At 61.3% G+C, this 57,428-nt stretch carries 51 protein-coding genes and 4 pseudogenes (1 of these 55 running past the window's edge); 24 read left to right on the plus strand and 31 right to left on the minus strand.

Features of this window, described 5'->3' with window-relative positions; translation table 11 throughout:
* The 3 genes and pseudogenes from SxD43FB_RS17815 to SxD43FB_RS17825 form a co-directional block, all read left to right on the plus strand.
* Positions 1-497: pseudogene (locus SxD43FB_RS17815) on the plus strand (IS21 family transposase); the annotation flags it as partial.
* A complete protein-coding gene (gene istB / locus SxD43FB_RS17820; protein ID WP_096063343.1) occupies positions 494-1,339 on the plus strand; it encodes an IS21-like element helper ATPase IstB in 846 nt (281 codons plus the stop codon). The pseudogene SxD43FB_RS17815 and the gene istB (SxD43FB_RS17820), both read left to right, overlap by 4 nt.
* Positions 1,340-1,460: 121 nt before the next feature.
* A pseudogene (locus tag SxD43FB_RS17825) lies at positions 1,461-2,189 on the plus strand (trehalase family glycosidase); the annotation flags it as partial.
* Positions 2,190-2,892: 703 nt separating this feature from the next.
* Here SxD43FB_RS17825 and SxD43FB_RS17830 read toward each other — a convergent pair.
* The 5 genes from SxD43FB_RS17830 to SxD43FB_RS17850 all read right to left on the minus strand — a co-directional run bounded on the left by SxD43FB_RS17830 (position 2,893) and on the right by SxD43FB_RS17850 (position 10,015).
* Entirely contained in the window at positions 2,893-4,998 is a 2,106-nt protein-coding gene (locus SxD43FB_RS17830; protein WP_010339835.1) for a phospholipase C, phosphocholine-specific, read from the minus strand.
* Positions 4,999-5,024: 26 nt separating this feature from the next.
* Positions 5,025-6,026 carry a phosphonate ABC transporter, permease protein PhnE gene (phnE, locus tag SxD43FB_RS17835; protein WP_096063344.1) on the minus strand — a complete coding sequence of 334 codons (1,002 nt, stop codon included), beginning with the start codon at positions 6,024-6,026 and terminating at the stop codon, positions 5,025-5,027.
* Complete coding sequence (locus SxD43FB_RS17840) at positions 6,023-6,790, minus strand: phosphonate ABC transporter ATP-binding protein (protein ID WP_010339837.1); 768 nt, start codon at positions 6,788-6,790, stop codon at positions 6,023-6,025. Before SxD43FB_RS17840 ends, phnE begins: the two co-directional genes overlap by 4 nt.
* Positions 6,790-7,713: a phosphate/phosphite/phosphonate ABC transporter substrate-binding protein gene (locus SxD43FB_RS17845; RefSeq protein WP_010339838.1), complete on the minus strand. Its 924-nt coding sequence runs from the start codon at positions 7,711-7,713 to the stop codon at positions 6,790-6,792. Before SxD43FB_RS17845 ends, SxD43FB_RS17840 begins: the two co-directional genes overlap by 1 nt.
* A gap of 91 nt (positions 7,714-7,804) precedes the next feature.
* Positions 7,805-10,015 (minus strand): TonB-dependent receptor plug domain-containing protein, encoded by a 2,211-nt coding sequence (locus SxD43FB_RS17850; protein WP_010339839.1) that lies wholly within the window; start codon positions 10,013-10,015, stop codon positions 7,805-7,807.
* A gap of 272 nt (positions 10,016-10,287) precedes the next feature.
* On the opposite strand from SxD43FB_RS17850, the gene SxD43FB_RS17855 reads away from it, so the two are divergent.
* Positions 10,288-11,184 carry a MurR/RpiR family transcriptional regulator gene (locus SxD43FB_RS17855; protein WP_010339841.1) on the plus strand — a complete coding sequence of 299 codons (897 nt, stop codon included), beginning with the start codon at positions 10,288-10,290 and terminating at the stop codon, positions 11,182-11,184.
* Between the two features lie 13 nt (positions 11,185-11,197).
* Here SxD43FB_RS17855 and SxD43FB_RS17860 read toward each other — a convergent pair whose 3' ends face one another.
* Both SxD43FB_RS17860 and SxD43FB_RS17865 read right to left on the minus strand, forming a co-directional pair.
* A complete protein-coding gene (locus SxD43FB_RS17860) occupies positions 11,198-11,962 on the minus strand; it encodes an HAD family hydrolase (protein WP_096063345.1) in 765 nt (254 codons plus the stop codon).
* A gap of 562 nt (positions 11,963-12,524) precedes the next feature.
* Positions 12,525-12,938, minus strand: a complete 414-nt coding sequence (locus SxD43FB_RS17865; protein WP_217988810.1) for a cupin domain-containing protein — start codon at positions 12,936-12,938, stop codon at positions 12,525-12,527.
* Positions 12,939-13,181: 243 nt separating this feature from the next.
* Here SxD43FB_RS17865 and istA point away from each other — a divergent pair, with 243 nt between their 5' ends.
* On the plus strand, positions 13,182-14,696 hold the full coding sequence (gene istA / locus SxD43FB_RS17870; RefSeq protein WP_096063346.1) for an IS21 family transposase: 1,515 nt from the start codon (positions 13,182-13,184) through the stop codon (positions 14,694-14,696).
* Positions 14,683-15,411 carry an IS21-like element helper ATPase IstB gene (istB, locus tag SxD43FB_RS17875; protein WP_011950770.1) on the plus strand — a complete coding sequence of 243 codons (729 nt, stop codon included), beginning with the start codon at positions 14,683-14,685 and terminating at the stop codon, positions 15,409-15,411. Before istA ends, istB (SxD43FB_RS17875) begins: the two co-directional genes overlap by 14 nt.
* A 403-nt stretch (positions 15,412-15,814) precedes the next feature.
* Here istB (SxD43FB_RS17875) and rlmJ read toward each other — a convergent pair whose 3' ends face one another.
* The 8 genes from rlmJ to SxD43FB_RS17915 all read right to left on the minus strand — a co-directional run bounded on the left by rlmJ (position 15,815) and on the right by SxD43FB_RS17915 (position 22,175).
* Positions 15,815-16,645, minus strand: a complete 831-nt coding sequence (rlmJ, locus tag SxD43FB_RS17880; RefSeq protein ID WP_096063347.1) for a 23S rRNA (adenine(2030)-N(6))-methyltransferase RlmJ — start codon at positions 16,643-16,645, stop codon at positions 15,815-15,817.
* Positions 16,646-17,270: 625 nt separating this feature from the next.
* A complete protein-coding gene (locus SxD43FB_RS17885; protein ID WP_255245792.1) occupies positions 17,271-17,891 on the minus strand; it encodes a TIGR02281 family clan AA aspartic protease in 621 nt (206 codons plus the stop codon).
* Positions 17,892-17,917: 26 nt separating this feature from the next.
* Positions 17,918-19,231 carry a sorbosone dehydrogenase family protein gene (locus tag SxD43FB_RS17890; protein ID WP_096063349.1) on the minus strand — a complete coding sequence of 438 codons (1,314 nt, stop codon included), beginning with the start codon at positions 19,229-19,231 and terminating at the stop codon, positions 17,918-17,920.
* On the minus strand, positions 19,228-19,641 hold the full coding sequence (locus tag SxD43FB_RS17895; RefSeq protein ID WP_096063350.1) for a DUF2231 domain-containing protein: 414 nt from the start codon (positions 19,639-19,641) through the stop codon (positions 19,228-19,230). Before SxD43FB_RS17895 ends, SxD43FB_RS17890 begins: the two co-directional genes overlap by 4 nt.
* Before the next feature lie 191 nt (positions 19,642-19,832).
* Entirely contained in the window at positions 19,833-20,027 is a 195-nt protein-coding gene (locus SxD43FB_RS26355; protein ID WP_343228851.1) for a UvrB/UvrC motif-containing protein, read from the minus strand.
* Positions 19,996-20,778, minus strand: coding sequence for an oxygenase MpaB family protein (locus SxD43FB_RS17905; RefSeq protein ID WP_255245793.1), 783 nt, complete (start codon positions 20,776-20,778; stop codon positions 19,996-19,998). The genes SxD43FB_RS26355 and SxD43FB_RS17905 overlap by 32 nt, the downstream gene beginning before the upstream one ends.
* A 108-nt stretch (positions 20,779-20,886) precedes the next feature.
* The gene (locus tag SxD43FB_RS17910; RefSeq protein ID WP_096063352.1) at positions 20,887-21,675 is read right to left on the minus strand and encodes an SDR family NAD(P)-dependent oxidoreductase; all 789 of its coding nucleotides are present in this window, start codon (positions 21,673-21,675) and stop codon (positions 20,887-20,889) included.
* 272 nt (positions 21,676-21,947) lie between these two features.
* Positions 21,948-22,175 (minus strand): DUF3072 domain-containing protein, encoded by a 228-nt coding sequence (locus tag SxD43FB_RS17915; protein ID WP_096063385.1) that lies wholly within the window; start codon positions 22,173-22,175, stop codon positions 21,948-21,950.
* Positions 22,176-22,336: 161 nt separating this feature from the next.
* On the opposite strand from SxD43FB_RS17915, the gene SxD43FB_RS25985 reads away from it, so the two are divergent.
* From SxD43FB_RS25985 to SxD43FB_RS17930, 4 genes are all read left to right on the plus strand, one after another.
* Entirely contained in the window at positions 22,337-22,468 is a 132-nt protein-coding gene (locus SxD43FB_RS25985) for a hypothetical protein (RefSeq protein WP_255245794.1), read from the plus strand.
* 96 nt (positions 22,469-22,564) lie between these two features.
* The gene (locus tag SxD43FB_RS17920; RefSeq protein ID WP_096063353.1) at positions 22,565-22,855 is read left to right on the plus strand and encodes a hypothetical protein; all 291 of its coding nucleotides are present in this window, start codon (positions 22,565-22,567) and stop codon (positions 22,853-22,855) included.
* Between the two features lie 46 nt (positions 22,856-22,901).
* Positions 22,902-23,792, plus strand: a complete 891-nt coding sequence (locus SxD43FB_RS17925; RefSeq protein ID WP_141249536.1) for a diacylglycerol kinase family protein — start codon at positions 22,902-22,904, stop codon at positions 23,790-23,792.
* Positions 23,779-24,627, plus strand: coding sequence for an inositol monophosphatase (locus SxD43FB_RS17930; RefSeq protein ID WP_096063355.1), 849 nt, complete (start codon positions 23,779-23,781; stop codon positions 24,625-24,627). The genes SxD43FB_RS17925 and SxD43FB_RS17930 overlap by 14 nt, the downstream gene beginning before the upstream one ends.
* 641 nt (positions 24,628-25,268) lie before the next feature.
* Here the strand turns inward: SxD43FB_RS17930 and rutA are convergent.
* The 8 genes and pseudogenes from rutA to SxD43FB_RS17970 all read right to left on the minus strand — a co-directional run bounded on the left by rutA (position 25,269) and on the right by SxD43FB_RS17970 (position 32,238).
* On the minus strand, positions 25,269-26,342 hold the full coding sequence (gene rutA / locus SxD43FB_RS17935) for a pyrimidine utilization protein A (RefSeq protein ID WP_096063356.1): 1,074 nt from the start codon (positions 26,340-26,342) through the stop codon (positions 25,269-25,271).
* Between the two features lie 5 nt (positions 26,343-26,347).
* Positions 26,348-27,130, minus strand: coding sequence for a pyrimidine utilization protein D (gene rutD, locus SxD43FB_RS17940; RefSeq protein ID WP_096063357.1), 783 nt, complete (start codon positions 27,128-27,130; stop codon positions 26,348-26,350).
* Entirely contained in the window at positions 27,123-27,506 is a 384-nt protein-coding gene (gene rutC, locus SxD43FB_RS17945) for a pyrimidine utilization protein C (RefSeq protein WP_096063358.1), read from the minus strand. The genes rutD and rutC overlap by 8 nt, the downstream gene beginning before the upstream one ends.
* Positions 27,506-28,264 (minus strand): pyrimidine utilization protein B, encoded by a 759-nt coding sequence (gene rutB, locus SxD43FB_RS17950; protein ID WP_096063359.1) that lies wholly within the window; start codon positions 28,262-28,264, stop codon positions 27,506-27,508. The genes rutC and rutB overlap by 1 nt, the downstream gene beginning before the upstream one ends.
* 284 nt (positions 28,265-28,548) lie before the next feature.
* Positions 28,549-29,442: an SDR family oxidoreductase gene (locus SxD43FB_RS17955; protein WP_096063360.1), complete on the minus strand. Its 894-nt coding sequence runs from the start codon at positions 29,440-29,442 to the stop codon at positions 28,549-28,551.
* Positions 29,443-29,816: 374 nt separating this feature from the next.
* Positions 29,817-30,374, minus strand: a pseudogene (locus SxD43FB_RS17960) (DNA polymerase ligase N-terminal domain-containing protein); the annotation flags it as partial.
* 108 nt (positions 30,375-30,482) lie between these two features.
* Positions 30,483-31,310, minus strand: a complete 828-nt coding sequence (locus tag SxD43FB_RS17965; RefSeq protein ID WP_096063361.1) for a GNAT family N-acetyltransferase — start codon at positions 31,308-31,310, stop codon at positions 30,483-30,485.
* Positions 31,311-31,338: 28 nt separating this feature from the next.
* Entirely contained in the window at positions 31,339-32,238 is a 900-nt protein-coding gene (locus SxD43FB_RS17970; RefSeq protein WP_096063386.1) for a Ku protein, read from the minus strand.
* Positions 32,239-32,421: 183 nt separating this feature from the next.
* Here SxD43FB_RS17970 and SxD43FB_RS17975 point away from each other — a divergent pair, with 183 nt between their 5' ends.
* The 5 genes from SxD43FB_RS17975 to SxD43FB_RS17995 all read left to right on the plus strand — a co-directional run bounded on the left by SxD43FB_RS17975 (position 32,422) and on the right by SxD43FB_RS17995 (position 41,839).
* Positions 32,422-33,897 carry a PLP-dependent aminotransferase family protein gene (locus SxD43FB_RS17975; protein WP_096063387.1) on the plus strand — a complete coding sequence of 492 codons (1,476 nt, stop codon included), beginning with the start codon at positions 32,422-32,424 and terminating at the stop codon, positions 33,895-33,897.
* Positions 33,898-33,950: 53 nt separating this feature from the next.
* Positions 33,951-34,586 (plus strand): FMN-binding negative transcriptional regulator, encoded by a 636-nt coding sequence (locus SxD43FB_RS17980; RefSeq protein WP_255245796.1) that lies wholly within the window; start codon positions 33,951-33,953, stop codon positions 34,584-34,586.
* A complete protein-coding gene (locus tag SxD43FB_RS17985; protein ID WP_096063362.1) occupies positions 34,583-36,253 on the plus strand; it encodes an amidohydrolase in 1,671 nt (556 codons plus the stop codon). The genes SxD43FB_RS17980 and SxD43FB_RS17985 overlap by 4 nt, the downstream gene beginning before the upstream one ends.
* 66 nt (positions 36,254-36,319) lie before the next feature.
* Positions 36,320-38,560, plus strand: coding sequence for a TonB-dependent receptor (locus SxD43FB_RS17990; RefSeq protein WP_096063363.1), 2,241 nt, complete (start codon positions 36,320-36,322; stop codon positions 38,558-38,560).
* 78 nt (positions 38,561-38,638) lie between these two features.
* Positions 38,639-41,839, plus strand: coding sequence for an amidohydrolase family protein (locus SxD43FB_RS17995; RefSeq protein ID WP_096063364.1), 3,201 nt, complete (start codon positions 38,639-38,641; stop codon positions 41,837-41,839).
* Between the two features lie 120 nt (positions 41,840-41,959).
* On the opposite strand, the gene SxD43FB_RS18000 is transcribed toward SxD43FB_RS17995, so the two are convergent.
* From SxD43FB_RS18000 to SxD43FB_RS25990, 3 genes are all read right to left on the minus strand, one after another.
* Positions 41,960-42,766 (minus strand): S1/P1 nuclease, encoded by an 807-nt coding sequence (locus tag SxD43FB_RS18000; protein WP_096063365.1) that lies wholly within the window; start codon positions 42,764-42,766, stop codon positions 41,960-41,962.
* 78 nt (positions 42,767-42,844) lie between these two features.
* The gene (locus tag SxD43FB_RS18005; RefSeq protein WP_096063366.1) at positions 42,845-43,177 is read right to left on the minus strand and encodes a polyhydroxyalkanoic acid system family protein; all 333 of its coding nucleotides are present in this window, start codon (positions 43,175-43,177) and stop codon (positions 42,845-42,847) included.
* Positions 43,178-43,468: 291 nt separating this feature from the next.
* A complete protein-coding gene (locus tag SxD43FB_RS25990) occupies positions 43,469-43,792 on the minus strand; it encodes an SOS response-associated peptidase family protein (RefSeq protein ID WP_255245797.1) in 324 nt (107 codons plus the stop codon).
* 261 nt (positions 43,793-44,053) lie between these two features.
* Here SxD43FB_RS25990 and SxD43FB_RS18020 point away from each other — a divergent pair, with 261 nt between their 5' ends.
* From SxD43FB_RS18020 to SxD43FB_RS18035, 4 genes are all read left to right on the plus strand, one after another.
* Complete coding sequence (locus SxD43FB_RS18020; RefSeq protein ID WP_235955182.1) at positions 44,054-44,266, plus strand: DUF6771 family protein; 213 nt, start codon at positions 44,054-44,056, stop codon at positions 44,264-44,266.
* 150 nt (positions 44,267-44,416) lie between these two features.
* Entirely contained in the window at positions 44,417-44,602 is a 186-nt protein-coding gene (locus tag SxD43FB_RS18025; RefSeq protein ID WP_096063368.1) for a hypothetical protein, read from the plus strand.
* A gap of 10 nt (positions 44,603-44,612) precedes the next feature.
* Positions 44,613-45,035 (plus strand): hypothetical protein, encoded by a 423-nt coding sequence (locus SxD43FB_RS18030; protein ID WP_096063369.1) that lies wholly within the window; start codon positions 44,613-44,615, stop codon positions 45,033-45,035.
* Positions 45,035-45,235, plus strand: a complete 201-nt coding sequence (locus SxD43FB_RS18035) for a DUF5818 domain-containing protein (RefSeq protein WP_096063370.1) — start codon at positions 45,035-45,037, stop codon at positions 45,233-45,235. Before SxD43FB_RS18030 ends, SxD43FB_RS18035 begins: the two co-directional genes overlap by 1 nt.
* 221 nt (positions 45,236-45,456) lie before the next feature.
* Here the strand turns inward: SxD43FB_RS18035 and SxD43FB_RS18040 are convergent, their stop codons facing one another.
* Positions 45,457-47,379 carry a S9 family peptidase gene (locus SxD43FB_RS18040; protein ID WP_096063371.1) on the minus strand — a complete coding sequence of 641 codons (1,923 nt, stop codon included), beginning with the start codon at positions 47,377-47,379 and terminating at the stop codon, positions 45,457-45,459.
* 391 nt (positions 47,380-47,770) lie between these two features.
* On the opposite strand from SxD43FB_RS18040, the gene SxD43FB_RS18045 reads away from it, so the two are divergent.
* The 5 genes from SxD43FB_RS18045 (at position 47,771) to SxD43FB_RS18065 (ending at position 55,056) form a co-directional block, all read left to right on the plus strand.
* On the plus strand, positions 47,771-51,325 hold the full coding sequence (locus tag SxD43FB_RS18045; RefSeq protein ID WP_096063372.1) for a hydantoinase B/oxoprolinase family protein: 3,555 nt from the start codon (positions 47,771-47,773) through the stop codon (positions 51,323-51,325).
* Positions 51,322-51,993, plus strand: a complete 672-nt coding sequence (locus tag SxD43FB_RS18050) for a DUF969 domain-containing protein (RefSeq protein ID WP_096063373.1) — start codon at positions 51,322-51,324, stop codon at positions 51,991-51,993. Before SxD43FB_RS18045 ends, SxD43FB_RS18050 begins: the two co-directional genes overlap by 4 nt.
* Positions 51,990-52,940, plus strand: coding sequence for a DUF979 domain-containing protein (locus tag SxD43FB_RS18055; protein ID WP_096063374.1), 951 nt, complete (start codon positions 51,990-51,992; stop codon positions 52,938-52,940). The genes SxD43FB_RS18050 and SxD43FB_RS18055 overlap by 4 nt, the downstream gene beginning before the upstream one ends.
* On the plus strand, positions 52,931-53,920 hold the full coding sequence (locus tag SxD43FB_RS18060; protein WP_096063375.1) for a DUF2891 domain-containing protein: 990 nt from the start codon (positions 52,931-52,933) through the stop codon (positions 53,918-53,920). Before SxD43FB_RS18055 ends, SxD43FB_RS18060 begins: the two co-directional genes overlap by 10 nt.
* 323 nt (positions 53,921-54,243) lie before the next feature.
* Complete coding sequence (locus tag SxD43FB_RS18065) at positions 54,244-55,056, plus strand: IS5 family transposase (RefSeq protein WP_096063390.1); 813 nt, start codon at positions 54,244-54,246, stop codon at positions 55,054-55,056.
* Here the strand turns inward: SxD43FB_RS18065 and SxD43FB_RS18070 are convergent.
* From SxD43FB_RS18070 to SxD43FB_RS18085, 4 genes and pseudogenes are all read right to left on the minus strand, one after another.
* Positions 55,047-55,685, minus strand: a pseudogene (locus SxD43FB_RS18070) (alginate export family protein); the annotation flags it as partial. The gene SxD43FB_RS18065 and the pseudogene SxD43FB_RS18070 sit on opposite strands and share 10 nt — an antisense overlap.
* Before the next feature lie 202 nt (positions 55,686-55,887).
* Positions 55,888-56,628, minus strand: coding sequence for an IS21-like element helper ATPase IstB (gene istB, locus SxD43FB_RS18075; protein WP_096063391.1), 741 nt, complete (start codon positions 56,626-56,628; stop codon positions 55,888-55,890).
* A 106-nt stretch (positions 56,629-56,734) separates the two neighbouring features.
* Positions 56,735-57,274 (minus strand): GNAT family N-acetyltransferase, encoded by a 540-nt coding sequence (locus SxD43FB_RS18080; RefSeq protein ID WP_096063377.1) that lies wholly within the window; start codon positions 57,272-57,274, stop codon positions 56,735-56,737.
* Positions 57,271-57,428, minus strand: the 3' end of a protein-coding gene (locus SxD43FB_RS18085) for a helix-turn-helix domain-containing GNAT family N-acetyltransferase (protein WP_096063378.1). It continues 793 nt past the right edge of the window; only the last 158 of its 951 coding nucleotides appear in the window; its start codon lies beyond the right edge, outside the window; its stop codon occupies positions 57,271-57,273. The genes SxD43FB_RS18080 and SxD43FB_RS18085 overlap by 4 nt, the downstream gene beginning before the upstream one ends.

Below are 57,428 nucleotides of genomic sequence, written 5' to 3' on the forward strand. Positions count from 1 at the left end.
TGCCCTCACGGCTGATCGGGCATCGGCTGCGCGTTCGGCTTTACGATGATCGCCTCGATCTGTTCATCGGCGGCACTCACCTCATGACATTGCCGCGGGGGCGGTCGTTCAATAACGGCTCCCACGGGCATGTGGTCGATTATCGGCACGTCATCCATAGCCTGCGGCGCAAACCCATGGCGCTCCTGAAGTTGGTTTATCGTGACCAGCTCTTCCCAAGGGAGCCTTATCGTCAGACCTTCGACCGGCTCATCGCCGCATTGCCTGAACGGATCGCTTGTCGGCAGATGGTAGAACTGTTGGCAATGGCGCACGAAAGAGCCTGCGAGGCCGAACTCGCGGAACTCCTGGCAGCCGACGTGGCTGCTAACCGTCTCCCCGACATGGATGCCTTACGAATACGCTTCGCTCCCGATCCGGCGGCGCTTCCCGACGTGGTGGTGGAACTGGTCCCCCTGGTCACCTATGATGTTCTCCTGGCGGGAGAAGCCGCATGAGCCGGAACGCACCCGCTATCGACGCCCAGCGTCTGAGCCTCATCCTCAACGACCTGCGCCTGCCAGCAATCAAACTGATCTGGCCCGACTTTACCACGCGGGCAGACAAGGAAGGCTGGCCTGGTGCCCGTTTGCTTGCGGCGCTCGCCGAGCATGAGATCGCAGAACGGGACAGACGCCGGATCGAAAGGCATCTGGGCGAAGCCCGCCTGCCACCCGGCAAGACTCTCGACAGCTTCGCCTTCGATGCAGTGCCAATGATCTCCCGCGCCCGGGTGACGGCGCTGTGTTCTGGTGATGGCTGGCTCGAAAAAGGCGCAAACCTCATCTTCTTTGGTCCACCGGGTGGGGGTAAAACCCATCTGGCAGCCGCAATCGGCCTCGCGCTGATCGAAAATGGCTGGCGCGTCCTGTTCACCCGCACTTCCGATCTGGTCCAGAAACTCCAGGTCGCCCGCCGTGAACTGGCGCTCGAAGCTGCGATAGCCAAACTCGACAAATATCACCTGCTGATCCTCGACGACCTTGCATATGTGACCAAGGATCAGGCCGAAACGTCCGTCCTGTTCGAGTTGATCAGCGCACGGTACGAACGGCGTTCCACCCTCATCACCGCCAACCAGCCTTTTGGTGAATGGAATCGGGTCTTCCCCGATCCCGCCATGACGCTCGCCGCCGTGGATCGCCTCGTTCACCACGCGACAATCTTCGAGATGAATGTCGAGAGCTACCGCCGTCGCTCGGCGATCCAGCGACAATCACGCGCTGGTCGGCCACCGACCTTCGCGACAACCAAGTCCAACGAGGAAATGTCGCGCAGCGACAATCAAACCTGCGAGTAGCGCTTGCCAGCGTCAATCAAAGCAGGCACCACTTGAAAACCGCGACGATCAGTTCTCATCCTGATTGACGGAAACTTCTCATCCAGATCGCCGCGCCATAGCTTGATCTCGTGCCGGCGCCGAGAGCGGCTGGGACTTCAGCGCACGCTGGTTCGCCGACCCGCAGAAGATTTCGACCATCCACACCACCAGCATCGTGCCAGTCGACCTCAACAGCCTGATGCTGGCAATGGAACAGCGGATCGAGGCGCGTTGCCGCGCAGCGAATGACACCGTTTGCGCGGGGGATTATGCCGCGATGGCCAAGCGCCGAAAGGCAGCGATCAACCGCTATCTCTGGGTCGGGCACGAGGGTCGCTATGCGGACTGGGACCGCATAGCCAGAAAGCCGACCGCCATCGTTTCGGCCGCCACCCTCTATCCGCTGCTCGTGGGGGCGGCCTCGCCGGACCAGGTGAAGGCCATTTCGGCCACCGTCCGCACGACGCTGCTCGCCAGCGGAGGTCTTCGCACCACGCCCATCCGTACCGGTCAGCAGTGGGACAGCCCCAATGGCTGGGCACCGCTGCAATGGGTGGCGATCGATGGCCTGGCCCGCAATGGCGAAACAGCGCTCGCACGCGATATCGCTGGCCGCTGGATGGGCACGGTTGCGGCAGCCTATGCCCAAACCGGCAAGATGCTGGAAAAATATGATGTAGAGGAGCGGCGGCCCGGCGGCGGCGGCGAATATCCGCTGCAGGATGGATTCGGTTGGACCAACGGGGTCGCCAGCGCGATTCTGGACCGCTATCCCGACATCCTGGCCGGTTTTCAGGCGGAACCTTCAAAGGGGGCAACCGCAAACTAGGCTGCAAGCTGCCTCCTCACGCACCCCTTTGCTGAGGCAAAGCACGCAACTCGTTTAATCGACCCATCTCGCAGCCTGTCTGCTTTTCTAATTTGAATACCCCAAATCCCTCCAACGTCTGATCAACCGCAGCAACGCAAGGACCATGAGCATGCAACCGAACAGCAGGATCGGCGCGTATGACTCCCTATTCTGAACTGCCCCAATCATCGCGCGAAGCAGAAAAAAGCGGATGGCAAGCATGCTCCAAATGCTTGCACGTCCCGGCCGCGCTCGAGCCTGGGGAACATGACCCCGGCAGAGATGGCGGCCCGATCAGCCGTTGCCATCACGCCCAAGCAAGGCATCAACAGCGCCTCCGGCTCCACTCATAGGTGGAGGATAGTCGGGGCTCAGACCACTTCCAAGGAAGACCGTCCGCAAATCTGAGACGCATCGGGAAATAGCGGTCAGCGGAATTGCGAGTACCGAGCGTCAAAGGCAGGTAGGAAACCGCCGATGACTTTTGTCCGCGGAACTATTGCCGGTTCGAGCTGGATGACAAGAACGGGACCATTGCCCAAGCGTGGTCGCTGATCAATATGATCCCAAGTCGACCGTTTCGAGCGGGATCGAGATGCGCACCTCCGACCTTTAGGTCGGTAAGGAAAAAGGGACTGGCCGATGTCTCGGCCAGCCTCTTTTTCCTTACCTTTCGTCAGCTTCAGGCCCGCATGAGCGGGTCGCTGATGCCGTGACGTCCGCTTTCGACGCGCCCAGCCAGGCGGATGTCCATTCCTGCCATGGCGACGGTCAGATCATACCAGTCTTCGCTCTTCGCCACTGGCCAGCGTTCGTTGGTGCTGCTGCCCCCGATCACCATGATCGCCCGGTCGGCCTGAACCCCATAGGCGTCCTTGCCCAATGTGACGCGCGCGGGAGTCGATCCATCGCAGGCTAGGCGCAGGCGCATGGCCTTGCCCGCCGCATCATAACGGGCGGTGAGGACCGGTGCGGCGGCGGCTTGCTGCAGATCGCCGGTGAAGCCCCGCACGAAACCGTTGGGGCCAAGCACGATGAGGTCGAAGCGACCTTGGTCGTCGGCCGTCCATTGATCGTGTAGAGATTTGCCTGCTTCCACCGTGTAGCGGCGCGGGATCTGATTCAGTCTGTGCCTGTCATAGACATGGAAGACGGCACCGGCCCGTCCTTCATTGGTGAATGTCAGAGTGAGTGCGGCCTTCGTCGCGACGGCATCGACGTGGAGGATGTAGGGCAGGGCGCGCGAGCGGCGGATGCCCGCTTCCTGAACCATATCCTGCGGCGCGCGGGGCGGCAGCGCCTTGGGACGGGTCAGATGCTCGGCCAGGATTGTGCTGGCGGCGCTGACATCGGGCAAGTCGGGGAAAGTGGCGTCGCTGCTCTGGCTGAAATCGAAGCAACTGGTCATGTCGCCACAGACGGCGCGATGCCATGGGCTGATGCCGGGGATCGTGACACCGAAACGCTTTTCGAGAAACTGGCCGACCGAGGTGTGATCGAATATCTCGCTGTTGACCCAGCCGCCCCGGCTCCATGGCGAAACGACATACATGGGCACGCGCGGGCCAAGCCCCCAGGGCCGTGTCGTGCCGCTCACATCGTCATCGCGCGACGTATATTTATCCTCATGATCGTCGAAATATTCGCCCGCCAGGTCGAGCGTCGCCTTGCCCGCCATCGTGCCATCGCGATTATAGGACGGCGGCGCGGGCGGCGGCACATGGTCGAACAACCCGTCATTTTCGTCGAACGTCTGGAAAAAGACGGTCTGGCTCCACAACTCCGGGTTGGCGGTGAGCGCGTCCAGAACTTCGGCCGTGAAGGCCGCGCCTTCGATCGGGGTCGACGCGCCGGGATGTTCCGATCGCTCCTTGGGCGGCAAGATCCAGGACACGGCGGGCAGCGTGCCGTCCTTCACATCCTTGGCGAATTGTTCGAGCGAAAACTCGCTCATGCCGCGCTGGTAGAGGGTGGAATCCGGCTTGGCATCGCGGAACCCCTTGAAGGCGAGGCCACCGTGCATCGCGCCGGTCCAATTGTCGTTAGGGTCTTGATAGATGCGCCAGTCGACCCCGGCGGCCTCCAGCACTTCGGGGATGGTCGCCCATTCCAGCGCATTGCCGGCATAGGTATAGCCAGGCTCGGGCAGTGCGCCCTTGATCCAGCAGCGCAGGTTGTTGGGTTCCGAATGCGTGTCCCGGCAATTCACGCCCTTGGCGGCGATGGCGGGATCGAAGCTGGAGCCGGACCAGAAGACGATGCGATTGGGGTCGGTGCCGCTGGTGACCGAACAATGATAGGCGTCGCAAATGGTGAAGGCTTCGGCGAGCGCGAACTGGAAGGGGATATCCTGCCGCTTGTAATAGCCCATCGAATAATCGGTCTTATATTTGGGCCACAGGCCGAATTTGCCCTGATTCCACGCGGCCTGTGCGTCCGAAAAGCTATGCGGCGTGCCCGGCACCTTGAGCGCGTTGGTCCGCTCGGTATCCAGATGGAAGGGCGGCAGATCGCGCGCGCCGTTGGATTGCCACCAGACCGGGCGATTGTCGGGCAGCGGGATGGGATGGCGATCGCCAAAACCCCGCACCCCTTTGAGCGTGCCGAAATAATGATCGAACGACCGGTTTTCCTGCATCAGGATGACGATATGCTTCACGTCCTTGATCGTGCCGGTCACGCGCTTGGGCCCGATGGCCAGCGCCCGCCCGATGCTGCCCGGCATGGCCGCCATGGTCCCCGCCACGCTGGCGGTCTTGAGGAAATCGCGTCTGTTCTTCAGGGACATGGCCGCTCCGATCGATAGGATGGGGGTTACAAAAGGGATTTGCGCAGTCGCCCGGCGCTGCGATCCAGCAGCAGGACGACGATGAAGATGGCGATCAGGATCGTGCCGACATGGCCATATTCATACATGTCGTAGCGGCCCTTGAGTTCCTGACCGATGCCGCCTGCCCCCACCAGTCCGATGACGGTCGCCATGCGGACATTCCGGTCGAGGATATAGAGGGTGTAGGCGATATATTGGGGCAGCACCTGGGGCAGGATGGCATAGCGCCACATCAGCATCTTGCCCGCGCCGATGGCGGTCAGGGCTTCCTGCGGCCGGGGGTCGGCATTTTCGGCATCGTCGGCATAGAATTTGCCAAGGAACCCCGCGCCATAGAGGCCGAGCGCCAATATGCCCGCGATCGGGCCGAAGCCATAGGCGATGACGAGAAACAGGGCGCTGACCAGTTCGGGAATCGCCCGGCAAAAGCCGATGATGCCGCGCGCCATCATGCGGATGGCCGCAAAGCGCATCATGTTGCGCGCGCTCAGCAACGCCAGCGGAAAGCCGATGAGGATGGCGACGATGGTACCCCAGAGCGCGATTTCCAGCGTCTCCAGCATCTTGGCCGCGACCAGCCAGACATAGCCCAGCGGTTGCACGAGATAAGTCGTGCGGACCGGACGGCTTTCCATCCGCATCGTTTGCGGATTGATCGTTTCGGCACGGCGTTCGACGACCTCGACATGGGACAGGAATGGCAGGTCGGTCGGATTGAAACCCTCGATCCGGCTGACTTCCTGCCTCTCGGAAAGCTGGATCGGGACGAGCTGGCCGATGGCGTTGCCAAGGCCGTCGGCGACCTGCGATCGCTCGGCAAGGCCGAATTGCACGGCAACGGCCTGGGTGGTCATCATGACCATCCGCCCGATTTCGACGCGCTGGCCGGTGTACCAGAGCAGCAGGGCCGCGCCGATCAGCGCCAGGATGGTGCCGCTGCCATAGGGGCGCGGGTAGGACCAGCGGCTGTGTGCCTGCGCGGTCATGCCAGCACCGCCTGGACCGGGGCGGCCGCATCCTGCTTTGCATAGATGCGCTTGGCGTCATAGTCGTCGAACATGGCGGGCGGCCCGTCGAAAACGACCCGGCCACCCTGCAAGGCGACGATCCGGTCGGCATAATCGCGCGCCAGATCCACCTGATGCAGGCTGCACAGCACGGTCGCGCCACGTTCGCGCGCCTGTGTCCGCAACAGATCCAGCACCTCGCGGCTTAGCCGGGGATCGAGGCTGGCGACCGGTTCGTCGGCCAGGATGATGGCCGGGTCCAGCATGAAAGCGCGCGCGATGCCGACGCGCTGTTGCTGGCCGCCCGACAGACGATCGGCACGGCGGGCAAGATGCGCTTCGTCCAGGCCGACAGCCGCGATGAGGGCACAGGCCTTGTCCTGCAACGCCGGTGTATAAAAGCCCGACATCGCCCGCCAGAAGGGCATGGCGGGCACCGCGCCCGCCATAACATTGGTGGCGACGCTGGCCCTGGCGGTCAGGCCATAATGTTGGTGGACCATGCCGATGCGGCGACGCAAGAAGGGCAGGGTCTTGCGATTGACCGGCTTGCCGCCCACCACCACACGACCGCCGGTTATGGCGGACAAGCCATTGACGGTGCGCAGCAGTGTGGACTTTCCGGCACCCGAATGGCCCAGCACGACGCAAAATTGCCCCGCAGGCACTGTGAAGGACACACCATCCAGCGCGCATGTGCCGTCGGCATAGTGGACGGTGGTGGCATCGAAACGAATATCCATCACCGCTGCGCCGATTTCTTGAGCATTTCCGCCTTCAGCGCATCGCTGACCATCGCCATCTTCTGCGCGGCGGGGGTGAATTTGGCGGCGGGGAAATGGGCGTCATAACCATCGACCTGGCCCCCGCCATAGCCCCGGATCATCTCTGGCGTGATGCCGGGTTCATGGGCGATATTCTGGAATGCCGATTGCAGTTGGTTGCGGGTCGCGACCGGCAATTTGCTGTTCACGACCAGGGGCGGATAGGGAATAGGATCGCTGCGCGCGATGATCTTCACATCGCGAACGCCCGGCACATTCTCCCGCACCGCCTTTTCATAGCTTTCGAAGGAGAGCGCGGCGACGTCGACCTGCCCCTGCAACAAGGCGGCGAGGCTGCTGGCATGGCTGCCGGTCAGGCGGACCTCTTTCAGATCCTTGGCCGGATCGATCCCCGCATCCATCAACATGGTCATCGGGAAAATGAAGGACGATGTCGAATTGACGTCGCCAAAGGCGACGCGCTTGCCCCGCACGTCGGCGGCGGTGGCGATGGCGGCGTCCTTGTGTGCGAATAGCCCGGCATAATAGACCGAGGCGCCCGATTTGACAGCGACCGCTAGCAATTCGGCGCAACCGCGATCCTTCGCCTGCAAATAGGTGACGGGGCCGACAAAGGCGATGTCGGCCGCGCCGTTGCACATTCCCTCGACCACCGCGCCGTAGGATTGTGCGACCTTCAGGTCGAAGGTCAGGCCCGTGTTACGGGACACGGCGTTGAAAATCGGCTGGTAGTCCGCCAGCGTCCCGCTTTCCGTGCCGCCATCGGCGGGAATGAGCAGAACGTGCAAGGCTTGCGTCTTCTGGCTTTGCCGGGTCGCCCAGAACAGGCCCACCCCGCCCGCCATCAGCACCAAGATCGCCGCGATCATCCACCGTTTCATATGCACATCCTTCCTATCCCGCTCCATAGGAGCGGCGGACGGAATAGGTCGGGGCTGTGACATGACGGTGAATGGGCTGTCATATGGGCGATCAGAAGCTGGTGGTGAAGGAGGCGTAGACGGCGCGGGGCTTGCCCTCGAACTCATAGCCGTAGAAATAGGCGTCGCTGTTGGCCGCAATTTCGCCGCGCAGGAAGGCCGAACTGAAGCGCATATTACCGTAGCCATAGCGTTCGGCATATTTGGTGTTGGTGATGTTGACGACGCGAAGCTGGAAGCGATGCTGCCGCTCGTCGCCCGCCCAATAGGCGATCGACCCGTTCATGACGAAATAATTGCCGAAATTGTTGCGGAACCGGGCGGCCATGCTGCCATCGGGTTGGCGAACATTGCCGCCGCCGGTCGCATATTCCGGCCCCTGATAGCGCGGTAGCAAGGTGACGTGGAACCGGTCATTCGCGCTGTGCCAGGCGACATTGCCGGTGATCATATATTCCGGCGTCTCGTTGATCTGAAGATCGGTACCAGCGAGGCGCGCCTGTTGCTTGGTGTAGTTGATGTTGGCCGTGAACTGCTTGCCCAGGATGAAATCCATGTCCGCGGTGATGCCCCGAATTTCGGTGACGGCGCTGTTGTTGAACCATGTGTTGGGGGTCAGGCCGGACGTGCCCTGGATACGGTTGCTGATGTCGGTGCGGAACGCGCCAACCTCGGCATTGATCTGCACGCCTCCGAAGGCTTTGCTGAACCCGACCGCGCCATTGTAGGTTTCTGTCGTTTCGGTCTGCAGGTTGGGATTGCCGACCTGGGTCGGACTGACCGAGAAAAGTTCGTTGGTGCGCGGCAGGCTGTAGGATGTGCCGCCGTTGCCGCGGATGTAGAAGGGCCCGATCGGCTGGCGGAAGCCGAATTTCCAGATGGTCTTGGAATCGAAGCTCTTGGCGAAATCAGTGCGGATGGCGAGTGAAACCTTGGTATCCGGGCTGAAGGGGATGACCGGCCGCGCGTCGAGATACAGACCCGTGATCGTGGTCGAGGCATCGCCGACCGGAAAGACCGGATCAGAGTCATCCTTGTAGGATACGACCTGCACCCCCGCGACGAACTCCACCAGCTTGGGGAAGGTGAAGGTGTTGCGGAAATTGAGACCCCGCTCCTGAAAGCCGCCAACCTTGGAGTCCGCGCCGAACCCCTTGTTGGGATAGGGGGTCGACCGGCCCGTGGCGTCGCCGAAGCGGATCGGCTGGCCCTTCACATCGACACACCCTGCGCGATTGGTGCAGGTTTCGGCGAAGGTTTCGGTATTGTTGAGCCGTGGGTTGCTCCAATAGCCGGTCAGTTCGGTGTAGATCGCATCCGACCAGCGCCGGTCGATAGAAAAATCGATGATCGGGTAGCGGACCCGGTTCGGCGAGAAGGTTTCATTGTCCGGGAACGGATCCTGAAATTCGATCTGGGTATATTGGCCGTTGAGCCGGAAATTCGTGTCGTCGTCGATCTTCCAGAGATATTTGATGCCGATATTGTTGCGGTTGAGCGGATATTTCTGGATGCCACCAGCCTTGGCGACGTTGTCGACATAGCTTTCCGGCGCGAAGATGCGCGGGCCGTCGGTCTGCTGGCTGCTGCCATAGACCATGACACTATGCCGTCCTTCGGCATCCAGCGCGAATTTGGCATTGCCCCACAATTCGCGCGAATTGAACTCGCCATAGCTTGCGCCCAGTTCCACCTTGTTGGTGCCGTCGGGGCGCTTGGTGACCAGGCTGATGACGCCGATGCCGCCATTCGATCCGAAGAACAGGCTGTTGCCGCCGCGGAATACTTCGACCCGTTCGATCATGTGCGGGTCGATCGTCGTCGATCCCCAAATATCTTCCAGCGCCGGGCCACGATCGTACAGCGGCACGCCATCAAGGACGACGAGCGTGTCGCGATCGCCGCCGCCGTCGAGGCGAATGGTATATTCGCCCTCGTCCGGCGAATAGCCGATATTGGCGCCCTTGATGAGGAATTGGGCGAGTTCGGCAAAGTTGCTGGCACCGCTCGCGGCGATCGCTTCGGAACTGACGATCTGGATATTGTTGCCAAAGGCGATGGCATCGGCCGCCACTTTGGTCGCTTCGACGCGCTGGCCGGTCACGATGATCGATGAAGCAGCAGCCTCGGCTTCGGCGGTGGCTTCAGCAGCGGCGGGTGCCTGGGCGATGGCCATCGTCGGCAGCAGGCTGGCCCCCAGCAACAGGCCAAGATGCACCGCGCCGAATTTCGATCGGCCGTAAGGACGTGAATGTTTCACCATGACGATACCCCCAAAAATGTTCGGGTTGCCGGGGCAACAGCATGTCGTGGAACCGACTCGATGCTGCAGCGCGTCAACCGCTTGCAGGGGTCAAGTAGGAGTCCGATGTGACAGTTGAATGAACATTACTCAATTTGATGTCGCATTAAAATTGAGCTTGCTGCGACGAGACCGGACGCAGCATTGAACCCGATTAAACTACACTCAATTTTGCAGGGCGACGAAATGCTGTTAGAGGTGGCGTGCGCCCGCGCTCGCCATTCAGGACTCTCATGACAGCCTCCACCCCCAAACGCCGTGCCCTTCCGACCACCGACAATGGTCCCATCGACAACACGCTCAATCGCATCCGCGTGGCCCAGCCGGGCATGGCGAAGGGGGCGAGCCGGATCGCCGATTATATCCTCGCCCAGCCCGAAAAGATCGTCGGCATGTCAGTGACCGAATTGTCCGAAGAGACGGGCGTGAGCGAAGGCAGCATCATCAATTTCTGTCGTGGCATCGGCCTGTCCGGCTTCCAGCAGATGAAACTCAGCTTGGCCCAGGAAATCGTGCAACCGGTGCAGTTCATCCACGAGGACGTCACGCGCGATGACGACATGGACACGATCTGCCGGAAGGTATTTCATTCCGGGATTCAGGCCTTGCGCGATTCGCTGTCGGTGCTGGACCCCGCCGCGCTGTCCCGTGCGGTCGACATGATCCGCGCGGCCAAGCGCGTGGAAGTCTATGGCATCGGCTCGTCCGCACCGATCGCCGAAGACACGCATTATCGCATGCTGCGCATCGGCCTTGACGCACGGGTGGTGGTCGATAGCCATGTGCAGGCGATCTGTGCATCGCGATGTGACCCCGATGTCGTCGTGCTGACCATATCGCACAGCGGCGCCACGCATGAGACGGTGGCCGCCACGCGGCTGGCGAGGGAGGCGGGCGCGAAAACCATCGTCATCACCAATTTCGCCCGCTCGCCGATTCACGCCTATGCCGACCTGGTCCTGTTCACCATGGCGCGGGAGACGAGTTTTCGCACCGAGGCGATGACGAGCCGGATCGCGCAACTCTGCGTAGTAGATGCGCTGATCGCGGCCTTGGCGCTGGCGGATTATGAACGCTCGACCGAGACGCTGCGCCAGACGTTCGACGTGCTGTCGATCAAGCGCTTTTAAGCCGCAGTACCGCCTACCAGTTGACGATATCGTCCAGCGTCAGCCCGGCATCCGGCCCGATGAGTATCGGGTAGATGCCATAATCGGTCGCGCCCTTTCCGTCCGTTTCGGGATTGTCGCCGATCATCACGGCGTCATGCGCGGCCACGCCAGCGACTTCACAAGCGCGCGCGAACAGGAGGGGGCCGGGTTTGCCGACCGTTACCATCGGGGCAGTTGGTACACAGGCTAGCAAGGCGGCGAGCATCGCCCCGGTTTCCGGCACAATATGGCCATCGGGTCCGGGATGCGTGGCATCGATATTGGCGACGATCAGCTTCACACCTCGCTGCAGCGCGTTCGCTGCGCGGCATAATTTGGCATAGGTAAAGCGCGTGTCGCGCGTCAGCAGGATTTGATCCGGCTCGTCCCGCACAAGTGTCAGCCCCATCTGCCGGGCATAGGCTTTGATCCGCGTCGTTCCGAGCAGCAAGGTTCGCGCCGGTTGGTCTTGCATGGCCAAGCGTACTGCCTCCGCACCGGCAAGGATGATCCGATCCGGCGGGATATGGACATTCGCCTGGTTCAATATGCGCGTGAAATCTTCGGGCAAGTGCGTCGAATTGTTGGACAGAATGACGACGCGATCCGCATGCCGCTCCAACAGCGTGCGCGCCGCCGGGATCAGAGTGTTGCCGATCATCACACAGCCATCCCAGTCGAGGAATATGGCGGCGGCATTGTCGAAAGCGCATTTCGGCGACGGGGAAGAGGATGCCCCATATCGCATAATCTTCATTTGCATGAGCGACCCTTTGGCAACTTGCCTCCGAAATACTCATATATTGCATGTTGTAAAGTGAGATTGTCTCAAAATATTCTGGTATCGCGTCTCTCTTGAAGTGGCGTCAGACCGAACGGTCGGCGGTCTGTATGGCGGTCCTGAGAAGTTTTGACGGCTGCAACTTCTCAGTGCCGCGCTTCTCAAGTTTCTGCGAATCCCCAGACTACAGGTGTCGACCCTTTCTTGCCACTCAGCCCCACAATTTCGCTCCCCAGGTGCGGACCGGCAGCTATTCTGGCAGAACGCGACCAAATACGCCCTTTAGCGGAGCGCCGCGAACGACGGCTGGTGCCCGAACCCGTCGTTCCGCGGGCGGGGACCTGCCCGGCAGCAACGCCCCCCAATTGTCGCCGTCCCGGCGCGACTCTCGCAAACCCAATAGCGGTCGTTGGCTGATGCTGAGCCATCGGCTCAACCTGCCGCCCACCGGCGGGACCGCGCGGTATCGTTGTATGCTGGACTGGATGTGTCTGCCCTCGGCGCGATGCCAGAAAGCGGACACTGGCCCAGGGCATTGTCAGTGCTTTTCAACATGCGGCGCGGGCACGACGAGCGGCTTGCCCTTTTCGACGATGTACGTCGCCAATTCGGCGCCGTTCGTGGTGCCGGGGTTGTGAGCTTTGTGCGCAACGCCAGAAGGAACGAACAGCACTTGACCTGCCTTCAGGGCTACCGGGCTCCTGCCCTCAAGCTGATACTCCAGGACGCCTTCAATGACGTAGATCACCTCCTCGCCGGGATGGCGGTGCCACGGTGCAGTAACCCCCGGCTCGATGTCGATCCGCGCCTGAACCGTCTCGCGGCCCTCGATCGACAGGTCGTGGCGCTGCAGGTCGGTGCGCGTGACGCCCTGTGTGGCCTGCGTTGTTGCTGCGACGGTGCCGTACGCGACGAACGCGGCTGCGATGGCGGTTGCGAGCTTCATGTACATTTCCGTTTCCTTCTGATTTGGTAGCTGTGACCCGAAAGCTTCTTGCTTGAGAAGGTATAGGGTGAACGCCGCTTAGCGGCGCTAGCCGAAACCGACAGTATGCGAGACAGAAGTGACATGAGCACAAAGACTGTGGATCGGCGTGCAAAAAGGACCCCGTTAGCGGGGTGATCGGCGTCTAAAAGGGACCCCTCATTTCGATGGTTTAAGCAGCCGGCTGGATTTTCAGGCGGCGAGATCGGGATGTTGGTTTTGGAGACAGTTTTACGGATCCGGCGCGAGTATGCCGGAGGCAAGGCGATCAAGGCGATCGCACGGGATCTGCATGTGTCGCGGAAGGTCATCCGCAAAGCGGTCCGAGCGCCGGAGGGTGCCTTTGATTATCAGCGCAAGGTTCAGCCGCTGCCCAGGATCGGTCCGTTTCAGGAGCGCCTGAACACGCTGCTGGAAGAGAACGAGCTGCGCGGCAGGCGTGACCGGCTGCGGATGACGCGGATCCATGACCTGCTGGTGCGCGAAGGCTTTGAGGGATCCTACGATGCCGTGCGGCGCTACACGGCGCGATGGAAGTTGGAACGGCGCAAAGATGCCGGCGATGGTGTCACGGCCTTCATCCCGCTGATGTTCAGGCCAGGCGAGGCCTACCAGTTCGACTGGAGCCATGAAGATGTTGAGATCGCCGGGGCACCGATGCGGGTGAAGGTCGCGCATATGCGACTGTGTGCCTCACGCGCGGTCTATGTCCGGGCTTATCCTCGTGAGAGCCAGGAGATGTTGTTCGACGCGCATGCGCGCGGCTTTGCTTTCTTCGGCGGCGTGCCAGGGCGCGGCATCTACGATAATATGAAGACGGCTGTGACGAGCGTGTTCACCGGCAAGGAACGCGTCTTCAACCGGCGGTTCCTGATCATGACCGACCATTATATGGTCGAGCCCACGGCCTGCTCGCCTGCGGCGGGATGGGAGAAGGGTCAGGTCGAGAACCAGGTGCAGACGATCCGGGGTCGCTTCTTCCAGCCCCGGTTGCGGTTCGCCAGTCTCGAAGAGCTCAATGGCTGGCTGGAGGCCGAGTGTCGGCGCTGGGCGGAACGGCAGCCCCATCCCGAACAGGGAGAGCTGACCGTGGCGCAGATGCTGGAGATCGAACGATCTGCGCTGCAGCCGATGCTGGGACCGTTCGACGGCTTCAATGAGAGCGAGCATGCTGTGACCGGCACCTGCCTGATCAGCTTCGACCGCAATCGCTACTCGGTGCTATCGACGGTGGCACGACGCACGGTGCAGGTCCGCGCCTATGCCGATCGCATCGTCGTTCGCTGCGGCGAAGAGGTTGTCGCTGAACATCCTCGCTACTTTGGGCGCAACCGCACGATCTATGACCCCTGGCATTATCTGCCAGTGCTGGCCCGCAAGCCTGGCGCGCTGCGGAACGGTGCCCCCTTCCAGGACTGGGATCTGCCACCGGCGCTTGCCCGCCTGCGCCGCAAGCTGGGTAATGGCGACGATGCCGATCGCCGGTTCGTCCGTGTGTTGTCGGCCGTACTGACCGATGGCCTGGAGCCTGTCGAAGCCGCTGTGCGTGAGGCACTGGCGACGGGCACGGCGAGCGACGACCTGATCCTCAACATCCTGGCACGACGCCGGGAACCCCCGCGTCCGCTGACGATCATCACCTCCGAGGATAGCGCTCTGCGCCATCCCCCGATTGCCGACTGTGCCCGTTACGACCAGCTGAGGACCTTCGATGCAGCGGCATGATATGATCGAGGCCATGCGCGGGCTTGGACTCAAGGGCATGGCGGGCGCGTTCGACGATGCCGTCACCACCGGCCTTCAGCGCCAGCGCACCACCATGGAGATACTGACCGACCTCCTGCGAGCGGAGGCGACGCATCGTCATGCCGCGTCGATCCGATACCGGATGGCCGCTGCCAAGCTGCCAGTCGTAAAGGACATCGATGCCTTCCGGTTCGAGGGTACCCCGATCAACGAGGGGCTTGTGCGTTCATTGCACAGCGGCGCGTTCCTGCCCGCACGGCGCAATATCGTCCTGGTCGGCGGAACAGGCACCGGCAAGACCCATCTGGCCATCGCCATCACCGCCAACGTTGTGCGCTCCGGCGCCCGAGGCCGCTACTTCAACACGGTCGATCTGGTGACCCGCCTCGAAGAGGAGGCCAGGATCGGCAAGAGTGGCGCTCTCGCCGCCCAGCTATCCCGTCTCGATCTGATCGTGCTCGATGAACTGGGCTATCTGCCGTTCGCCCGATCAGGCGGCCAGCTGCTGTTCCACCTGATCAGCAAACTCTATGAGCAGACCAGCGTCATCATCACCACCAACCTCGCCTTTGGCGAGTGGCCCACCGTGTTCGGCGATCCCAAGATGACCACCGCGCTCCTCGACCGCGTCACCCATCATTGCGACATCGTCGAGACCGGCAATGACAGCTGGCGCTTCAAAAACCGCAGCTGATCCCCCCCAGCACCGATCAATTAGAAGATGTTTTGCGCTGCGCGCGCCTCCGGTCGGGCTACGCCCTACCTACGCCGCGCGCAGCGCAAGGAAGCCCGTCACATCAACGCTCCGCCATCCTGACAGGGGGTCCCTTTTGCGCGCCGATAAGGGGTCCCGTTTGTACGCCGATTGACAGTCGAGGGCGGAAGGCGGGGTGGTGGGACTTGGTTACCGTTCCCAGTGTCTCGGGCAATCTGATTGCCTTCCCGAGAAAGCAGGCCTGCCAGCGCTGCTGGAAAACTTAGGGCACAGGAAACGATGTTCGCCAGCCAACCTCCGGCAACGAGCGAAGCGCGCGAGAAGCTTTACTTGCGACCTGCGGCGCAACAATTCCAACGTTGGGAGAAGGGGGCGATGAGAGCTAAGCGCCCACCCAATCGGTTGTGATCTCGCCTTTATGTCCCTTCGGCGCCAGCGCGGCGCGCAAGGTTTCCAGCAGAAGCGGCAGTGCCTGCGTGAAGGCGTAGGGCGGGTTGGCGATATAAAGGCCCGCACCGTTATAGATGCCGGGCTGATCGCCATCGTACAACCAATGCTCCACCCGCAGCAATTTCGGGATACCGAGCTTGCGCATCTGCTCCCTCCAGCGCCAATGCGCGGCTCGGTCTTTCAGCGGATACCAGATCACTGTCACACCATGCCCCCATTTGCGGTGAGCGGCAGCGAGGGTGGCCGTAATCCTTGCGCGTTCATCCGTCTGCTCGAACGGCGGGTCGATTAGCACCACGCCGCGAGGCGTGCGGGGTGGCAGCATCGCCAGCCACAGCTCATAGGCGTCGCGCTCATGCACAGCCGCGCATGTGCCGCGCATCACGCCGCGCAATGTGTGGGCGTCTTCGGGATGTTTTTCGTTGAGGATTAGGAAATCCTGTGGGCGCAGAAGCTGTGCCAGAATCCGGGGCGAGCCGGGATAGAAGCGCGGCTCGGCTCCGGTATTTACAGCCTGTACGACGGCGCGGTAGTTGTCCAGCAAGGGGTTCGGGTCGGCAAGGGCCTGCAAAACGCCCTGGGTCGACTCGCCGGTCCGGCGGGCCTCCTCGCCGTAAAGGTCGTATAGCCCGCAGCCGGCATGGGTGTCGATCAGGGTCAGCGCGCCCGGTTTTTGCTGCAATGCCCGAATGAGGGCGATAAGCAGGCAGTGCTTCACAACGTCGGCGCTATTGCCAGCATGGAAGGAATGACGATAATTCATTGCGGCCCAAAAATCCTGACGATCTACTTTTATACATGCTGCTGCTAGGCGCAGTTGCCGAGCGCCAAGCGATTGAAGAAACCAATCCGGCGCTATTATAAAGTCAGGTGGAAACCTTCAACGCACTTCTGCGCGAGGCTTCAAGCCGCGTTAGCGATCATTACCAGAGGCAGAGACGCAAGGCTCCGGGCGCGTGGGGATGTTCAATCATCGCGTAGCCGAACGCGATTGGCATCACCACGAATCGCCCCGTTCTTCCAATGTTCGCAGAATCTTCCCATAGCGCCGAATTGTCGGGACTATGGTGCTGATACGTAAGCATCTGCTTGTGTCACTAACGGGCTTTCAGCGCGTCGACGTAGAATAAGTTGGACTGGCCGACACCCGGGGTCAATCCACCGTTTCCAGCGGGGCTTTCTAGTGTTAGCCGATCCTTGCTTCCGGCACCAAGTGATCAGCGAAATAGAAACCATCCGCCTTTAAGCGCCATAGGCGTGCGATAAGGCGCCGCCACTCCCAACATAATCAACAAACTTATGGATGCGTCATAACCCGGATCGGCCACTTGAACGCGTTATAACGTCACAAAGGTGATGAGTACTGAGGTCTTGGCGAAAGCTTTCCGTTAGGATTCTTCTGATACGATTGATGGCACGAGGATCAATGTTCGGCCTTCCACACGCCAGCTGGCAAGCTGCGACAGGAAGTTCATTCCTAATATGTCAACGGGTCCAAGCGCCGGCGAGATGACCACCTTGAGATTGCGCGCCTGGATGGACCCTATGTGTAATCGGTCGATCGAGCCGGTTTCCACGTGAACCGCGCCGTTGGCTGTCTGCATAACAACGGGCATCATATTGGCGGTGCGCTCCACTGACGCGCTATCCGCGGTGGCCTGGGATATCGCGGTGATGGTCGCGCCACTGTCGACCAGCATACGCCGTTCCACGCCATTGATGTTGACCCGCGCCCAGAAATGACCGTCCCGGCTCATCGCGATGCGCACATCTTTGCCAGAGACAATCTGGTCGTCGAGGCCGAGCCTCGATTTTACTCTAGCAAGCGTAGGATCGAACGGCGCTTGTTGGAACAAGATGAACAGGCAGAAGGCCAGCAATACCGTCGAAAACAGCGCACGCAATATCCGTCCGATAAAGGGAATGTTGAACAATAGGATCAGCAGGACGGCAGCACCTGCCGCGTAAATGGCGAGTTGCTGCCATTCGGGGTTAGTCGTGAGTTCCACCGGTCCGCGCCACTGCAAAGGCGATGTCATTGCGCTGATGCCGGGCGATCGGGCGCAACTCGCCACACTGTATTCGACACGTCGTCGGCGACGATTACGCTGCGACGTATCGGGTCGTAAGTGACACCGACTGGCCGTCCCCGTGCATGTCCGTCCTTCAAGAAGCCAGTCAGGAAATCGACCGGCTTGCCTGCCGGACGGCCATTGACGAAAGGTATCCACACCACCTTGTAGCCCGATGGGTCCTGCCGGTTCCAACTGCCATGCTCGCCGACGAACGCACCCTGCGTGAATGGCCCGACCCCCGCGCCGGTCACGAAGCTCAAACCCAAGGCTGCGACATGAGAGCCTAGCGCATAATCGGGGCGCAGCGCCTTTGCGACCATTTTTGGATTTTGCGGATGCACCCGCGGATCGACGTTGCTTCCCCAATAGCTGTAGGGCCAGCCATAGAAGCCACCCGGCCGCACCGACGTCAGATAATCGGGCACCAATTGGGGACCCAGTTCGTCACGCTCATTGACGACCGACCAGAGCGCGCGGGTCTGTGGATTGACGGCGAGCGCCGTCGGGTTGCGGAGGCCGCTGGCATAGGTGCGCCGCGCGCCGGTCGCGCGATCGATTTCCCAGATGACGGCCCGGTCCTCCTCGACCGCCATGCCGCGCTCGCCCACATTGCTGTTCGAGCCAATACCGACATAGAGTTTCATCCCATCAGCGCTGGCGGTAAGCGACTTGGTCCAATGATGGTTGATGCGCGAAGGCAGCTTCGTCACCTCCTGCGCCGGTGTAGCGATGCGGGTGTCGCCATCCTTGTAGGGAAAGCGCAGCAGCGCGTCCTGATCCGCGACGTAAAGGTTGCCCTCCACGAATGCCAACCCATAAGGCGCGTTCAGCCCGTCGATCAAGATCGTCTTGACCTCGGCCCTTCCATCGCCATCGGCGTCGCGCAGCAAGGTGATGCGGTTGCCGCCTTTGACCGGCGTCTTGCCCCTGCTCTTAATATAGCCCGCGATTACATCTTTGGGCCGAAGCAGCGGCGCGTCCGCACCGCCCGATCCTTCCGCGACGAGGATATCGCCATTGGGCAGGACGAGCGTCTGGCGCGGCACTTTGAGATTGGTAGCGAGCGCGGTCACGGCAAAGCCTTTAGGGGCGAGCGGCTTTTCGCCATTCCATCCTTGTGGCGTGGCAATCTTGATCGGTGGAATGAGCGTCTCGCGTTGGGCGGGCAAGTCGGGGGTAGCGCCGGTCTGGTCTATGCCGGGCTCGCTGGTGCCACAGGCGGCGAGGGCAAGAATGACGGCAGTCGCGCCAAATGTGCGGAGATAATGGGTCATTGGGCCATCCCCCGCGCGGCGCCGTGCGCAACCCAGCCTGCGGCGATGGCGAGCGCCGTGCTTAGGATCGACAGTATCAGCCCGGTCGTCCCAACCGAACTCCATGCATCGCGGCTGTGCTGAAACGCATTGACCAGGCCCGCTATCCACGCAAACGCAAGCAACAGCGTGTAGAGACGTGCCGCGCGCCACCTGGTCGCCAGCATCATGCTCCACGCCAGTGCAGCCCCGCCGAACACGAGCGCCCCGACGATGAGCCAGGATGAAAAATTCGTCCATTGAACCTCGGCCGTCTGGAGATAGGTGATGTCAGTAAACAGCGCGGTGGTGAACAACGCGACCGGGAAGGACAGAAGAACGGCAGGGGGCGGTGGAAGCAGGGGCCAAGATGCCGACGATGCGCTGGACAAGGAACGTCTCCAGAATGGGAGCGGGAGAATGATGCGGGAATGCGCGGCACGTCGCTTTGGTTGCGTGCACGATCAGCATCATAGTTGGTCTTCGCGCGAGCCTCTCCGCCGCGATCGCCCAGTCGTCATGGGATCGGGTTTCTTGGGCGGCGACCAGGCGGGCGGAGTCCATACGCGCCGGCGGTTCGTCTCTAGGCCATGGTGCCCGGCGTCGGGCGAACGAGCCCGGCAGGATCGAAATCAGTAGCCTGTGTTCCCGCAGGCGCGTTGCGCAGCAGGCTGATACGGTCCCGCAGGCCCGCAGCGGTTTCGTAGTCGCCACGATCAACCGCTGCCTTTTGTGGCCAGCCTTCGTCATCTAAATGCCCAGCGCAGTGTCTGTGCAATGCCGAACGTTCCTGCCCGAACGATGGGGCGCTCCAACGGGGACAGGTTCATCCTGTGCATCGTGCGCGCCCATTGCGGAAGCAGGTCCACTGCCGCCTGCACCGCCAGCCGTCTTGGCACTTCTGCCGCCAGACTGGTCGCGCTACTGCTCATGATCAGGCGTGCTACCGTCCGGGTGCGATCATCCACGCGCAATTGCGGACGCATCTCTTCGATCAGTGCCCCCGCCTCGGGTCGCGATGTCGGCACCGGGGCAGCGCCCATCGCACGGCCGATCAGCGCCATTTCCGCGAAATACTGATCCTGGTCGGCAGTAGACATGGTCGGTTCGCCATAGCGGATCCAGGCATCGAGGAAACTGGTCGCTTCGGTGACATGGACCCAAGCGAGAAGGCGCGGATCATTGGCATGATAGGCCGTGCCGTCGGGCAAGGTTCCGCTGATCTGGTCATGCACTCGACGAACACGCGCCATGCTCGCCTGCGCCAATTCCCGATCAGCGTAGGTCGTGACCGCGATAAAACGGGCGGTCCGGCGCAGGCGGCCGTGCATGTCCGCCCGAAAATTGGAATGATCCCAGACGCCAGCGAGGACGGAAGGGTGCAGCATCTGCATCAGCAGACTGCTGATCCCGCCAACCATCATGGACGCCACGTCGCCATGCACCCGCCATGCCACCGACCCGATGTCAAAAAGCGCGTCGGCACTTCTTGATACCGGGGTTTCACCCTTGCCACTGTCGTTGAACATACTAACCACCTGATGGCGGATTGACTGTTTCATGCCATTAGACAGAGTGCGACGCGTCAGCATGTTGGGATCAACGATTGGCCCGGACGATCGGTCAGCATGGACTTTTCATTCTTCGTCAGCCGACCCTGGCTTCGCCATTTTGCGATGCTGTTCCGCCAAGATCGCTGCAGGCGTCACATGCGCTACAGCAGCCTGCACCTTGTTCTTCCAACCGGACACGATATGCGCCTCGCCCTTCATCAGCGCATTCCAGCCATCGCGCGCGACGTCGGCGGGATCGCTCTTGCTGTTAGATGATCCGACACTGGTATCGAGCATGTCCGCACGGTCGAAAAATTCCGTCTCGACCGGTCCTGGCATCAGGGTCGTTACGGTGACTCCCTTGCTGTCCTTTATCTCGTTACGAATCGCATCGGCAAAGCTGTCCACGAAAGCCTTGCTGCCATTATAGACCGCTTGAAAGCTGCCTGGAATGAAGCCCGCTATCGATCCGGTAATCAGCACCTTGCCGTCGTCACGCGCGACCATGGCTTTCAAGACTTTTTGAAGCAGGTACAGCGTGCCCGTGATGTTGGTATCCACCACCCGCCGCCAGTCGCTTACATCCTGATCAAGAAAACCGTGACCAAGACCGCGCCCGGCGTTGGCACATAGCAGATCGACCTGTCGGCCATTGGCCGCGGCGAGGAGCGTGTCCACGCCTTGCAGTGTGGAAAGATCGGCCTCCACCGAAATAACGTCTACGCCATGCCGCTTGAAATCCTGCGCAGCGGCGTCGATCAACGGTTCATCGGCCACGACCAGCAAGTCATACCCGTTTTCCGCAGCGATGGAGGCTAGTTCGAAGCCGATGCCGGTGGAGGCACCGGTGATGATCGCGAATCTATTGACCATGTCTATCTTTCCTATTGCACGGTGCGGGCACGACCGGGCTTCCGCACGCTCTTGGTTATTTCATTCGACCGCTCGGAGGCTGCACCGCGTTATGAGCGGACAACGCCTGAACGTCGGATGGGTCCAATTGTCGGTCGGAAATCTAATTGATCGACATTAGGTCAGTTAGTTCGGTCGTGATGAAATGGCAGGCTCGGCTGGATACTCAGCAAGCGTTGGTCACAACATGACTGCCGTCATGAACGATCGCAAATGGTTCGAACGTAACACCTTCAATCTTTCCCAAGCTTCGCTTTCATCTCATCGATCTGCCGCGATGCGTCGGCTTTCGTCAGGTCACCGTTAGGTAGTTCTACACCCGCCTCTTCGCATAAGGTCGATAGATAGGAAGCCTGCGCGCCAGTCATAGGTTCGTCACCCGATACCCAATCGGCAGGATCCTTTTCGGCGTTCGAAGCCGGGTGCTCGTCGAGTTTGGGATTGTGGAAATGGTCGGTCATGACTGCCTCGCTGTTCTTGATATGTTCCATTTATAACTTCCCGCACCGCATGTGGTTCCTGCGAGAAAGGTGCGAGAAGAAATGCAACCGATCGCGCGATCAGCGCTTCATACAGCACCGGGCATCACCTCCGGCCCCTGCTTTGCGGAAGGATCGACATTATGCTTGGAAACCAAAATGGTCGCGACCTTGGCAAGGGCCAATCGGACGACCTGCCTGTCGTGGGCTTGGCGGCGACGTCCAATCCAATGCCGATGATCCCGATCCTCGCAAACGCGGCGGCAATTCGCTGAAAGATGTTGGAGATCATTCCTCCGTCAGCACGGTAAAACCTGAAGATTATCTAGACGCCGATCACGCCGATTCCAGGCACTGATGAAAGGATCACCATGAGCATGACATTGACAGGTACATTCGATAGCCGAGACCAGGCAGATATGGCCGTGGAACGGCTGGTTCAGGAAATCGGTATCGAACGAACCGATATTTTCGTGGCGGCTTCTGGACCGGAAAACAGTGCTGGTAACCTGATCGGAGGCGCTGATAGCGAGACGCTAGATCAGGCAGAGCGGGACGATGTCCCGCTTGCTGGCGGGATCACAGTCTCTATCGATTTGCAGGATGAAGCAAAGGTCGAGGTCGTGACCGCCGCTCTGGAAGAATTCGGGGCTGAAATATGAGGCACGCGGTAATGGCCAGATTTGAGCTGAGCGGTGGATATTGCAGGTGAAGGCGCTGCTCGTCCATAGCCCCAATGCGGGAACCAAGCCTACGCCGCTCACTTCGTTGATGAGCCAACTTGAAGAGGCAGGTTTTGCCATCCGCTATTGCGAACATGGCAGGGATGATATTCGATCCGGGATGATCGGCATGGAGATGGCAATCGCCGCTGGCGGCGACGGGACGGTTGCCTCTGTCGCCATCGAAATGCCCGACAGGTCTTTGCCCATAGCCATCCTCCCGATGGGCGGGTCGAATAATATCGCCAGGGCGCTCGGCATTCGCCAATCGGCCGATGCCGTCATCGGCGGCCTTGGCGACATCCGCGAAAAGACGCTGACCGTGGGCAGGGTCACCGGCCCGTTCGGCAAGCGAGGCTTTCTTGAAGCCGTGGGCCTTGGCGCACTTAATCAATCCATCGAACTGGTCGACGAGGCACCCGACACCCCTGAGGAAAAGCGCGAAAATGGCCGGGCGGCTTTTCGAGAGGCGCTTGGCACGGCAACGCCCGTCAACTGCGCCGTAGATATCGACGGCCGGCGTTTTGACGGGCCATGGCTGCTTGTAGAGGTTCTCAACATCGGTGCCATCGGCCCCCGGCTACCGTTCGCGCCAAGGGCAGATACACAGGATAGTGTTCTCGATATCCTTCTCGTCGGGGAATCCGATCGCGACGCCATGATGCAGTGGGCCGAACATTTCTCGGGTCCGCCACCGGCGCGTTTGGAAACCGGCTGCGTCGTCACGCTTCAGTCCAGCGGCCTGTGTCCCCGGATCGACGATCGCCCGGTCGAGATGCCAAACGATGCATGGACGGTCGAGATACGGTTGGACGACGAGCCGGTGACGATATTGGTGCCGGTTGGCGCAGGAGGAGAAGACGATGGCGGCTGCTGAACAAGTGCCGACGCCCGATCTTCTTGCCAGGATGGAAGCCGTTGCAGTGGAACTCGCCGCGATTGGCGGCCGCGAAATCCTGGCCACGCTCGGCAGCCGTCTGGCCGTGCAATACAAAGGCGATGATGATGCCATAGCCTTGTTGCGCGATCCGGTGAGCGAAGTCGACAGCCGCGTGGAAGCGATGATCCGCCGCCATCTTGCAGACCATTTTCCCGACCATGGCATTATCGGCGAAGAAATGGCCGTCCAGCCGGGACTGGACAGCGATTTTGTCTGGGCGGTCGATCCGATCGACGGGACAAGCAACTTCATCAACGGCTTCCCGCTGTTCGCGTCATCGGTCGGCGTCTTGTATCGCGGCGTTCCGGTCGCCGGCGCATTATGGTGCAGCACAAGTCATTTGCTGACGCCAGGCATCTACCATTGCGGCGGCGGCGCTGGTTTGCGGTTTGAAGGCGAACAGGTCTCATGCATGCCCAACCCCGCGGTTCGCAAACGACTTGCGGGCGATCCTCATGGCCAGTCGGGCGCCGGGCCATGGGACGGGCGCAAGACAGGATCGGCCGCGATCGAATGTGCTTTCGTGGCGGCAGGCCTTCTACAAGTCGCCCGGTTCGCGACGCCCAACATCTGGGATGTCGCGGGGGGGATAGCCCTTGCGCGCGCATCGGGCTCTTCGGTGTTTCAGAAAGACGATAGAGAATGGTCATCATTCGTCAGCTTTGGCGAGCAATTGGCGCAGATGGCGCAATGGCGGCATCCATTGATTCTTGGGACGCCGGAGGATGCTGCACACATGATCGACATCCAGCACGCTGACGATCGAGATTGAAGATGCTGGATATGGCAAATCTTCAGTGGGGGTAGATCATCTTGGGGGTCATGCCGCCGTCAACGGTAATCTGCTATGCAGTTATTGAGCCCGCGCCCTTTGAAGCCAGAGACAGAACGGTAGCCGCGATGTCGGACGGTTCGCCCATCCTGCTGGCCGGATACTGGTCGCGGTCCGTTGGGCGATGCTCCAGCGCTTCATGCACGAGTGCTTTCGCCCAGAGGTACGTCTCGCAAAAATGGATTCGGTTGGGCCCGCAATCTCATTGTTGGGTCAAACGAAATGGATCCGCTGTTGTCGCCTAAGCGGATTTCCGAACTTCTTGCGGTACAACACAGACAAGCCGGTCGACATGGTCAAGATGGCCTGCTGCCTTAAAGGCGGCTTTCATGACGCCCAAAAGGCAGCTTCAACACATGCGCACGTTTGGACTGCAACACGTGAACGGTGAGAAGAGATCGACTGCTCCCGAAATAGCTGACGGTCTTCACTTGGGGAGCGATATTCTTGGGCTGAGTGACTGGCAAGGGTCGTCTTCGGTAGCGGCGGCGACGCGCCATTTTTTTCGGCACAACCGGATCTGTTCCCTAATGCGGCGGTATAGAAGCATCTGGAACGCCAAGTTCCATTTACAAACCCGTTCAAAGTCGCGCTATACTGGCCCGGCTCTTCATCAGCGGCTGTATGCGCGTTCCGAACGCTTCGACGCCTTCTATGAAATCGTCGAAGGTCAGCAGCACGCCGCCGGTGTTCGGCACTTGGGCCATGTCGTCCAGCATGCGTGCTACACTTTCGTAGCTTCCGATCAATGTGCCCATGTTGATGTTCACGGCACCTTCCGGCGCGGCCAGTTGGCGGACGTTGGTGTCGGTGTTGACCGTGTCCCTGGCACCCTGATCGGCCAGCCACGCTATAGCATCAAGATCGACGCCGTCATTATAGCACCGCCATTTAGCCATGGCTTCCTGGTCTGTCTCAGCGGCGATCACCATGACTAGGACGAAGACCGAGACGTCGCGCCCTGTCTGCGCGGTGAACTTCGCCAGCCGGTCGTTATTGGAAGCGAAAGCCGTCGGCGTGTTGACGCCCTTGCCAAGGCAGAAGGCGTAGTCGGCCCACTTGGCCGAAAACGCTAGTCCCGCATCGGACGAACCCGCGCAGATGATCTTCATGTCCGCTTGCGGTTGGGGCCGGACGAGGCAATCGTCCATCTGATAATATCGGCCCTTGAAGTCGGAGCGCCCGCTTTCCCACAACTCGCGCAATATGCGGGCATATTCGTCGAGTACGTCGTAGCGATTGCGAAAATGCTCGTCGCCTGGCCACAGGCCCATCTGGGTATATTCTGGAGGTTGCCAGCCGGTGATCAGGTTGAGCCCGAAACGACCATGGCTTATGCTGTCGATGGTATTGGCCATCCGCGCGGCGAAGGCGGGCGGGATGATAAGCGTCGGGCAGGTGGCAAAGATCTTGATCTTCTCTGTCACCGCAGCGAGTCCCGCCATCAGCGTGAAGCTTTCCAAGCCATATTCCCAGAATTGCTTCTTGCCACCAAAACCGCGCAGTTTGATCATCGATAGCAGGAAATCGAGCCCGTATTGCTCGGCGCGCAGGGCGATCTCCTTGTTGAGATCGAAGCTCGGCAGATATTGCGGCGCGCTTTCGCTGATGAGCCAGCCATTATTGTTGATGGGGATGAAAACGCCGACCTGCATGGACTTCAACTCCTGAGGAATTCGAGAACGACGCGGTTGAAATTGTCGGGATCGGTCACGTTGCACGCATGACCGCCCCAATCGAATGTGGCGGTCCGGGCGTGCGCGACCGGCTGAGCGAGATCGAGCGCGGTAGCCAATGGCACGAGGAAATCATCACGGGCGGCGATTACGAACAGCTTTTCAAGCGTCGCCAGTCCCGCCGGGTCGGGCGCATAAGCCTGCACCGCGGCGATGCGCTTGGCCGTCGTCTCGACGCCCGGGAAGGCCGCGAGATGGTGTTCGATGTCAGCCGTCAGATCTTTGTCGTGGGCAGCGATCCAGTCGGGCGGATAGAGGAAAAGCGGCTGCGCTTCGAGAAAGGCCCGCTCGCCAGCGCCATGCAGCAATGCGAGGCGGGCGGCGAAACAGCGCCGAGTATGGGGCGAGAGGGAGCGCCAGCCGTTGATGACGACCAGCCGGTCGATCCGTCCTGTGCTGATGGTGGTTTCGACGCCAATCGCCCCACCCAGCGCATGGCCAATGCAATGGGCACGTACGATGCCGAGGGCATCCATCAGCGCGATCATGTCGCTTGCCATGTCCTCGATCGATAGGGATTCGGCGAGCACGCGGTCACTGCGACCAGTGCCGCGATGGTCATAAGCGATAACGCGGAAATGCGCAGCCAGCGCTGGCAGGTTCGGCACCCAGTAGGTTGCCGAACCGCCAAGGCCGCTCGACAATATCAGCGGCGGCGCATCCGCGCTCCCATGGATTTCGTAATAAAGCCCTGCCGCCTTAGCCAAGATGGGCGACCGAGGCGATCTCGACCAGGCATTCCGGCTTCACCAGTTCGCACTTGATGCAGTAGCGCGCAGGTTTGTCGCCCGGAAAATATTCGGCATAGACCGCATTGAAGGCGGCATAGTCATCAAGGTCGGTAAGGAAGATGTGGTTCATGGCGATGTCCGCCATCGTGCCGCCCGCAGCCTCGATCGTGATTTTGATGACGTCGAGCACATGACGCGTCTGCGCGGCGGCATCGCCGATATGCAGCACCGCGCCACCCTCTCCAAGCGCCAGTACGCCCGAGATGTAGACTGTGTTGCCGGCCCTCGCTCCGGCCGAATAAGGAGCTATCGGTGTCGGGAACTGGGGCGGATTGATCGGTTCGAAAGGCATCAGGAGTCCTTCGGAGGCAGTTGGCCGACAGCGTTTGTGAAATCGACGACGCTACTCACCCAGCCAAAAAACTTCTCGACATTGTAGAGGCTGGCTTCTCGGATGAAGTCCGGCCCCAGATGATGCACGGCGTCCTCCAGCATCACACCGAAATATTCGAGGTGGAAACCATCGCGCAGGGTCGATTCGACACAGACATTGGTGGCGATTCCGGTGAAGATCAGCGTACGGATGCCGCGTGCCCGCAGCACGGAATCGAGCTGCGAGTTGAAAAAGGCGGAATAGCGCGGCTTGTGCACGCGAAGGTCGCTCTCCTGCACATGCAGGCCATCCACAAGCTCATAGTCCCATCCACCCCGCGCCAGGAACTTCCCCGCTAGCTCGGGTCGCGCCCGCATGGTCTTGAGCGCATTGGATTTGTGCCAGTTTGGCGAGAGAGGCGTACCTGCCTCGACATAGTCCGGATCCCAGCCATTCTGCAGGAACACCACCGGCATGCCGGCTGCGCGCGCGATATCGACGACTTCGGCAATCTTTGGAATCACCCCAGCCGCCGGGCCGATATCGAAGCCAGCCTCGTCCACATAGCCGCCCTCGCTGGCATAGGCGTTCTGCATATCCACGACGATGACCGCCGTCGTCGCGGCATCTAGACGGATCGCTTCGGGGCGCGCCGGGAGCACCGCAGAGGGGCCGGAACGGGAAGGGGCCGGATCGATGATGATTTCGTTCACCCCTGCAGGATTGAGCAAATGCATTCAGTGGTCAAGCAGCGTGCGCCCTCAACCTCGCTGGCTCACGCCTCTGGCTGAAATCATTTTGTCAACGCAGCCCCGTTTCGGCAGGAAACTTCATTCCGCAGCCAACTAGAAACTGCTGGAGTTCGCCGACACCTGACAGAAGCTGGACCTCCCGCAGTTAGGGGCGAAAAGCCTGCGTCTGAATGTCGCGGAAGGGTCGAAGACAGAGATTTTCGGTTAACACCCACGGCTCGTGTCAGTGATCATTCGGCTGCCAGAATATGGCCGCAACCCAGCGCTGCTTAGGCGATACCTCCACCGCCCGTCACGCCATAGACCTCGCCAGTTATATAGCTACCTTCCTGCGATGCAAGTAGCACATAGATCGGCGCAATCTCGACGGGCTGGCCGGGGCGGCCGAACTGGCTTTGCTCGCCAAATTTCGTGACCTTCTCCTCCGGCTGGCCGCCAGTGGATTGCAGGACCGTCCAGAAGGGGCCGGGTGCTACGACATTGGCGCGGATGCCTTTCTCGATCAGCTGCTTGGCCAGCGCCTTGGTATAGGCCACGATCCCCGCCTTGGTCGTCGCATAGTCGAGGAGGATGGCCGATGGATCATAGGCCTGGATCGATGCAGTCGTGATGACCGACGCACCGGCGGGGAGATGCGGCTCCGCCGCCTGCGCGATCCAGTGGAGCGCATAGAGGTTTGTCTTCATCGTACGGTCGAAATCGGCGGAACTGAGCGCCTGCACATCGTCCCGAAACTGCTGGCGGCCCGCGTTGATGACCAATATGTCCAGCCCGCCGAGACCGTCGACCGCATCATCGACCAACTGGCGGCACCAGGCTTCATCTGTCACGTCGCCGGGCAGCGCGACGGCTTTGCGCCCCTCCGCTTCGATCAAGGCGATGACGGCCTGCGCATCGCTCTCTTCGCTGGGCAGATAGGCAATGGCGACATCGGCACCTTCCCGTGCGTAAGCGATGGCCGCTGCCCGACCAATGCCGGAATCGCCACCCGTAACGAGTGCTTTGCGTCCTTTGAGCTTGCTCGACCCCACATAGCTTTGTTCACCATGGTCCGGTGTCGGGTCCATCTGCGTCGCTATGCCGGGGGCTGGCTGGGGCTGCTTGGGGAAAGGCGGCTTGGGATATTGATTGCGTGGATCTTGGAGAGTGAGGCGATCGGCCATGAGGGCTCCTTGCTGATGAATGGCGGGCGGCCATTTCCACGGTCGCTCCGGAGGCTGAACGTCAAATTACGAACCACCCCGTCCACGAGTTCCTGCATTAGGCTTGGCAACGCCCCGGTTCACCGACGGTCGACGTCGTTGACCGCAGCAGACTAAAGATCGGGCAGGATCTGATCGGCTCCACTCCAATGTGCCAGATCCTTGGAAGCCGCGCGTTTGACCATCTCGCAAGCATCCCCGATATGCCAATGGTCTGGGCCGTCCAGCGTGCGCAGTTCCTCTCAGCCAAGCTGAAACGGCGGCGGGGCGTCGTCCTTTGCTTTTCCACGTGCAGTAACCCTGGCCTTTGCGGCTTTGCGCTGGGAAGCGGCTTTGCCAGCGGCAATTTCCTCTATCGTGCGGCCGCTGTCGATGCTGGTAAGATGGTGGCTGACCAGATCGCCCGACCCACCGGCGAAGGCGTCATTGACCTTGCGAAATATCCAGTTTTCGCCGCGCTCCTTCCCGCGTGGCTTGAGCCGGAATAAGATCCATTCGCCCTGCATCCGGCGGCCATGGAGAACAAAATGGACATGCCCTTCGGGCAGCGTCTTGCGCGGGTCTTTACCCGCTATCGCTTCCCATGTGCCATTGTCCCACAGCATGACGGTGCCGCCGCCATATTCGCCTCTGGGGATCAGACCTTCGAATCGGGCATAAACAAGCGGGTGATCCTGGGTCCGCACCGCCAGGGGCTTGTCGTCGGGATTGGCGCTCGGCCCGCGAGTGACGGCCCAGCTGACCCGCACGCCGTCCAGCTCCAGCCGGAAATCATAATGCAGCCGCGACTCGGCATGCTTCTGGACGACAAAGCCATTGCCGGTCGTCGGAAACTCCGCACCGGCAGGCTCGGCCGTGTGCGCAAAATCGTGCTTCGCCCGATAGAGCGCCAGGCTATCCTTCGGAGATTTGTCCTACGCCTTGGCCATGCCGGTTCGATCCGTCCCTTTCCCCCTCAGTCCGCAAATGCGCCAACTCGTTCCGGGGGTATCGCAAATGGGTCACGCCTTTGCATCGATGGCCCGGGCGAAGCGGTAGCTGGTCTGCTCGAACCTCGAAGCGCGGAAAAAATTATGCGCGTTGTTGATGGCGATATCGCTCATCACTTCAATCCGCGCGCATCCTGTATCGCGCAGCCCCTTTGTCGTAGCATCCAGCAGGGCGGTCGCGATACCTTCGCGGCGATGGCCTTCATCCACTATTAACACCGTGATGCGCCCGATCAGACCATATTGAAGCGTCGGGATCAAAGCCCAGCTGCAACAACCGATGATCCCCTCCAAAACAGCTAAAAGCGTGCCGCCGCCGGCCTTTTTGACCCGCTCAAGATTTTTCACGACCCCGCGTTTGTCGAGAGTGACCTTATCGAGCTGGCGCAGCAGTGCCACCACGCCTGCCGCATCCGCTGACCTGGCGGTGCGGATGCGCAGCGGTACCGATGTGGGCATGGGTGTGGGCTTGACCGCTATCTTCGGTGCGGACCTTGGCGTTTGCCCTGTGGACCGCTTCGAGCGCGGCCTAACGGCAGGCTCGACCATCTGATGAGCCGTCGCCTTCGCTCTTCGTGGTGATGCCCGACGCGAAGGCATCGCGTCGGCTGATGCCTTCCACGTGCTTGTCGCGCTCTTGCGCAAAAAAATCTCGATATCCTCCAGCGAGGCGGTCAGCCCTTCGTCACTGACGCCGAGCAAGGGTTTCCCGCTCCCATCGGTCAGCCCATATTTGCCATAGTCGCCCGCACCGATCTTGCGTCTGCGCGACTTCACCAGCTTGAAACCACGATGAGCGGCCATTTCGCGCAGCGTCTGATCGTTGGGCGCGTCGGTCATGACACGCAAAGCATCGGAAACGGACTGCTCACGCCCGCTTCTTGGCCGGCGCTTTTGCTGGTGTCTTGTCGGCCGACTTCGCATCACTCCTGGCCGTGGCCTTGCCCGTCGGCTTCTTTGCCTGGGCTTTGGCCTTGCTGGCCGGACCGATGGATTTTTTCAGCGCCGCCATCAGGTCAACGACATTGTTGCCGCGTGGATCGGTGCTGGCGTCATCGACATTGTCGATGTTGAGCGTCTTGCCTTTCTTCTTATGTTCGATGAGCTCTTTGAGCGCCTCGACATAGCGATCGTGAAAATCGCTCGCGTCAAATTTGCCCGTCTTTTTGTCGATCAAAGTCGTGGCGAGATCGAGCAATTCTTCATCCGGCTCGCCATCGCCGATCTCGCGGAAATAGCTTGCGGCCTTGTTGACTTCATCGGCGTAGCGCAACGTCTCCATCACCATACCGCGCCCGCACGCCTTGATGCTGACGACATATTCCCGGCCGCGCATCGCCAGTTGGCCAAGGCCGACCTTCCGGCTGCGCCGCAGTGCTTCCCGCAGCACGATGAAGGCTTCCTCGGCCAAGTCGTCGGCGGGCACCACATAATAGGGTTTTTCGAAATAGATCATGTCGATGTCGTGCGCATCGACAAATTGGGTCAATTCCAGCGTCTTCGTGCTCTCCAGCTTGACGCCTTCGATCTCCTTCTCGTCCAGCAGTACATATTCGCCCTTGGCATATTCAAAGCCCTTGACGATGTCGTCGAGGTCGATCGGCCCGATGCCGGGCACGATCTTATCATATTTGATGCGCTTGCCCGAAGGTTCATGGATCTGGTTGAAGGCGATCGTCGCGCCGCTCCGGGTCGCGGAATAGATTTCGACGGGGATGGAGACGAGTGCAAGCCTGATCTGGCCTTTCCAATAGGGTCGTGCAGCCATGATCATCTCCTGCCGGTCTGTCGCATCAACCCTTCGCGCTTGGTCCCGTTCCGTGCACATCGCTTCGGCGTCATCCAGTAGCTAAGCACAGCGTTACCGGCCAGAAGGAGCCTGCCACCCGTCGGCGCGATTAGTGCCAAACCGATGCTGGATTTCAACAGCTATGACCGTCATGGTCTATTGATGCTTCGTCCCTGGACTTTGTTGCTAAAGGAGCGCGTCAAGATCGCGCCAGATAGCCCGCGCTACATGCAGATCGCACATGGTCTAGTGCATGAGATTGAGCGCGGCCGTCTGCAGCCGGGCGACTATCTGCCTAGCAGCCGCGACCTGGCCGAAGCGCTGGAGGTCAATCGCAAGACGATCGTCACTGCCTATGAGGAATTGATCGCGCAAGGCTGGCTGGCGAGCGCAGGTACGCGCGGCACCCGGGTATCGACGTCACTGCCACGCGGCGAGACGGCCACCACGCCACATCTTCCTGTCGCAACGACCATCGCCCCGGACGACACCGAATATCCGTTTCTCGCGGCGCCGGACCGGCCGATCGCTGTCCCGGTCGGCCATTGGCGCAAGCTGGACGAAGGCGTGCCGGACGGTCGCCTGCTCCCCGCCGACCTGCTCGCGCGCGCCTATCGCAAGGCGGCTGAGGATGCCGCCCGCACCAATAGCCTGTCCTATCGCGACCCGCGCGGATCTCCCGACCTGCGAAGCGCGATCGCCGACATGCTGCGGCGCCAGCGCGGCCTGATGGTCAGCCCCGACCATATCTGCATCACCCGCGGCAGCCAGATGGGCGTGTTCCTGACTGCCCGCATCCTGATCCGGCCGGGCGACGCGGTGCTAGTCGAGCGGCTCACCTACGAACCCGCCGTCGCCGCCTTCCGCGCCTGCGGAGCTGAAATCGTGACCGTGGGGCTGGATGAGGATGGCGTCGATGTCGCTGACGTCGAACGCGCCTGTCGCAAACATCGCGTGCGCGCGATCTTCGTCACGCCGCACCACCAATTCCCGACCACAGTCTCGATGCGACCCGACCGGCGCCTGCGCCTGCTCGAGCTGGCGCGCCAATTCGGCTTCGCGGTGATCGAGGATGACTATGACCATGAATTTCACTTCGGCGCGCAACCGCTGCTACCCATGGCCAGCTATGCGCCCGCGCGGGTCATCTATGCCGGGTCGATGTCGAAGCTGCTCGTGCCAGCGCTGCGCATCGGTTACATCGCTGCCGCGCCGCAGGTGATCGACGCGCTCGCCTATCAGATTTCGCTGATCGACGGCATGGGCAACAGCATCACCGAACTGGTCGCTGCGCATCTGCTGCAGAGCGGGGAGGTACGCCGCCACATCCGCAAGACCGCGCAAATCTATGCCGCCCGGCGCGATGCTTTCGCCCGCAGCCTGGACGCGACGCTGGGCGACTTGATTGACTATCGCGTGCCCGACGGTGGCCTTGCCTTCTGGCTGCGCTTTCGCGATCTCGCCGCACTCGATCGGATCGAGGCGCGCGCGCCCGCTCTCGGCCTCAGCTTCGCGTCCTCGCACAGCTATGCCGCCGACGACAGCGCTGAACGCGGCCTGCGCCTGGGCTTTGCTAGCCTGGACGAGGGGGAGGCCCGCGCCGTGCTCCAGGCGTTGCAGGACTGCACCAAAAGCTAAAAATCGGCTTGGACCCCTTCACTTTATCAAATTGGATGTTTCTGGCTGGTCCATTGCGACTCATTGTCATCCTCATGAAATATCCGCCGCGTGACCCCGACGATGTCGTTACCCTGATCGACCAGAACCCGCTTTGCTGGCTGGTGTCGGCAGGAGCAGCCGGATTCGGGGCGAGCCCGCTACCGCTGCTGGCGGAATGCGATGCGGACGGATCGCTGGTCGCGCTGCTCGGCCATATGGCGATCGCCAACCCGCAGGTCGCGCTGCTGCGCCAACAACCGTCCGCATTGGTGCTGGTCAATGGCCCGCAGGCCTATATCTCCCCAGAATTGCTCAGTAATCCGACCTGGGTGCCGACCTGGAACTATGCCGCTGCAACTGTCCAGGTCGATGTCGTCTTCGTGCCCGAAGAAACGGGCGAATCAATCGAGCGGCTGACCGAGCGGATGGAGCAGGGCCGTGCGGCACCGTGGCGAGTGCGTGACGCCGAAGCGCGCTTGCCCGCCATGCTCCCGCACATCATCGCCTTTCGCGCCTATGTCCGCACGATCGACGGCCGGTTCAAACTGGGCCGTGACGAATCGAAGGCAGGCATCAACGAGATCGTCGGCAACATGGCGCACGGCCCGCTGCGCGACTGGATGCGGCTCTACAATGAAGAGCGCCTAGAAGAGGAGACAAAGGCATGAGCATCAGCCGTCGCAATCTGCTGGTCGGGGGCGGAGGGAGCGTCGCGCTGGCGTTGCTGGCCGGGCGCGGTTGGGCGAAGGGGCAGTCGCTCGACACCGCCTATGTCAACGCCACGGTCTGGACCGGGCAGGGGGCGCCGGCACTGTCCTCCATCGGCATCGCAGGCGGTCGGATAGCAGCGCTGGGCAGCGCGGCGGTCAAGGCGCACAGCAGCAAGGCCACGCGCGTCGTCGATCTGGGCGGTGCCTTCGTCATGCCTGGCTTCATCGATTGCCACACCCATTTCCTGATCGGCTCCGACCTCCTCACCCAACCCAATCTGCGCGAAGCGAAAAGTCCACAGGAATTTGCTCGTATCGTTGGCGAAGCGGCGCGCAGCCTGAAGCCTGGCCAGTGGGTCCAGGGCGGCAGCTGGGACGCGGAACTATGGGGCGGGGAACTGCCCGACCGCAGCTGGATAGACCCGGTGACGCCCGACACCCCGGTCGCCGTGCAGCGGCTCGACCTGCATATGCTGGCGCTCAACAGCGCCGCGCTGAAAGCCGCCGGGATTGATCGCAACACGCCCAACGTCCCCGGCGGCGTCATCGTGCGCGACAAGGACGGCAACCCCACCGGCATCCTGAAAGACGCCGCGATGGACCTCGCCAAGCGCGCCATCCCAGCGCTCACCGACGCGGACCGCGAAGCATCCGTGCGCAAGGGCATCGCCCACGGCCTGTCGAAGGGCGTGACCCAGGTCCACACCACTGAACTGGACTGGGTGACCCATGACGCGCTGCGCCGCCTGCGCGCCAAGGGCGAAACGGACATGCGCTTCTATTCCTTCCTGCCGTTGCAGGATTGGGCGAAGGTCAAGGCGCTGGTCGATGTCGAAGGCCGCGGCGACGACTGGCTGCGCTGGGGCGGGCTGAAGCTGCAACATGACGGGTCGCTCGGATCGCGCACTGCGATGTTCTACCAGCCCTATGACGATGCGCCGGGCAATAGCGGGATGCCGCTGCACAAGATGGCGGACGTCCAGCAATGGACCAACGACGCCGATGCCGCAGGTTTCCAGATCACCATCCACGCGATCGGTGACCGGGCCAATGACGAAGCGCTCGACATCTTTGCCACCGCCGCTGCCAATAACGGCCCGCGCGACCGTCGCTTCCGCATCGAACATGCCCAACATCTTTCAGCCGCTGCGATACCGCGTTTCGCCAAACAGCAGGTGATCGCCGCAATGCAGCCCTATCATGCGATTGACGATGGCCGCTGGGCGATCCAGCGCGTCGGCGCGGAACGGTTGAAGGGGACCTATGCCTTCAAATCGCTGCTCGACGCCGGCGCGAAGGTCGCGTTCGGCTCCGACTGGCCCGTCGCGCCGCTCGATCCGCTGACGGGCGTTGCCGCCGCCGTGCTTCGCCAGACGATCGACGGTGCCAATCCGAGTGGCTGGCTGCCGGACCAGAAGCTGACCATGGCGCAGGCGCTCCGCGCCTATACCGTGACCAACGCCTTTGCCGGATTCCAGGATGATCGCCTGGGTCGGATCGCGCCGGGGATGCTGGCCGACTTCGTGGTCATGGACGCCGACCTGTTCGCCATCGACCCGGCCAAGACCGGCGCGACGAAGATACTCAAGACCATCGTGAACGGCGCCGAACGCTTTAGCGCCTGACGCGATTTCATCACCGGGCGGGGGGGACCGAACACGGCGCCCCGGCCCAGCATAAGGGGACAAGACATGAAGACGATTATGCCCATAAAGTCGGTCAGCATGGCCGCATTGGCGGTAGCGACCCTGTTCGCCGCGCCCGTCCTGGCGCAGGCGCCTGCCGAAGATAGCGACGCCATCATCGTGACGGCGGGCAAGCGCAACGAAGATATCCGCCAGGTCGCGATGCCGATCAGCGCCGTGACTGGCGAACAGCTCAAGGCGATGAACGCCAACAGCCTGTCGGACTATATCACGCGCCTGCCTGGCGTCGTCTTCAACGACTATCAACCCGGCATTTCCGAAGTCGTCATCCGCGGCGTTGCCGCTACCACCTATCATGAGCAGGGCCAGACCACGGTCGGCTATTATCTCAACGAAGTGCCCATCGTGGAGCCGGGTTTCCCGATCGGCATTCCCGACATCGACACGTTCGACCTCCAGCGCGTCGAAGTGCTGCGCGGGCCGCAGGGTACATTGTTCGGTTCGTCTACGCTCGGCGGTCTGGTCAACTATGTTGCCAATGTCGCCGATGCGTCGAAGATCGACGCCGCGGCGTCCGGCCTGATCGGTACGACGAAGAATGCCAGCGGCGAACTCAACTATGCCGCCAAGGCGATGATCAACATCCCCCTGGTGCAGGATCAACTCGCTTTGCGCCTGGTCGCTTTCCAGCGCTCGGACGCCGGCTATCTCGACAATCCGGGCATCGGCGTCAACGGCTCCAACGATTTCCGCAGCCGGGGTCTTCGCGGATCGATCGTCGCGCATCTGGGTGAAACGACCAAGGTCACGTTCCTGTCCAATTATCAAGACAGCAAGCTGGACGACCAGACCTATCTCGACCTGCCCAACCCCTATGTCCGCAATCTGCCGCGCGCCGAAACGCAGGATACCGATTTCTGGATGAGCAGCCTGCGTCTCGACCAGGAAGTGGGCGACATCGCCAACCTGACGGTGCTGGGATCGATCACCAAGAAGAACAACACCACCATCTTCTCTTATCCCTCTCCCTATGTGACGGGCGTGACGACCGGCGACGGCGCGGCCTATTCGCTGGGCGACGCGGATGCGCTCATCAAGACGGTGGAGGCGCGCTTGGCTTCGGCGGGCGAAGGGCCATTCAAATGGCTGGTCGGCATAAGCTACATGCAGGCGAAGAAGACCAGCTACGACCAGATCATTCAGGCGGGCGCGGCGGATTTCATCGACGCCAATCCTGGCCTGTTCGGGGGCTTCAGCGGCGCGCAGCTGACGCCGGGCGATCGCCTCTACGGCTATTACACCAACAGCACGAACGAGGATTTCGGCGTGTTCGGCGAATTGTCGTTCAAGCCGATCGAACAGTTCGAAATCACCGTGGGCGGCCGCTATTTCGACACCACCGCGAAAGCCGACGTGCTGAACCAGGCCGGCGCGCTGGGCGGCTATCCGGGCGGCTATACGCCGACCGACAGCACCGGCAGCGTGAACCAGAAGGAAGACGGCTTCACCCCTAAGGTGACGGTCGCCTTCCGCCCGACCAAGGACGTGATGGCCTATGCGACCTATTCGGAAGGCTTCCGCGTCGGCGGCATCAACCCCAATGCGGGCCTGCTGCCGACCATCCCCGCCTCCTATGAAAGCGACACGGTCAAGAATTACGAAGCGGGCATCAAGGCGCAGACTCCCGACGGCCGTTTCGCCATCGACCTGACCGGTTTCCAGATCGACTGGGATAATATCCAGGCACGTCTATTCGGCCCGGCACCATCCTACTTCTCCTATGTCGTCAATGCCGGCGGCGCACGGGTTAAGGGCGTCGAATTTTCTGGCACGGTGAACCTCAACCGCCTGGTCCGCTTCAGCAGCAACGTGACCTACCAGGACGCCAAGATCACCGAATTCCTACCTTATCCTTTCGATGCGGCAGGGCTGGGCGGCTATCCCAAGGGGACGACGCTGCCCGGTTCGTCCAAATGGTCGGTGGCCAACAGCCTGACCCTGACCTTTGCCGACGTGTCCGGCGCGCCGACCTTCGATGTCGCGCATCGCTATTTGTCCTCAGCGCCGACCAGCTTCGACGATGTGTCGCGGCGCGGCGACTTCAACGTCTTCGACCTGCGCGCTTCGGTGGGCCTGGGCGAAAAGGTGCGGCTGATGGCGTTCGCGAACAATGTCTTCGACAAATATGGCGTGTTGAACGCCCCATTCGCAAACGATGCCTTCACGCCGCAGGGCTCGATCATCCGCCCCCGCACCATCGGCCTGCGCTTCGACTGGGGCCTCTAACCCGTCCTACCGGGGTCGCTTGCCACATGGCAGGCGGCCCCATTTTCTTTACAATCCAGACCTGCGAGAAAGGCCGCCATGCGTTTTGCCGCTTCCCTCCTGCTTGGCGCCGCCCTTCTGATCGCGCCCGCCCTTAACGCGCAGGACAAGGGCGGCCTCAGCCTCCAGCCGACCCGCACGCTGGCCTATGACGCGCATGAAGGCACCTGGATGCAGCCCGACATGGCCCCCGACGGCAAGACGATCCTGTTCGACCTGCTCGGCGACATCTATGCCCTCGACGCAGCCGGTGGCACGGCACGGCCTCTGCTCAGCGGCATGGCGTTCGAGCGCAATCCGGTCTTTTCGCCCGACGGCAAGCAGTTCGCCTTCATCTCCGACCGGTCGGGCGTCACCAACCTGTGGATCGCCAACGCCGACGGCACGGGCCTCAAGCAACTGTCCAGCGACAGCAGCGTCGCCATCTACAGCTCTCCCTCCTGGTCTCCCGACGGCCGCTTCGTCACCGTGTCGCGCACCGTCCATGCGATCCTGGCGTTCGAACTGTTCATGTATGACAAGGATGGCGGCAGCGGCATCCAGATCACCAAGGCGGGATCGCCCGACAATTGGGATGCCCGGATGAACGCCATGGGCGCGGTCGCCGCGCCCGATGGCCGCACCCTCTACTACGCCACCAAGCGTGGGCATACCTGGACTGAGAACGACCTGCCCAACTGGTCGATCGCGCGCCGCGACCTCAAGACCGGCGTGGAACAAACCATCATCCAGTCGGCCGGCGGCGCAATGCGCCCGGCGCTGTCGCATGACGGCAAGCTGCTCGCCTATGCCAGTCGCACCACGGCGAATGGGGGACAGAAGGACGGCCTGCGCCTACGCAATCTGGAAACGGGCGAGGATAAGTGGATCGCCTTTCCGATCGATCGCGACGGCCAGGATGGCGGCTATTACGCCGACCTGCTGCCGCGCTTCACCTTCATGCCGGGCGACAAGGCGCTTCTGATGAGCGTGGGCGGCAAACTGGCGCGGCTGGACATCGCGAGCGGGACACGAACGGACATTCCATTCACCGCCCCGGTCAATCTCGGCCTTGGTCCGCTCACCCGCGTCCATCAGAAGGAAGAGGGCGGCCCGGTTCGTGTCCGTGTCGTCCAGGCCCCCCGCCAGTCGCCCGATGGCAAGAGAGTCGCCTTCACCGCACTCGGCGGCCTTTATGTGCAAAGCCTCGTCGCAGGTGCCACGCCCAGACAGATCATGGCCGATGACGCTTTCCAGCCCGGCTGGTCCCCGGACGGCAAAAGCATCGTCTATGTAACCTGGACCGCTACGCAAGGCGGCCATGTCTGGACCGTGCCGACGAGCGGCGGCAAACCCCGGCGACTGACCCAATTTCCGGCTTTCTATACCCAGCCAGTCTTTACGCCCGACGGCAAGACGGTGGTGGCTTTGCGCGCCAACCACTATGATCGCCTGCGCGCCGTGTCAGAAATCGACCCGTCACGCCCAACCGACATTATCCGCATGGACGCGCGGGGTGGCCCTGCCACACTCGTCACTCATGCCACGGGTGCCCGGCTGCTCCATTTCGGCGATGACGGTCGCCTCCTTTTCTACAGTCCGGTGGGGGTCAGCACGGTGCCGCTGTCCGGCGGCGATCCGCAAGTGGAACTGCGCGTGCTGGCGCCCGGGCTGGGGCAATATTTCCCGGGACCCGCACCGGTGGACGAGGTGCGCCTCAGCCCCGACGGCAGACACGCGCTCGTCAAATCCTTTGCGCAAATCTACCTGATCGACGTCCCGCCCGCCAACGGCGCGGAGCCGCCGACGATCGACCTGAATGCCGCCAGCGTCGCGCGCCACAAATTGACCCGGATCGGCGCCGACTTCACAGACTGGGCGGATAAGGGCGCTACCATCACCTGGTCGGTCGGCGCGACGTTCCAGCGCCTGCCGATCGAACAGGCGCTGTCTGCCTCCGCTCAGGGGGCTGAGGCACAGGCGCAAAGCTTCACCCTGCCGGTCGATCTGCCGCGCGATGTGCCCCGGGGCAGCATCGTGCTGCGCGGCGCGACCGTGCTACCGATGGCGGGCGGGCAGGATGTCGTCGCCAATGCTGATATTGTCATTACCGACAACCGCATCGTCGCCGTCGGCCCATCCGGCTCGCTCGCCATTCCCAGCGGTGCGACCATCCGCGATGTCAGCGGCAAATATATCGTCCCCGGCTTTGTCGACACTCACGCTCACTGGTTAGAAATCCGCCGCGCCATTCATGACAGGGGTCATTGGGACTTCGCCGCGAACCTGGCCTATGGCGTTACCTCGGCGTTGGACGTCCAGCCCTTTACCACCGACATCTTCGCCTATCAGGACATGATCGATGCGGGCATGATGCGCGGCCCGCGCGCTTGGTCCACCGGGCCGGGCGTGTTCGTGAATGCTGAAATCCACAGCAAGCAGGACGCGATCGACGTCCTTACCCGCTATCGCGACCATTATCGCACGCGCAACATCAAGAGCTATATGATCGGCGACCGCGCGCAGCGCCAATATATGGTCGAGGCGGCAAAGGATCTGGGCATGATGCCCACGACCGAAGGTGCCAGCGACATGGTACTGAACCTGACCCACGCCATCGATGGTTTTTCGGGCAACGAACATAGCGTCCCGGTATCACCGCTGCGGGAGGACATTGTCCGCCTCTTTGCGCAGAGCCGCACCAGTTACACGCCCACCATCTCGGTCGCTTATGGCACGACCCCGGCACTGTTCGATTTCATCATCAACAAACGCCCGCAGGACGACCTGAAATTCCGCCATTTCGTGCCGCCTGGCATCGTCGCTGAAAAGCTCCGCAATCGCCACTGGATGCCGCCCGAGTCGCAAAGCTGGCGCCTGATCGCTGCCGATGCCGTAGCTATCCAGCGCGCGGGCGGTTTGGTGGGCATTGGCAGCCATGGCGAAATGCAGGGTCTGGGCTATCAGTGGGAGATGCAGGCTTTCGCCGCGGGCGGCGCGACGCCAATGGAAACGCTCAAGGCCGCAACGATCGGATCGGCCGAGGTGATCGGCCATAGCGACGATGTAGGCAGTCTGGAACCGGGCAAGTTCGCTGATCTCTTGATCTTGGACGCAGACCCGACGGCTGATATTTCGAACGCCATGAATATTGGCGCTGTGATGAAAAATGGTCGCCTCTATGACCCGATGACGTTAGACGAAATCTGGCCGCAAGAGACCAAGGCCGAATTGGCGTGGTTCCCGGAAGAAGGCGTGTAGTGATGTCGCGACGCTAGCATTTACAGTTTCTATTGTAATTTTAAGGCGGACGGCCAAGTCGCAAATGGCATAGCCACTGGCTGAATGCGTCGGCACATTCACACTATGTGACGAGGCATGTCATTTAGTTCGTGCGGCGGGGTCTTTGCCAGTTCCAGGCTCGAACACCCAATTGAGATAGGCCGCGATCCTTACGCCTCCGCGCTTCAGTCGATCGTCCATCTCCGATCGATGCTTGTACGCATAGTCCCAGGAAATGCTGGGGTCGGCGGGGTAGATCGTCTTGCGGAGCGCGATGCTCTCGGCAATCCAGGCCGAAGGCGCAGGATCGCTCCATTCGATTAGCTGCTCGGGCGAAATCGAGCGCGACAGCCATTGCGTATATTCGGAATAGGACAAGGACCGCTGCTCGATCATCGCTGAGTCCCACACCGAATGAAGGTTGGTCGCGCGCCCGAACCACGTTACTTTGACATCATTGCCGCCCCGGTCATCCCCACCGCCCGCGTGCAATGGCTGATGCAGATCGCCGATGATGTGCACGATGAAGCGGAGGGCCAGCCGCTTGTCCTCGACGGACGATTTGGGATTGCGCAACGTAGCCGTAAAACCATCCAGCGCGCTCATGGCATCACCCTCTGGCGGCGCGTCCTTGCTTTGATAGCGGTTCCCTTGCCTGACGGTCACATAGTGCCAGGGGCCAGCCTTCTTCTGCCAATATTCGGCGGGGTCGGACTTCATGTCATCGGGCCAGGTCGCCGCCTCGGCCAGATCCTCGGCACCAAGCAAAAGCCGGACATGAGCGCGTGCGACGCCGCTCAGATTTCCATCGGCGATGGCACCGGTTATGCGGTGGCCGACAGGACCCCAAGCCTGTGCGGGTGTGCATGCAAGGAATAGGATGGCAAGAAGGGAGAATATACGCATGGCTGTTCCTTGGCGGCATTTCCTCTCCAGGGAAAGACGGATTTCTGTAGATGGTATGTCGTTCCGCGTGGCGCGAACCTAGATCGTCCTGTCGGCCTTGTCGTCCAGCATCAGCCGTTCGCCCTGCTTCTCTACTATGGCGGCGATCGGCCCTGACATCAGGCTCACCATGCCGGGAAGATGGAGCGTCACCCGCAGCCGATTGTCTTCCGCATCAACGGTGCAAGGCACTTCGACGCCCATGGTCGCGACCGTCAATGCAAGACGCTCAGCGCTGGGCCATGAATGGGTCACAGTGGCTGCGCCGCCCGGGATGTGCGAGGCCAGTTTGCCAACGCCCCTCTCCATGCGCCGTATGGCCTCGTCGCGACCAAGAGTGTGGGGAATGTCAATTACAGTGGGAGTTGCCATGGTCCATGGACGCTTGGATCAAGGCTGTGGTTCCGGCTCTGTCGCGTGGGTCTGCATCATGACGCTGGTGCTGGGGCTGGGGTGGTGCTTGACCGGGAAGGGGAGGGACTGTCTGCATGCCCAATCGTGGGTAGCGCTGACCGTTCACTGCCAGTATCGTTCATCGCTCGAGATCAGCCGGTTGGGCGATATTTAGACACATCGGACAAGGGACCCCCAGCAGCAAACCTTACTCATCTCGCCTTTACGGCGGGCACCTCGGCAATGCGGGTGGTGTAGTTGGGGGACTTGCTATCGGATCTGGCCGCCCATTCGCGCGTCGGCCGGTTCAACTATGACCGGCATGGCTTTGGGATGCAGCGGCGCGACCAGCGCATTGGGTTCGCAAGTTAGAAACGCATAGACCGGACCATGGTCGCTTTGCCGCCATATGCCAGCGAACGCAGCGATCGGCTGGTCGATCACGTTGAACCACCACTCATCGCGCCCTTCCCCGATCTTGGGTTCCGCAAATGTCGAAAAGGGGACGAGGCACCGCTGCAGAGGATTGGCCAGCATCGACTTCCAGAATGGGCTACTGAGATTCCGCACATTGGTGACGCGCTTTTCCAGCATCTTTCCGCTCTTGCCTTTGACGTGGGTTGGCACGCCCCGGACATGACATCGCTTCGGATCGCCCCGTCATCGTTGCGGACGATCATACCCGGCTTTTTGGGCCAGACGTCCGTCGCGAGCGCGGCGTTGGGCTGGCGGATATCGAACCCCGCATAGTCCCGCCAACTGGGGATCTTGTCGGGGTCGGTTCGATAATGATTGCACATTCGGGGAGCCTAGCGATCGCCAATTTGATCGCAAGCCTCTTGCATCGTTCCTGATATGTTCTTTACGATCGCAACCATGATTCACCCTGATTCTCTTTGGCTCGCCCAGAGCCTGCTTCACGCCCCGGCCTGGGCACGCGTTGCCCTTACCGCACCCAACGAGCGCTTGCGCGAGAAGGCCGCGGTGGAATTGGCGCAAAGCGTCATTGCAGCTATAGAGCATCCCCCGAATATTCCTGACATCCGCCAGATGACGCTGCCCCTGTGACGCAAAGCCTGCGGCACATCCGCGTGATGCACAGGGTCAGCCATGCTGAATAGTCTGCTGCTTTCCTGATCTTGAGCAATAGACGGTATAGCGGCTGTGCAATCCGGCACCGTCCCGCTAGCGTCTCGGTTTGAGCGATCGGGAAGAGATATGAACGGATTTGTACGTTTGGAAGCGGTCGACGGCGATTTTGTGGTCGTCAATGTCGATCGGGTCAGTTTCGTTCGGCGCTACCGCGGTGAGAACGGCACTAGCGCGATCAATTTCGAGAAGGGAAATTATATCGTCGTCAAAGGCAGTCTCGACAACGTCATGACCATCCTGGCCGAAGGCTGAAGTCAGGCTCATGCTTGCCGTCCTATCTGCGGTCGTTCTGGCATCCGGGCAGGCCTTTGCCTGTACGCCGACCCATGTCTGGGACGGGGACGGCCCGATCTGGTGTGCCGAAGGTCCAAAGGTGCGGTTGGCTGGTATCGCCGCCCGCGAGATGGACGGCACATGCAAACAGGGGCACCCCTGTCCCAAAGCATCGGCTATTGATGCACGAGACCGGCTGGTGCGCTTGCTGGGCGGCGCGAAAGGCAAGGCGCGGACTGGCCATATTCTTGTATCGGCGTCGGCCATGCGCTGCGTGTCGAATGGATCGGCGCGGGGCGGTCGCACGGCGGCATGGTGTACGCTGCCAGGCACGGGCGACATAAGCTGCGCCATGATCAGGTCCGGCACTGTCCTGCGGTGGGATCGCTATGCGCGGGGGCATTGTCGCTGATGCCGAGAGGAACGCGCCATGAGCTGACCGGCATTCTTCTGGAAGGCGACTTCTATCCGGTGTTGCGTGTTGCCGACGGCGGCGAATGGCGACTGGAGATCACCAAGACCTGGCGGCCTCTGCTGGGCAAACGCGTCGCCATCATCGGCGTGCGTGACGGTTTTGACCTGATTGCCGTCGAACGGATCACCCTGGCATGACGCACGACCAGCTTCTGTGGGGGGAGGTGTCCATAGTAATGAAGCAGCATGGTGAGCAAGCACCGCGCAAGGTGGCCGAACGGATAGATACCCTTGCGGTTGAGGGTAAGGGGACTGCATCGTAACGAGCGCCGGGCCGCAAGGAGGCTGCTGCGCCGTGTCCAAGCCAAGCAAGACGCTTTTCTGCTTGGCGGCGGCAGCGCAAAATTGTCACTGGCTGATCAGCGACTCAAACCGAAGCGATCTTCAAGGAAGGCGGCGATGCGGCGATACCCGTGAACGCGATTGGCAAGGCGGGCGATACCATGTCCTTCGTCCGGGAAGCGCAGATAGGTGACGGTTCCACCACTTGCTCGAATGCCCTCCACCAAACGGTCGCTCTCGGCGACCGGATCCCGCGGGTCGTTCGCTCCGTGCATGACCAGCATCGGCGTGGTAATCTTGGCTACGTTATTGATCGGCGACAGCTTGGCAAAGAAGGCGCGGACCTTGGGATCTGCGATGTCACCGAATTCAAGCTTGTCAGCGGCCTTCAGTCCGGGGCTGGCTTGCTCAAGCGCTGTTACCCAGTCCGATACACCCACGATAGAAACGCCGGCCACGAACATGTTGGGATATGTGCCAAGCGCCTGGTTGGTGAGATAGCCGCCATAAGAGCCGCCACCGACCGCGATACGGGTACCATCGACCTGACCCGACTTGCGCAACCATTCCGCCGCGTCGGCCAGATCTCCGACCTCGTCGACCTTCTTCTCACGGTCATTCAACTGCTCGAACGTCTTCCCTTGGCCCGTCGAACCACGATAGTTGAAGTCGAGTACCGCAATTCCGCGGGCGACATAATATTGGATGTCCGCCGAAAAGCCTGGCGTAGCATAAGCACTGGGGCCGCCATGGATACGCATGAACACTGGCGGCTTGCGGCCGTCGGGCGATGTCGTCGGCAAATACAGGAGCCCCGTGAGCGGTGCCCCGTCACGCGCGGCGAAGCGGACTGGCTCTGGGACCACCATCTGCGACAGGTCGAGCCCGGGCGCATCGGTCGGCACCAGAACACGGGCGGCGACATCCTTTGCGGACAGATCCCACGAAAGCACTTCGCCCGCCCTGGTCGGGCTGTTCGCGCTGATCAGGAGCAATGGCCGCTCGCCAGCGAAATGGACAAACATAGTGCCTGAGGGCAGTTTTGGCACAGGGATGTCGTGGCCGGTGCTTAAGTCGCGCGCGTGCAGACGGCTGAACCCAGTCTCGATCGTGGTCCAGACCAGATAGCAGCCATCGGGGCTGAGCGCGATCTGACCGATATCGAAGCCTGGCTTGATGATCGTTTGGAGCCGACCCCGGCCTACATCATAAAAAGCGATCTCGTGATAGTCTGAGGATTGGTTGGTCGAAAGATAGAAACCGCTGCCATCGGGCTTCCATGCGATAGAGCTGTATTCAGCGATAGTCTTCGGCTCGAAAACGTTTGCCATCTCGCCGGTTGCGGCGTTGAGCAGGTGAAGGTTATTACCACCCCCGCGGGTCTCGCTAACCGCGATCAAATCACCACCTGGCTGCCATGCGGCGGCGTAGAAACCGCCCTTTCCATCATAAACGCGCCGACTTTGGCCGGTCTCGACGTCCGTCACATAGATGTCGAAGTCGGTACCGTTGCGCTCGGTCGAGGAATAGGCGAAGCGGCGCCTGTCGCGGCTCCAAGCACCAAAGCTGCGGAACGCTGGCGATTTCTCAACGATTGTCCGCTCTTTGTTTCCGTCGATGGTGAGCAGGTGCATGCCAACGCGCTCGTCTCCATCGGTATCAGCGCCGTACAGCCAATGCCCGGAGGGGCCGGGCTCAAGCCAGTCTACGCCCGATCCGTAGGTGAGTTGGTCTGGAAAGCCGCCGCTTACCGGCATCGTCCAGATCTGGGGCGAACCGGTGATGTCGCTGATCCAGGCAATGTGGGTCCCGTCCGCGGAGAGGACTGCACCGCGCGGGCTCCGTACAAGCAGGAAACGGGTGATGTCGAGTTTGCCATCTTGTGTGGGCGCGAGCGAAACGGGCTCGGCCTTGACAATGTCCTCAGGACGAGGCGTTTGCGCCGCACCTGCTGCTGCGGCACCGCTCGATAGCAGCAATGAAAGGATAAGGGCCCGCATCAGGTGCTCCGTCGCTTCTCGAATGAACTGGCAGGCTGGCCAGCCGTCTTCTTATTGAAAACAAAGCTAGCCGGATGCGGATGGGAAAGCGAGGTAGAATACCCCCATTTGCCCTCCACCGATCGTCAACTCTTTGACGTCTGCCGCTGCTCCTTGTCTTGCACCTAATTCCACGCCCGCCTTGCCCGCGCGTGCGATGCAAAGCCACATCGACTTGTGTGACGCCTTCTGGGCCGTTTGCCGAACGGCAAGTCTCGTGACTTTGGCGATTTTTAAGGCCGATTCCGGCAATTGCGACACCTGAAGCGGACATCCACTAGACGCCCCAAGTCTGGACAAAGCTGATGGCAGCGGCCTATTTCGTAGGCCATGTTTGAGAAAGAGTAGCAGAATGAAGGCCTGGCGCTTTGCGGTAGATCGTGGCGGTACTTTCACCGATATCGTTGCGACGACCCCTGAAGGGGACCTGGTGACCGACAAACTGCTGTCGCAGAACCCCGGATCTTATTCTGATGCCGCCAGCGAAGGCGTGCGGCGCCTGATGCTGCGCCATGGCGAAGGACCGATTGCTGAGCTTCGTATCGGCACGACGGTGGCGACCAATGCGCTGCTCGAACGTAAGGGGGAACGGCTGGGGCTGGCCATCACGCGCGGCTTCGGCGATGCATTGCGGATCGCCACGCAGGCGCGGCCCGATATTTTTGCCCGTCACATTATGTTACCCGAGCAACTGCCTGCCCGGGTGGTTGAGATCGACGAGCGGGTTGGGGTTGATGGCAAAGTCCTGCAACAGCTCGATGACATGCAGGTTCGGAAGGAACTCGACGCCCTCCGAGCCGAAGGCTTCGATGCTCTTGCGATTATCCTGATGCACGGGTGGAAATACCGGGACCACGAGGCGCGGATCGCGCAGATCGCGCGCGATATCGGGTTTACGCAAGTTAGCGTCAGTCACGAGGTGGCACCGCTGATCCGTCTAATCCCGCGCGGCGATACGACGGTGGTCGATGCCTATCTATCGCCGGTTCTGCGGCGCTACACCGATGCGCTCGAGGCTAGCCTCCCCGCGACCGGGAGCCTGCGTTTCATGCAGTCGAACGGCGGGCTGGCGGAAGTGGGGGCGTTTCACGGCAAGGATGCGATCCTGTCCGGCCCAGCAGGCGGCGTGGTCGGCATGGTCGCAGCGAGCGCACCACTAGGCCATACCCGGCTGATTGGCTTCGACATGGGCGGCACGAGCACCGATGTTGCACATTATGCCGGCGAATATGAACTGACCGGCGACAGCGTGGTTGCGGGGGTGCGGGTCGCGGCACCGATGATGCAGATCAATACAGTCGCGGCGGGCGGCGGGTCGATCTGCCGCTTTGATGGGGCTCGCTTCAGGGTCGGGCCGGAAAGCGCCGGGGCGGACCCTGGCCCTGCCTGCTACCGCAAGGGCGGACCGCTGACCGTCACCGACTGTAATCTTTTCCTAGGTCGCCTCGATCCTGCGTTCTTCCCGGCCGTGTTCGGTCCACAGGGCGATGCCCCGCTTGATCCGGTGGCGGCACGAGGGCGGCTGGAAGAAGTTGCCGCAATGCTCCCCGAACCAAGGCCGCTTGAAGAGATCGCCGAGGGCTTCCTTGCCATCGCGGTCGACAATATGGCCAACGCCATCCGCAAGATCTCGGTCGCGCGCGGGCACGATGTGACGACCTATGCGCTTGCTTGCTTTGGCGGAGCGGGCGGACAGCATGCCTGCAAGGTCGCCGATGCGCTAGGGATGGAGACGGTGTTGGTCCATCCGCTTGCAGGGATGCTCTCGGCCTATGGCATAGGCCTCGCGCCGGTGAAGGCCATCCGCGAGGTCAGTCTCGTGCGGCCGCTGGACGAAAGCTTCGCTCGTGACCTGGCTGCGCTTGAGGAACAGGCGCGGCAGGAGCTCCTTGATCAGGGCATCGCTGCCGACGCGATCCGGATCGACAGCCGCGCAAGGCTGCGCTTTGCTGGCAGTGACAGTCAGCTAGCCATAGCTTGCGCCGATCCAGAGGCTATGGATGGAGCCTTCCGCAAACTGCACCGCCAGCGCTTCGGCGATTCCGAGGCGCAGGCGGCAATCATGGTGGAGGCCCTGAGTGTCGAGGCGAGCGGGCAGGCGGGTGGGCTGTCAGCATCGGTCGATCTGCCCGAGACGTTGGTTGATGGTGATGCCCTGGTACCTGGCGCTTGGAAGATTCTGTCGCGCCGCGCCTTCGATGTTGGCAAATGCGAGTCCGGGCCGCTGCTGGTCATCGACCCGGGGTCGACGACCGTGGTCGAGGAAGGCTGGCAGGCGCGATTGGCCGATGAAGGAAGCCTGATCCTGACCCGCAGCGTGCCGCTGAGGCGTGAGCGCGCGGCGGGAACGGATGTCGATCCGGTCCGGCTCGAGATTTTCAACAACCTGTTCATGGCCATCGCCGAGGAAATGGGGGTGGTGCTGCAATCCACCGCGACCTCGGTCAACATCAAGGAACGGCTTGATTTTTCCTGCGCACTTTTCGATCGCAGCGGGGCGTTGATCGCCAACGCGCCGCACATTCCGGTGCATCTTGGCAGCATGGGCGACAGCATTGTGCGGGTGATCGATGCGCGTGGGAGCGGGCGCGACGGGCGCGGGTTTCGGCGCGGCGATGCTTATGTGCTCAATGATCCCTATCGTGGCGGCACGCACCTACCCGATATCACGGTGATCGTGCCCGTGTTCTACAGCGAAGAGGCGAGCGAACCCGATGCTTTTGTTGCAGCGCGCGGGCACCATGCCGATATTGGCGGGATCGCGCCCGGATCCATGCCGCCGGAAAGCCGGACGATCGAGGAAGAGGGTGTCCTGATCGACAATGGCTTGCTGGTTGACGAAGGGCAGTTTTGCGAAGCGGCAATGCGCAAATTGCTGGCAGCAGCGACATTTCCCGCCCGCAATCCTGACCGCAACCTCTCCGATCTGCGCGCCCAGCTCGCCGCCTGCACGCGCGGTGCGGGGCTGCTGCGGGGCGCAGCAATGGATCTCGGTCCAGACGTGATGGCGGCCTATATGGATCATGTTCTGGCCAATGCCGAAGAAAGCGTGCGGCGGCTGCTCGATCGGCTTGAAGATGGCAGCTTTGCCTATGAAATGGACAATGGCGCGACAGTGAAGGTCGCCATCCGCATCGACCGCGCAAGCCGCTCGGCGGTGTTCGACTTCACAGGCACCAGCAACCAGTTGCCGGACAATTTCAATGCGCCGCGCGCGATCACCCGTGCTGCCGCGCTCTACGTGCTGCGCTCGCTGATCGACGATGCCATTCCAATGAACGATGGCTGCCTGCGCCCGGTCGAACTGATTGTGCCAGAAGGCTCGATGCTGAACCCGAAGCCCGGCGCAGCCGTGGTCGCCGGGAATGTCGAAACCAGTCAGGTGGTCACCGATGCACTGTTCGCCGCTTGCCGACGCCTTGCGCCGAGCCAGGGGACGATGAACAACTTCACGTTCGGTAATGAATATCACCAATATTACGAGACAATCTGCGGCGGTTCGGGCGCGGGGCCCGATCATGACGGGACGAGCGCTGTGCAGACGCATATGACCAACAGCCGTCTTACCGACCCGGAGATCCTCGAAACGCGGCTGCCCGTGCGGATCGAGCGGTTCGCAATCCGCCATGGTTCGGGCGGGACGGGTTTGCATTGCGGCGGCGACGGTGTCGAACGGCGCGTGACCTTCCTCGAACCAATGCGTGCCAACATACTCGCCAATCGCCGCCGGATTGCGCCAAGCGGGATATGCGGAGGCGAAGATGCACTGGCTGGCCGGAACTGGGTGGAGAGGGCGGACGGATCGCGTGAGCCGTTGGGGGCAACAGCGTCTGCGCACATGCAACCGGGTGATTGTTTTGTAATTCTAACCCCCGGTGGCGGTGGATTTGGGAAGGTGTCTCAATGAGCTATTGGCCACTCCTTGGAATTGCGATCGTCGTTATTGGTTTTGCGTTGCGGTTCAATCCGCTGATGGTGGTGGTGGGCGCGGCGCTGGCGACAGGTGTGCTCGCCGGGCTCGATCTCGTTGCTGTGATACAAGCGCTGGGCAAAGCCTTTAATGACAATCGCTACATCACTGTCACATGGATCATTCTGCCGGTGATCGGCCTGCTTGAACGGCACGGCCTGCAGCAACGCGCCCGCGCGGTCATCGAAGCAATGCGTGGCGCGACCATGGGCCGACTGCTGGTCGCTTACCTCGCCTTTCGCCAACTCACCTCAGCGCTCGGCATGAAGGATATTGGCGGGCATCCGCAGGCCGTGCGTCCCTTGGTGGCCCCGATGGCGGAGGCGGCGGCGGTCAAGAACCATGGCGATCTATCTGAGGAGGACTGCGACAAGATCAAGGCCATGGCAGCTGCGACCGACAATGTGGGCCTGTTTTTTGGCGAAGACATTTTTTTCGCGATTGCCTCGATCCTGTTGATCCAGGGCGTGTTCGAGAGCGCGGGCTACCCCATGACCCCGTTGCAGCTTTCCATCTGGGCAATCCCCACTGCAATCTGCGCCTTTGTTATCCACGGGGGCCGCATCCTCGCTTTCGACCGCCGCTTGGGGAGGGCACGCCCATGATCACCTACGAATGGCTTTATGCGCTGGCGGGCGCGGCCTTCGCGCTTTGGGCGCTGCTCAGCGTGCGTGATCGGCGCTGGGGCAATGCCGGGTTCTGGGCGCTGCTGGCCGCCAGCTTCCTGCTGGGCAGTCATGTCTCCGATCTCATGAACGGACTATTGGTGCTGGCGATGGTGGCGATTGCGGGGGGTGGCGGATTGACGCGGAGCGATCCGGCGACGACGACGCCCCAGGAACGGCAGCTGCTTTCGGAGCGGCTCGGCAACCGGTTGTTCCTGCCAGCCCTGGTGGTACCGCTGACCGCTGTCGCGGGGACGTTGCTCTACAATTACACGCCTTTTGGCGAGACCGGATTGTTCGAGGCGCGGCGCGAAACGCTGATCCTGTTCGGCTTGGGTGTGGTGGCGGCGCTGGCGCTGGCGATCGCTTGGCTGCGCCCGCCGCTTCTGGCTCCGGCCGAGGAGGGGCGGCGGCTGCTCGACTCGATCGGCTGGGCGGCGATCCTGCCGCAGATGTTGGCGGCGCTCGGAGCGGTGTTCGCCCTGGCGGGCGTTGGCGAAATCATTGGTGGCCTTGCCGGTGATATCATACCTGCCGGTAGCGTTTTTCTGACAGTGGCCGTTTTTGCGCTGGGCATGGCGTTGTTCACGGTGATCATGGGGAATGCCTTTGCTGCCTTTCCGGTCATGGCAGCTGCGATCGGAATTCCGTTACTGGTCCAGCAATATGGCGGCAACCCGGCGGTGATCGGCGCAGTTGGCATGCTCGCCGGCTTCTGCGGAACGCTGTTGACCCCGATGGCGGCTAACTTCAACATCGTTCCCGCCGCGCTGCTTGCGCTGAAAGATCAGCATGGGGTGATCCGCCAACAGATCGGGACCGCTCTTCCGCTGCTGGTCTGCAATATTGTCATCATTTATGTAGGGGCTTTCCTGTTGTGGAACTGACCGAAGATATTGCCCGTAATTTCGCAAGGATAGCGCTTGGCCACGTGACGCGGCCCTATCCCTACAAGGACGACCATGTCTTCGAGAGCGACCAGGACGTCCGGGCCCCGCGCATGGCCCACCCGGTTTTCTTCGGCAGCTTTGACTGGCACAGCTGCGTGCACGGATGGTGGACCTTACTGACGTTAAGGCGGCAATATCCCGGCATGGCCGAAGCTGGGCCAATCGAAGCGCTAGCTGACGAAACCTTTACGGTTGCCAAGCTTGCGGTCGAACTGGCCTATCTCGACCGGCCGATGTCGCGCGGCTTCGAGAGGCCCTACGGATGGAGTTGGCTGCTATACCTGCATCTTGAGGCTGAACGGCACGATGATCGCGAATGGTCTGTCCGTATTGAACCCTTGGCGCTGGCTTTCGCGGCGCGCCTTTGCGATTACCTTCGGATACTGACTTACCCGATTACCGTGGGCACGCATTTCAATACGGCTTTTGCGCTGATCCTAGCACGACGTTGGGCGTTGGGTCGCGACGAGGCAATGGTGACCTTGATCGACGCGTGGGCAGAGCGAGCCTTTGGCAACCGTGCCGATTATCGCGGTTGGGAGCCGGGTGGCGACGAATTTCTCTCGCCCGTTCTCACTGCGGCACTATTGATGACCGAGACTCGTTCGAAGCGGACTTTCGCTCCCTGGTTCCGAGCCCTGGTGATTGCCAATGGCTGGCTTGAGAACGAATGCCGCCCCGTGCTCGTTTCCGACCGCACCGACGGAAAGATCGCTCATCTCGATGGTCTCAATCTCAGCCGGGCCTGGTGTCTGCGCGTTATCGCAGATGCGCTTGACGATGAGGAAACGCAAAAGGCGCTGATGCTTTTGGCGAACGAACATCTTGAGGCAGCGCTGCGGCATGTGGCTGGTGATTATATGGGAGAGCACTGGCTCACCAGCTTCGCAGTTCTGGCGTTGCTCGCGCCAAAGTAAATCTAGCCACCAGCACGCTGCCGGACCTTTTTGTATCTACTCGTGGCCACTGACAGGAAGAGCGGACCGGCAAATCTATCAGAGCCGAACGGAAGATTTTTGGACGAGGCACCGTTCGCGCTCGGGGAAAGAAAGGGGTTTTTTGATCTACTGCTGCTGAGTATGCCGGTTCGTCGGGTTCGTTCATATCGATCGCCGCGTTCTGGGACTTTGCCGCCGTTCGCATCCAGTGTAAGAGTCTGTGTCAGAACGGTCTCGTAATGGTGGACGATCGGGTTTCGATATGATTCCGAGGGGTTGCGACACCAACCTTGGAAGCCATCATGTGGAACCCGACCGCCCGCGGGCATCATAGCCGCGCACAGCTTCGCTATGGAAGCGATCTTACCGACGCAGAATGGCATTTGATTGAACCATATTTGCCTGCGCCGTGCCAGCGCGGACGACGGCGATGCTGGCCGATGCGCGAGATCGTCGAAGCCATTTTCTATCTGCTACGGGCAGGATGTCCTTGGCGGCTTTTGCCCGACAGTTTTCCGCCATGGCGCACGGTCTACCGATGGTTCTGCACCTTGCGCGACGATGGGGTATTCGAAAGCCTCAATCATCATCTCGTGCAGATCGATCGCATCCGGACTGGGCGAGAACCAGCGCCATCGGCCGCAGTCATCGACAGCCAGAGCGTGAAGACGACCGAAGCAGGCGGACCTCGCGGTTACGACGCAGGCAAGAAGACCATGGGACGCAAACGCCATGCAATGGTGGATACCGATGGTCGCACCCTTATGATGCTGGTCCATTCTGCCGATGTGCAAGACCGCGACGGTGCGGTGCCCTTGCTCCAGCAGTCTCGCCAGCGGCATCCCTTCGTCGAGCGCACCTATGCCGACAGCGCCTACAACAGCGATCGCGTCCGGGGCGCCACCTCCATTACGATCGAAATCGTCCGTAAATTCGCTGATCAGACCGGCTTCGTCGTCCATCCCAGACGATGGGTCGTCGAACGCACCTTCGCATGGATCAACCGCAATCGCCGCCTAGCCAAAGACTTCGAGCGGACCGTCAAATCCGCAACCGCGCTTCTCTATGCCGCCGCTGCCAATGTCCTAATCCGACGCATCGCTCGTTACGCATGAGATTCAAGACAGGCTCTAAGAATCGGCAGATATCTGAAAAATAAATCGTTCAGCACGAAATATCGGTCAGCACGGCACCAGCAAAATTGTCGACCTCGTATGTTCCATGCCACCCAAATACTCGGTACGTACTTAAACATATAAAGCATCTCGGGGGTGAGCGTTTTCGTGTTTCGCAATCCTGATCCTGCCGCGTCTGCCGACGACGAAAATATTCCGCCGTTCAATGTGAAACTGAGATGCTCGTTGAACTGTATTCTACCGCTCGCGGCGATTAGATCACCTACGGCATTAGAGTCGTAATTTCCGGTTCCAGTCAGCGATGCAAAGCCTCTTCCATATATCACATCCCGCATGGCATAGCGCCAGAAGCGCCGGGCATAGGCCTGAAGAGTGAGCTTGGGGCCGGGATCAGCCAACAAGCGGATCCCCGCATCGACGCTGTTGGCCGGCGTCAGATAGCCCATGATGGTCTCATAAAGTTGCGCATGGAAAAATGGACGGAATGTCTTGATTGTAGTTGCATCGCGCGAACCGCCGGTCGACATGTCTGCGCGTAGGGAAATCCTCGCATTGGCGGGCGCCTTGGGTATCCTCAACTGCGTGTCGGTAAACATCGCGGCGGCTTCGACATTCTTGTTATCGAAATCCCTACTGGTAAGCGGCGGTCCAGCCGAGGCTCAGGAGGCCCAGCCCACCCCAAAGTCTGCTAATTCCGACGAAGCCGCCCCTCGCTTCCGAGATGATCGCGCCCCTTAACTCCGGGATGATGTCGCCCCCGAAACGGGGCCTTGTCGGCAATGATTGTTGTTGTTTCGTTTGAAGCCTACGTCAAGCGGGCCGATTGCCTTTTGAGCGCCGCATGCTGTCGCCATCGAGGTCAAGGCGATGTGCATTGTGAACCAGGCGGTCGAGGATCGCGTCGGCGTATGTGGGGTCCGCGATCACCTGATGCCAACTGGTCACGGGAAGCTGACTGGTCACGATGGTTGAGCGACGTCCATAGCGTTTTTCCAGGATTTCGAGCAGATCGTGGCGGGCGAGCGCGTCGAGTGGTTCAAGGCCCCAGTCGTCCAGGACCAGGAGTTGAACACTGCCGAGCTTGCGCAGGAACCGTTCGTGCCGACCATCGCCCCGCGCGAGCGCGAGGCTGGCGAACAGCTTCGGAACACGTTGATAGAGCACTGAGCGATCGTCTCGACAGGCCTTGTGCCCGAGCACGCAGGCGAGCCAGCTTTTGCCGACGCCGGTGGGCCCGGTGATCACCAGATTGTCGTGCGCGCCGATCCAGTCTCCTGCGACCAGCTTTACCAGTAATGCGCGATCCAGCCCGCGAGCGCTTCGATAATCAATATCCTCCGGGGATGCCTGATGCCGCAACTTCGCGAACCGTAACCTGGCGGAGAGCTTGCGATCATGGCGGAAGCCCCATTCGCGATCGAGCAGGAGGGCCAGCCATTCAGGATGGGTCAGACTATCTGCTTCGGTGTTGGCAGCAAGTTCGTCAAACGCCCTGGCCATGCCGACCAGCCCCATTGCGGTCATCCTATCGAGAGTTGGATGTGCAAGCATCGTTATGTTCGACGACTGGAGCGTGAGCTGCATGGGCGACATGCGTGGATAGGTGCCGAAGAGTGGAGCAGGGTGGTGACTGCCGCATGCTGCATATCGTCGCGGGTTAATCGCTCAAATGTTTGCCCATGCGAATGAGCGGCACCGACACCCCGTCCACGTCCACTGTAGCCGGTTCGATCACGCTGTATCCGCATGCCGCATAGAGCGGCTGTCCGCTCAGCGTCGCCATCAGTTCCACCCGGTCAAAGCGTTCGGCGGCGGCCGCCTTTTCGCACAGGTCAAGGATGCGCCTTCCTACGCCGCGCCGGACGAAATTCGGATGGGTGTACATCGCCCGGACTCGCGCTGCATCCCGAAGCGGATCAAGCAACGCTGCATCACGCGAAGCGCTGTGGTCACCGCCATAAAGCGTCGCACGTCGGCTCCACCCGCCGCAGCCAGCAAGTACGCCGTCCTCCTCAACCATGAAATAGGTTTGATCGTGGATAAGCTGGGTATCGAGCCCCATGATCGCACGGCTCGCCAACACTTGTTCGTGCGACAGGAAGGCGGTCTGAAGTCGATCAATCGCCAATGTCATGAGATCATTGAGCGCGACGAGGTCTGCCGGTGTGGCGAGCCTAGTGGTGACGTTGCCGATCATGTTTCCAGGGCCTCTTGCGCAGTCTCGCGCCCCGACGGTGGCGCGAGGCGAAGCTGCCATCGTTCCCCGGTGACCGGTTCGCCGAAATCGTGATGGACGGCGGTTTCGATCCGCTCGAACCCGTGCCGGGTATAAAGCCGGCGCGCGGTCTCCA

It is taken from the genome of Sphingobium sp. D43FB (assembly GCF_002312805.1).
GTDB lineage: Bacteria > Pseudomonadota > Alphaproteobacteria > Sphingomonadales > Sphingomonadaceae > Sphingobium.

Coding starts and splice junctions, on each gene's coding strand:
- istB (WP_096063343.1), top strand. CDS start 494: ATGAGCCGGAACGCACCCGCTATCGACGCCCAGCGTCTGAGCCTCATC.
- SxD43FB_RS17830 (WP_010339835.1), bottom strand. CDS start 4,998: ATGTCCCTGAAGAACAGACGCGATTTCCTCAAGACCGCCAGCGTGGCG.
- phnE (WP_096063344.1), bottom strand. CDS start 6,026: ATGACCGCGCAGGCACACAGCCGCTGGTCCTACCCGCGCCCCTATGGC.
- SxD43FB_RS17840 (WP_010339837.1), bottom strand. CDS start 6,790: ATGGATATTCGTTTCGATGCCACCACCGTCCACTATGCCGACGGCACA.
- SxD43FB_RS17845 (WP_010339838.1), bottom strand. CDS start 7,713: ATGAAACGGTGGATGATCGCGGCGATCTTGGTGCTGATGGCGGGCGGG.
- SxD43FB_RS17850 (WP_010339839.1), bottom strand. CDS start 10,015: ATGGTGAAACATTCACGTCCTTACGGCCGATCGAAATTCGGCGCGGTG.
- SxD43FB_RS17855 (WP_010339841.1), top strand. CDS start 10,288: ATGACAGCCTCCACCCCCAAACGCCGTGCCCTTCCGACCACCGACAAT.
- SxD43FB_RS17860 (WP_096063345.1), bottom strand. CDS start 11,962: ATGAAGATTATGCGATATGGGGCATCCTCTTCCCCGTCGCCGAAATGC.
- SxD43FB_RS17865 (WP_217988810.1), bottom strand. CDS start 12,938: ATGTACATGAAGCTCGCAACCGCCATCGCAGCCGCGTTCGTCGCGTAC.
- istA (WP_096063346.1), top strand. CDS start 13,182: ATGTTGGTTTTGGAGACAGTTTTACGGATCCGGCGCGAGTATGCCGGA.
- istB (WP_011950770.1), top strand. CDS start 14,683: ATGCAGCGGCATGATATGATCGAGGCCATGCGCGGGCTTGGACTCAAG.
- rlmJ (WP_096063347.1), bottom strand. CDS start 16,645: ATGAATTATCGTCATTCCTTCCATGCTGGCAATAGCGCCGACGTTGTG.
- SxD43FB_RS17890 (WP_096063349.1), bottom strand. CDS start 19,231: ATGACCCATTATCTCCGCACATTTGGCGCGACTGCCGTCATTCTTGCC.
- SxD43FB_RS17905 (WP_255245793.1), bottom strand. CDS start 20,778: ATGTTCAACGACAGTGGCAAGGGTGAAACCCCGGTATCAAGAAGTGCC.
- SxD43FB_RS17910 (WP_096063352.1), bottom strand. CDS start 21,675: ATGGTCAATAGATTCGCGATCATCACCGGTGCCTCCACCGGCATCGGC.
- SxD43FB_RS17915 (WP_096063385.1), bottom strand. CDS start 22,175: ATGACCGACCATTTCCACAATCCCAAACTCGACGAGCACCCGGCTTCG.
- SxD43FB_RS25985 (WP_255245794.1), top strand. CDS start 22,337: ATGCTTGGAAACCAAAATGGTCGCGACCTTGGCAAGGGCCAATCGGAC.
- SxD43FB_RS17920 (WP_096063353.1), top strand. CDS start 22,565: ATGAGCATGACATTGACAGGTACATTCGATAGCCGAGACCAGGCAGAT.
- SxD43FB_RS17930 (WP_096063355.1), top strand. CDS start 23,779: ATGGCGGCTGCTGAACAAGTGCCGACGCCCGATCTTCTTGCCAGGATG.
- rutA (WP_096063356.1), bottom strand. CDS start 26,342: ATGCAGGTCGGCGTTTTCATCCCCATCAACAATAATGGCTGGCTCATC.
- rutC (WP_096063358.1), bottom strand. CDS start 27,506: ATGCCTTTCGAACCGATCAATCCGCCCCAGTTCCCGACACCGATAGCT.
- rutB (WP_096063359.1), bottom strand. CDS start 28,264: ATGCATTTGCTCAATCCTGCAGGGGTGAACGAAATCATCATCGATCCG.
- SxD43FB_RS17955 (WP_096063360.1), bottom strand. CDS start 29,442: ATGGCCGATCGCCTCACTCTCCAAGATCCACGCAATCAATATCCCAAG.
- SxD43FB_RS17965 (WP_096063361.1), bottom strand. CDS start 31,310: ATGACCGACGCGCCCAACGATCAGACGCTGCGCGAAATGGCCGCTCAT.
- SxD43FB_RS17970 (WP_096063386.1), bottom strand. CDS start 32,238: ATGGCTGCACGACCCTATTGGAAAGGCCAGATCAGGCTTGCACTCGTC.
- SxD43FB_RS17975 (WP_096063387.1), top strand. CDS start 32,422: ATGCTTCGTCCCTGGACTTTGTTGCTAAAGGAGCGCGTCAAGATCGCG.
- SxD43FB_RS17985 (WP_096063362.1), top strand. CDS start 34,583: ATGAGCATCAGCCGTCGCAATCTGCTGGTCGGGGGCGGAGGGAGCGTC.
- SxD43FB_RS17990 (WP_096063363.1), top strand. CDS start 36,320: ATGAAGACGATTATGCCCATAAAGTCGGTCAGCATGGCCGCATTGGCG.
- SxD43FB_RS17995 (WP_096063364.1), top strand. CDS start 38,639: ATGCGTTTTGCCGCTTCCCTCCTGCTTGGCGCCGCCCTTCTGATCGCG.
- SxD43FB_RS18000 (WP_096063365.1), bottom strand. CDS start 42,766: ATGCGTATATTCTCCCTTCTTGCCATCCTATTCCTTGCATGCACACCC.
- SxD43FB_RS18005 (WP_096063366.1), bottom strand. CDS start 43,177: ATGGCAACTCCCACTGTAATTGACATTCCCCACACTCTTGGTCGCGAC.
- SxD43FB_RS25990 (WP_255245797.1), bottom strand. CDS start 43,792: ATGCTGGAAAAGCGCGTCACCAATGTGCGGAATCTCAGTAGCCCATTC.
- SxD43FB_RS18020 (WP_235955182.1), top strand. CDS start 44,054: ATGTTCTTTACGATCGCAACCATGATTCACCCTGATTCTCTTTGGCTC.
- SxD43FB_RS18025 (WP_096063368.1), top strand. CDS start 44,417: ATGAACGGATTTGTACGTTTGGAAGCGGTCGACGGCGATTTTGTGGTC.
- SxD43FB_RS18030 (WP_096063369.1), top strand. CDS start 44,613: ATGCTTGCCGTCCTATCTGCGGTCGTTCTGGCATCCGGGCAGGCCTTT.
- SxD43FB_RS18035 (WP_096063370.1), top strand. CDS start 45,035: ATGCCGAGAGGAACGCGCCATGAGCTGACCGGCATTCTTCTGGAAGGC.
- SxD43FB_RS18040 (WP_096063371.1), bottom strand. CDS start 47,379: ATGCGGGCCCTTATCCTTTCATTGCTGCTATCGAGCGGTGCCGCAGCA.
- SxD43FB_RS18045 (WP_096063372.1), top strand. CDS start 47,771: ATGAAGGCCTGGCGCTTTGCGGTAGATCGTGGCGGTACTTTCACCGAT.
- SxD43FB_RS18050 (WP_096063373.1), top strand. CDS start 51,322: ATGAGCTATTGGCCACTCCTTGGAATTGCGATCGTCGTTATTGGTTTT.
- SxD43FB_RS18055 (WP_096063374.1), top strand. CDS start 51,990: ATGATCACCTACGAATGGCTTTATGCGCTGGCGGGCGCGGCCTTCGCG.
- SxD43FB_RS18065 (WP_096063390.1), top strand. CDS start 54,244: ATGTGGAACCCGACCGCCCGCGGGCATCATAGCCGCGCACAGCTTCGC.
- istB (WP_096063391.1), bottom strand. CDS start 56,628: ATGCTTGCACATCCAACTCTCGATAGGATGACCGCAATGGGGCTGGTC.
- SxD43FB_RS18080 (WP_096063377.1), bottom strand. CDS start 57,274: ATGATCGGCAACGTCACCACTAGGCTCGCCACACCGGCAGACCTCGTC.